Here is a 57,671-nt window from a genome sequence, read left to right on the forward strand (position 1 = left end):
GATTTTTGCACCCTTGAATCATTTTCTCACGGCCTGTGCAGCAAATGCACAGACCTGCTGAATAGTTATATCTTTTTTTCAATATAGCATAATAGGCGGCAGAATAATAGTCTTTTTTTCAACTTTATATTGACTTTTTATCAACTTAAAGCTACATTTTAAATTAGAGACAGAACATGTTTGAAAATTGCTTTCCGTGAGATGTGCGGCACAGATTTTTCAAACAGGTTCTCATATACGAGGAGGATTGCCATGCTTGCAATTAAATGCGGACATTTACTGCTTCCCGGCGGGAGCTTTATCACAGGCGGCGCCATTGTGACCAGCCGGGGAAAGATCCTGGAAGCCGGGCCTGATACAAAAATCCCGGAGGGATGCCCCATCCTGGATGCCTCTGATAAGTGGGTGACTCCCGGACTGATAGAATCCCACGGCCACCTGTCTGAGGATTCTAACGAGATGACTGCGCCTTTTACCCCTGATATGTCAGCGATAGATGCTCTGGATCCTTTTGACCCCTGCATTCCCTTGATACGCAGCGCAGGCTTTACAACCTTCTGCACCCTTCCAGGTTCATCCAATCTGGCGGGCGGTACAGGGATCGCCGTAAAGTTAAAAGAAGCACAGTGCCCGGAAGATATGATCATACCCGAATGCCAGCCCCTGAAGATGGCAATCGGTGAAAACCCTAAACTGACATATGGAAAGAAAGGCATTACGCCGGGAAGCCGTATGGGCAATGCCGCCCTCATACGGAGGACATTTACAGAAGCTGCCGCTTACCTGGAAAAGCGTGAGAAGGGAAAATTGGATGCTCCCAACAGGGCAAAGGAAGTACTTGCAGATGCCCTGGCCGGAAAGCGGCGTGTCAAGATCCACTGCCACACAGCCCAGGATATCACTATGGCGGTGCGTCTTGCGGAGGAATTCAGGCTTACTTATACTCTGGAACACGTGACAAGCGGACGGTTTACGGCAGAATATCTGGCAGAGCACCAGGTCAGCTGCTGTGTGGGTCCTCTTCTGATCCCCGCCCTGAAGCTGGAAATGAAAGATATCCATCCCTCTAATCCGGGTGTTCTTGAGAGAGCAGGCGTCTCATTTTCACTCATCCAGGATGCCGGCTGGGATACTGTCTATCTGCCGTCTCTGGCAGGCCTCTGCACCGCCCACGGATTGAGCAGCCAGGCCGCCCTGAACGCTCTGACGATACAGGCCGCCCGCAACCTGGGCCTTGAGAGCCGCATAGGCTCACTGGAACCCGGCAAGGACGCCGACATATCTATATTTACCGGAAATCCTTTAGAAAATACTGCTGTATGCACGGATGTGCTCATTGATGGGGTTAATTATGAAAAAAGAAAATAAATTAAAAGAAAATACATTAAACAATAAGAATGATGTACTGGCAGACAGCGGAAAAATAACCGCAGTAAAGGCGGGCATGATTTTTCCTGTCACAGCTCCTCCCATCCCCAGCGGAGTCATGCTTATAAGAGATGGGAAGATCATGGCTTTAGGAGAGGGCATCCCCATCCCGGAGGGGGCAGCCGTACTTGATTATTCTAATGCTTATCTGTACCCGGGATTCATTGACGCGGGCTCACACCTGGGAGTAAATAAGGAGCCTTATAATTATTTTGAGGATGTCCTGGACGGGACTGACGCTTCCAGTCCGTTTGCGGCCGGACTGCACAGCGCAGACGCTTTCGATGCGTTCTCACCGGCCATATCCAGGGCACGCAGCGCCGGGATCACTACATGCTACATAGCTGCAGGCCATGGAAATATTATTGACGGGCAGGGGATCTGTGCAAAGCTGCGCAATTCGGCCACTGGAAGCAATATGCTGCTTCCTGGCACCGAACAGGTCAATATTACCCTGGGTGACCTGCCTGTACGTTCTTACGCCCACAAAAACCAGGCCCCCATGACAAGGATGGCAGTTTACCAGATGCTCAGGGATAAGTTCAGGGAAGCTTCTAAAAATCCTGACGATGAAAGCCTCACCCCCATAAGGCTCCTTCTGGAGAAAAAACTCAGAGCGCGGATTTACTGCTCCGCGGCCCAGGATGTGGAGAGGGCAGTCCTTCTCGGAGAAGAATTTGATCTTGACTTTGTCATAGACGGTGCACACGAAGCCTGGAAACTCCCCGGCTTCCTAAAAGAACACCACATGCCTGTAGTCTTAAACGGCGCTCCCTTCGGGCCTGTCCTGACCCAGGTTGCCGGCTGGTATGACTTTTCCCTGGATAACGCCGCCGTACTCGCTGATTCAGGCTGTCCTTTAAGTCTCACCGCAGACGAGTCCGCCAGCACTGCGCTTCTGCCATATATGGCGGGATTTCTCATCTCCCGGGGACTCTCTGCCCTAAAAGCCCTGGAGGCCATCACCATCCGCCCTGCCGAAGTGCTGGGGCTGCAGGAGCGGACCGGTTCTCTTGAGGCAGGCAAGGACGCTGACTTTACCGTCTATTCCGGGGATGCACTTGTCTCCACCTCCAGATGTCTGGGGACTTACATTGAGGGACAGAATGTCTTTACACCTCATCCCGGCATCTGAACTGCCTGGGAGAAAGTCCCGTATACTCCTTGAATATCCGGCTGAAGTAGGAAACATCCCTGTAGCCTACAAGCTCTGCAATATCTTTCAGCAGCGCGTCTGTGTGAATGAGCTGCTCCTTGGCCTTCTCCAGGCGCAGCTCAGTAATGAGCCGGTTGACAGATATTCCTTTTATGATGCTGAACTGGTTTGCGATATAGTTGGCGTTATAATTAAACTGCCGGACAAATTCCTCTATGGGGACAGGCTCTGCATAATGCTCTAAAATATATTCATACAGCAGGTCCACAACATCCTCCACCCTTTTATTCAGCCTGCTCTCCCGGGCTGTCTTGTTCATCTCATTTATGATCTGGCTGATCCCCTCCAAAAGACCGGGAAAATCAGTGGATCTCCCAACTGCTGCGTCAGCTTTATAAAGCAGTTCTTCCATCCTGTACTTCTTCATAAGCACAGGTGAGCTTCTGTATATCTCAGTAAGCAGGTATTTTATGCTGAACAGACAGCTGGACTGGGATATCCTCTCCGCACTCCATCTCTCACACATCCTGTCAAACAGCTTTATAATACCGCTTATCTCATTTTGGGCCAGCAGCGATTCTAATTTTCTCTTTTCATCATTATGAATAGCAAGCACAGCGCCCTGCTCCTGCTCTCTCTCCAGAAAGCAGGCATGGCTTCTGCCTAACAGGGCATGGTTGGCCATACACTGGCGTATCTGCTGATAGATGCCCTTAAGCTGTCCCGGTGAAGAAAGGGCATCCGATATCACCATGTTGACAGGCATTCCCAGGCGTTTTTCGTAGAAAGACAGCTCATTTACAAGACGTTTAACAGGATCTATATAATGATCACTGGCCAGCAGCAGGATCAGCCTTTCATTTTCAGCCCTTCCTTCCAATACTATGCACCTGTCCTCACCCTGCAGGCAGCCACAGAGCCATTCCTCCATTTGGGAACTGCCCCACACCTCCCTGTCAGGATGTATGAACTCCTCGGCCCAGCTGGAAAACGGACCTGCACACACCATAAAAAGATAAGCACATCTGCCCTCCCCCCAGCCTGACGGAGTTTTTATATCCTCTGTTATTCCGTTAAATATCAGTCCCCTCAGAGCCTCTTTTTCTTCATCCTCCTTTTCACTGATTATCCTGTCACAGAGCTTCTTTAATACGTCATAAAGCTCACCCCGTACAGGCGGTTTCAGAATGTATTCCTCCACGCCGTATTGGATGGCCTTTTTGGCATATTCAAATTCGCTGTAACCGCTGAGCACAATATACTGGATCCCCGGATAGGTCTTCTGGCTCTTTTCAATAAGCTCAAGCCCGCTCATTCCCGGCATGCGTATATCCGTAATCACCACATCCGGCTTCTTCTGCCCGATGAGCTTCATCGCATCTATTCCGTTTCCGCATCCTCCCTGTACCTCTATGGGCAGCTCCAGGCTTTCTACGAGCTGCATGATCCCCATCAGTATAGCCGGTTCATCTTCCACGATCAAAACGTCAATCATTGCTGTCATCTCCTTTAAACTCAAACGTCACACAGGATCCTCCTCCGTCTCTGTTTGATACGGTCAAATGTATCTTCCCTCCGGAATAAAGAGCCAGCCTGGCATAGGTATTGATGAGAGCCAAACCTCCTATTCCCATATCAGGCAGGCTGCTGCCATCCTTTAGCTCCTCCTCCAGCCTTCCAAACTGTTCCTCCAGCCTTTCCATGGCCTCATCCAAAAAGCCTGTGCCGTTATCCAGCACCTTCAGGACCCAGCCCGTCTTTGTATAGCTTCCCTTTATCCCGATCCAGTATTCTTCTTCTGTACAGTCGGCAAGACTATGCTGAAAACAGTTTTCTGCAACTGGCTGAAGGATAAACTTAGGTATCATGATATCCTCCATCCCATTCTCCACCGTAACCTCATACTTTAACTTATCCAGATAGCGGTACCCCATCAGCTTCAGATAAGTAGTCACATGCTCCAGCTCCTCTCCCAGCCTGACTACAGGGTTCCCCGTCCTGGTAGTGTACTGAAGCATCCTGGTAAGGCAGGAGCACATATCCATGATCTCGGGTGCGTTCTTCTGATACCCCATCAGTCCTATGACAGAGAGGATATTGTGCATGAAGTGGGGATTTATCTGCGCCTGCAGCACCTCATAATTTGCCTTGATCTCCCTTGTTCTGGATTCCACCAGCTCATCCCTCGATCTTTTGATCCCTGAGAGCATCTCATGGAATGCATTTGTCAGCAGGAGTATCTCATTATTCGAGGTATTGATCTTCGGACCAAGAGACAGCTTTTTGTAGTCCATGTGCTCGATCTCATCCCTCAGCTGCCGGATAGGCCTGTTCATAGTCCAGGAGATCATGAAAACCACTGCTATCACAAGCAGGAGGACGCTTGTCCCCAGAACCAGTATGGTAACTGTCATTCTGTAAATGGGCTGCATATACGCATTTGTCTCAATGAAGAAAAATATCCTCATATCGTAATTTTCAAGCCCTGATGTGCAGACAGTATACTTTGAGCCGTCCAGCTCTATTTCCTCCAGCACCTGGTCCGGCTTTTTCTCAGTGCCATATTCATACAGCTGCCCCTTCAGGCCGGCCGGCACATCCTCTGTGGTGTAGAAAACCGTGTCCTTGTACATCACAACGCCGTGTACAGGATAATCCTGCATCTGCATCTGGAATATGTCCCTGATCCATTCATCTCCATACTGAATGTCCACCAGTCCGTATCTGGAAAATTCATCCTGTATCAGCCTTGCAAATGAAAATGTCCTCTCGTCTGTTCTTCCGTATGGGTCCGGCCCCACCGGAATGATCTTCTTGCTGACCTGGTTTTCCAGCATATCATTTATCCAGCCTATAGACATGACCTTTTCCTTATTAAGTGAATCTGACTTGTAAAGGGTGAGGCTTACCTCATCATACTTTCCGGAGATCACATTGAAGCTTTTGTGGGAAAATCTTGTTCCGCTCACTCCAATTATCTCACTCTGGATGGTTCTCTCCGCGTCCAGGTTATACATGAAATAATTCTGAGGGGAATCATAGGAAATGGCATCCTTTAAAATACCTTTCACCGAAGAATTTGCGGCCAGGCTCAAAGACATATCGCTCATCTCATCCAGTATGCTCTCAAACTGGGACACTGCCTTAGATGCCAGCTGTTCCATGGCATTATCTGTCATCTGCCTGGTATTTTTTATCTGAGAGGTGCAGTAGACAGCCAAAAAGGCCAGAAATACCCCAGTAATTATACCTCCGTATACTATCAGAAGCCTTTTCAGATAGCTCACCCTTTTAAGCACCGGCCAATCCTCCTATCCTTTTACAGCACCTGCCACCATGCCGTCTACTATATATTTTTGTCCGCTCAGATACACAACTATAACCGGCACACTGGATACCAGGATATGTGCGCAGACAAGATTCCACTGGGATGAAAATTTTCCCATAAATCCATATACACCCATCACCAGCGTCCATTTATTGGAATCTGTGATCAGGTACAGAGGGAACTGAAAATCATTCCAGATAAACATGAACAATGTCACTGCAATGGTGGTTATGACAGGCTTCGTCAGGGGCAGGATCACCTGTATAAAAAGCCGCATGGGTGTACATCCGTCTACTACAGCAGCTTCATCCATCTCTTTTGGCAGTGACTGGAATGCCCCATAGGAGAGCATCACGGTCATCGGAAGAAAGATAGCCACGTAAACCAGGATAAGGCCCGCATATTTATTATACAGATGGAGTCCTTTGAGCACCTCGATCAGTGATATAAGCTGGACGGGCAGCACAAGGCCTGCCATAAAATATTTGTGTACGATCTTATTCAGCCTGCTCCTGTTCCTGGCAAGAGCAAAAGCCGCCATTGTGCCAAGCCCTGCTGAGAGCAGCACACCACATACGGTGATTATAGCACTGTTCAAAAAGGATGAGAACACTCTTCCCTCAATGAGCACTACTTTGAAATTCTCCCACCTCAGTGATGACGGCAGCTCCATACTCATAATGTCTGCCTCTGCAGGTGTCTTTAATGAATTCAGTATTACCAGCACCATGGGCAGGATCACCAGGAGGCTCAGCACCCACATGACTGCTGCCAGCAGGATCCGTCTTCTCTTTTGTTTTTTCATTGGTCCGCCTCCATTCTGGAAAGTCCTCCGTTCACAATTGCAAAAATCAGGATAATAAATATAGTCAGGCACATATTTGCAGCACTTCCCACTCCCATAGCGCCATTTCCAAGATACTTATAGACCGTGGTGCTCAGTACCTCAGTAGAGAAACCAGGCCCTCCCTTAGTCAGTGCAATGATCAGGTCAAATACCTTCAGCCCTCCGATAACATTTAAAGATATGACTGTATTTAAAGTGGGCATCATCAGGGGCAGAGTTATTGTCCTGAACTTCTGCCAGCCGGTGGCGCCGTCAATAGTTGCCGCCTCGTAATATTCACTGGATATGCTCTGCAGCCCTGCCAGTATGATGATCATGCAGAACCCTGATCCCCTCCATATCTCCACAAAGATAACGGAAGCCATGGCAGTGGACGGCTGCCCCAGCCAGTCATTAGCTCCCAGGGCGGGGCTGAAAATGTGAAACAGTTGGTTGAGAAGCCCTGTATTAGGCATCAGTATGGATTTAAATATAATCCCCACTATAAGAGTGCTTAAAACAGCCGGCAGATAAAAAACTGTCCGCAGGGCATTCCTTGTCCTCATCTTTGTATTGAGTGCAAGAGCAAGAGCAAAACCAAGAGCGGTCTTACATATGGTAGTCAGGACCGTAAATGCAATAGTATTGCCGAATCCGCTCTTAAACATAGAATCTCCAAGCAGTACCTTATAATTCTCAAGTCCGCAGAAGGTCTTCTGCGAGGAATAGATGGTCCAGTTAGTAAAAGAATACAGCAGTCCCAGCACACTTGGCAGGATAAAAATAACAGTATAAATAATAAAAGGTATAAACCAGAAATAATTTGGATATGTTTTCTTTGGATTCATGCAGTACCTCCCCTATAATGCGAAGGGAGCTGCCAGCAGCGGCAGCCCCCAGATTTCTTACTGTCAGAAGCCTTCCATACCAAGCGCCTTACAGATCTGCGCTCTCATAGTATCGTATTCTTTTACCGCTTCTTCTGCAGTCTTATTTCCTATCAGAACCTCCTGTGCCAGCTTGCACAGTCCGTCAAAGTCCTGACCCTGTACGAGTGAATTATGTCCGTAATGGAAAGAGTACTTTCCTGCATTCAGATCCTCTATCAGCTGCTTTGTAGGCGTGAGGCATTCTACCTCCACATCCTTCCACGGTGTGGAAGCTTCACCCATTGCTTTATAAAACTCATTCAGATTTTCCTGCTCCGTACAGAATCTGAAGAAATCCTTTACTATATCCGTGTGCTTACCGTCTTTGGGAATATACCACTGCGCTGTCGTTCCTGCAAAATATGTATCGGCATCTCCTATATAGTAGGGAATAAATATCATGTTTTCAGATGAACCAGGGTATTTTTCTTCCATTGTCTTGTCCCAGGTGGTAAGGCCGATCGTGACTCCACAGAGATTTTCACCAAATGCCTTAAATTCCCCGTCCCAGGAATCAGCCATAGTATTGGCACCCAGCCAGCCCTTTTCATTCCATCTGCGCAGGTCTTCAAGCACGGATGTCATTCCCGGGATCTCTGAATAAGTGATCTCATTTCTATCCAGCTTATTGATCAGTTCCGGATCTGCATCCAGGGCTTTCTGGATTCCTCCGCTTGTCATATTCCCTACCAGCCACGGATCTTTCGAACCGAGATACATAGGCTGTATTCCATTATCCTTTAAGGTCTCAAAGCATTTCTCCAGTTCTTCCTTGGAGGCCGGTATCTCCAGCTTATTATCTTCAAATACCTTTTTGTTGACTGCAAAGCAGAAGTATCCCTGTCCTCCCATGGGGAGTCCCCAGATCTTTCCGTTCACCATCATCGCTTCCTCATTGACCAGCTGGTCCGCCCACGGCTCCTCAGTCAGATCCAGCAGGTTTTCCTCCGGAAGCATGTAGGTGTGCTCCCTCACAGAACCTGAGTTAAAGATAATATCCGGAAGCTCCTTTGTGGCAAATTTTGTCTTTACAAGTTCTGCCGCCGTATCGTCAGGGAGCATCTGAATGTCAAACTTTACGCCTGTCTTGTCTGTATACTTCTGAAAGAGTGCTTCTCTTCCCGGTGTATCCCATCCCTGCGCAAGCACAACACTTAACGTCACGCCGTCATAGTCCAGCGCTGCCGTGGTCTCAGTATCCTTATCCTCCCCGCCCTCTTCTGCATCTTTTTCTGATTCCTTATCCGTCTGGGCTTCTGTGCTCTTCTTAGTGCCGTCCTCTTCTGTCTCTTTTTTCGCCGGGGATCCGCCAGTCCCGCATCCCGCCAGCACAGCACCCGCTGCAAGTACGCCTGATAATAACAGCGCCGTAATCTGTTTCTTTTTCATACTGTATCCTCCTTACACCCTGTTTGTTTGATAGCCTCATTATAATCCGCGCTGCTTTTTTATTACATGAACAATTCATAGAAACCATATGGACTATTTACTCAAGGTGATACACTTCCTCCATCCCCGTCCACCAGCTGCCGCTATCCGGCTCTTCCAGACTCTGCTGGCAGGGTTTTACCACATCCCACCATTTCTGTGTAGCCGGATCGGCAGCCATCTTAGCCATATCCCCCTCGTAATCCTCCCCTGTATACTCATAACATGCAAATAGATATTCACCATAGTGGTAAATACTGTAATTAGTAATATTGCACTCTTTGATCATCCTGTTCACTTCAGGCCAGGGATCAGCGTGATATGCCTTATATTCTTCCAGGCGTTCCGGCCTGATCTTTATTAATTCACCTATCCTTCTCATATATATCCTCCATTTTCTCCGGATGTCCGGCAAAAGTCATACTGTTCACTTCGCAAAGAGTAACCCGCAGGCCACATATTTTTTTCCTGCCCTGGCATAAATTTCTGCCGTATATTCCCCGCCGCTGCCGTCTGCCTGTATTTTGTGCCTACTCTCATTCCTGTTATCTGCTGTTTTGGCCAGCTGCACAGTAAAGGGATCCCTTGCCGTCAGAAGCAGCTTTCCATCCTCTGCCGCCTCAATGTATGCTTTCGTCAGATGCCCGTCCTGCCATTCTATAGATACCCCGAACCCTCCTCTTGCTGTAAGTCCCCTCACTCTGCCGTTCTTCCACCTGTACGGCAGCGCATACAGCAGATCCAGCCGGGCCGTTCCCTGCTCAAAACTGCTCTGCATGAGTAATTCTGCGATCCCGGCTGCTGCCCCCAGGTTCCCGTCTATCTGAAATATCTCCCTTTCTCCCGGTCCCTCTCCCAGCGGGGGATGAAGGTCCAGCAGATTATCATAGACGGAATGTCCCAGCATTTGAGAAAGGCAGTTTTCCGCCGCCTCAGCATCTCCCAGTCTTGCATAGAAATTCACCAGCCAAGCTGCGTTCCACCCTATATGTATTCTCGCGTACTCTGTTCTGCGCTCAATGGTCCTTCTGACAGCAGGAAGCAATTCCTTCTGCCTGTGCCGGCTGATCTGCTGCATGGGATGGAAGCCTGCCAGATGGGCAAAATGTCTGTGCCCGGGATCCGCTTCCTCAAAGTCTTCCAGCCATTCCCTGAGCTGCCCATACCTTCCGGTCTGATAACCCGGCAGCCCTTTCAGGAGGTCTTCTGCCTGCCTCTGCAGATCATCTTCAATTCCAAGCACCGTGCATATTTCCTTCATATTTTCCAGCGCCTCTCTGACCAGCGCTATATCCATTGTGGACGAGGCGCTGACACAGCACTCTCTGCCTCTCTCATCCAGAAACGTATTTTCCGGTGAGGTTGACGGGCAGGTGTGCCATCTCCCATCCGGTCCCTGGACAAGATAATCAATAATAAATTCAACACATTCCCTGCAGACCGGATAGGCGCGCTCCCGCAAAAAACGCTCATCCCTTGTATACAGATAGTGCTGGTAAAAGCTCTGGGCCAGCCAGATGCCTCCCATTGGCCAGAATGCCCACTTCACTTCACCTGATGCCGGAACAGCCTGACGCCAAAGGTCTGTATTGTGGTGCACGGCAAATCCTCTGCACCCCAGCGCTTCTGCCGCTGTTCTCCCTGACAGGCGCAGTTCGTCCTGCATATGGAACAGGGGCTCTTCACATTCCGGCAGGCTGCATGGCCCGCACAGCCAGTAGTTCATCTCTGTATTAATATTTGTGGTCCAGTTGCTGCTCCATACAGGCCGCACATCCTCACACCAGATCCCCTGCAGGTTAGCAGGCTGTGATTCCCTGTGTACAGGCCTCGAGGATGAGATCATCAGATAACGGCCATACTGAAATAACAGACTGTACAAACCTGAGTCATATAAGGCTCCCTCTCCGTCTTTTCTCTGCCCGGAGCCGTCTGCTGCCATCAGGCTGCGTATTCTGTTTAACCGCATATCTGTGGGAAGTTCTTCATAATCCTCATCCCTGTTTTCATTCTCTCCATCCCAGATTACAAGTTCCACCCGCCCATACAGCTCTGCGTAGTCTCTGATATGTTCTTTTTCCAGCTGTTCCCAGCTCTTCTCTGATGACTTTCTCCATTTCCTCATGTTCTCCATATCCAGGTTCTCATAATTCTCTTCCAGAGGCTTTTTATACCCCCTGTAGCCCGTCTCCCCCAGGACCAGCAATGTAAGGTCAGTAAAATTTTCCGCAAGAAGGCTTTCGTCTTCCTCAATGCGGACACTCCCGTCTGTCCTGGTGATACCCATCATCAGCGAAAATCTTATCCCCGGATGTTCCATATCATATTTAACAGGAGTACGGCTCTCCACATAATTTGGTTCCACATGGCCGGGTGCCGTTCCATGCAGACAGACGATCGTGCTCCCCGCTGCCCTGCGGCAGAATGGATGGGGCGTGTTTAAAGAAATCCTTGCTGAAACAGGTATCCCATTGCTGGACAGATGTACCGCCAATGCATCTGCCGGTGCAGAACATATGGCCCTGCTGCTGACCTCTCTCCCCTCAGAGCCGGCTTTTACAGTTGAGAGCGCTGTATCCAGCCGAAGCTCTCTCTCATATTCAAGTGCCGGGAATGAGTTAAGATATTCAATTTCCAGACTGCCCGCCGTGGTATATGATTCATTCCAGGTTCCCAGCATTGTCTCCTTCATTCTCTGCCCGGCCTCGAAATATTTCCCCTCCCACACCAGGCCTCTCACTCTTTCCAGTTCGCCTGGGGGTATGTGCTGGTCTTTCCTCCAGCATTCTTCAGTACCTGACCACAGCGTGTCCATGTTCAGCGTCATTTTCTCCCTGGGATATCCTCCATACACCATAGCCCCAAAAGAACCATTTCCCACAGGCAGGGCCTGGGAAAATGATTCTGCCGGCTGCCTGTACCACAGCCGCGGTATGCTTTTTCCCATCTCATCACCTGCTTTCATTCATCTTCTTCAGCTTCACCCAGACCGGCTTTCTGACCAGACCGGGCGGAGTGAGTACGGAAAGAGCCGACCAGCTGTCACATGACTCGTAGACCGGCGTTGTATGGACATCTATCCTGATCCTGTTCTTACCCGGTTCCAGTTCTAATTCCTGCACATACGGAGGACTGAATAAACGCCCGCATAGCCCTTCATTTACATAAATACTCATGCATCCATCCGCTTCGGGGAATCTTAAGTACCTTTTTTCTCTTTCAGAGGAATCAATCTCCGCCTCATAAATAATAGTCCCGTTAAATTTTTGTGCTGCCGCCCAGCCTGTCAGAACAGGAAATTCTTCTCCCCTGTCAATCCATGCTATACTCTGGCACCCGTCACAGCTGCGGTGTATCTCCCTGGATGAGATTTTCCAGACAGCCTGCAATTCCTCCCCTTCCTCCTCATATGGCAGGTAGACCGGACATCCATCCGGCTCTGTCTCTGTAAATATGATGACGCATGCTTCCTTCGGCTCCAGATTCAGGGGGACTCTGACACCATTGTCCCTCAGGCGCCTTTCGGCAGGCAGCATAAACACTTTATTTTCCATAGCATTGTATCTGACTGCTGTCCATTCACTTCCGTAATAGACAAGGCGGGCATCTGTTTTCTGTGAAGTACTCTCATTAAAGCAGCAGACAGCACATCCGTAATCACTCTCATATGTATAGATCCTGAGAGCAGGACCCCCGTTTTCACAGACTGCCAGAGGATGTATCACAGCTGATGTTTCTTCTGCCAGATGTTCAATATCCGTCTCCTTTCCCGATTCCGCAAGCCGTTTGAGGATCCGGTCTGTATCTCTCCTCTTTTTGGTCCCGCATATCCCTTCAGGTACACCTCCCGCAAAGAAAACAGGGCATCCCGCCTTCCCCAGCCTTATCAGCTCCTCTGCCGCCCAGTCCGGTATCTGTTCACAGAATGGAACAATAACAGCCTCATACCTCTGAGAACCTATTGTCAGTTTCCTCCCGTATTCTGCCTGTACGGGCATTGTCCCTGCCATCAGGTCAAAGGGGATAATATCCGCCTCGATCTGATGCTCCATTAAAGCCCGCAGCGGCTTCTGAAAAAGCATTGTCTTACCTGCCCACCCCGCATCAGCATGGTAGAAGATGGCAGCTCTGGCTGCATATGTCCCTCCGCTAAAGAGATGGCAGATTCTGTTCATATACTTCATCAGCATTGCAAAACAGTGAAACTGGCCATGATGCCCTCCGGCGTAGAAATGAGGCGGACAGTCCGGATCCGGGTATTCCTTGGGTGAAAAGGCATGGGGCACAAAATGATTGATCCCGCGGCTCATCATGTGATCCGCCAGCCATTTCATCAGAGCTGTGCTCTCCTGCCAGCCATATGCCCCGAAAATCTCACAGAGTGAATTCCCCGCCTTTTTTCCGTCAATATGGGCCAGAGAGCTTCCCATCTTGCCCAGGCCATAATGAAAGAACTCCCCGTCCCTGTCTGAGGCCACCCACTGGTGGATCACCTGATCCATACCGGGCATCACCTGCTGCAGAACCACATCAATGCCGGACATGCCCATTTCCCATATACTCCTGAAGTAATGGCCTGTACTGCAGCCAAGCCTTCCATGAGAATTGTCGTCCTCAATAATATGTCCCAGATGCATGACGCCATGATTTCTGCACCAGCTGCCTATCTGGCCGGAAAAAGAACAGGCCAGCTGCTTTGTTGTCTCATCCATATACTCATATCTGACAGAACCTGTCATATCCCCCGCCTCATTCCACAACGCCGGAAGATATTTATAAAAAGAGTTTCCCCATCTGTTCTTAAGCCTCTCCTCCAGTTCGCCGCTCCAGGGGATATACTTCATTCCCCGTCCCAGCCTGGCCTGAAAATCATACCCCGGCAAATTTCCAAATTCAGGCTCATCCGAGAAAAAGCCTGTGAACACTGTCCCAAAATCATCCTTATAATGTTCATAATGTGCCTCATAGACCTGGTCGATCAGCACCTTTACCGAACGGCTGTCCAGGATATTAAAATAATCCAGCTTTCCGTCCCCCCGGTGAGTCGTATAGAATATCATAATCCTCCACAGGCCGTCAGGGATATCTGTCTCCAGCCATCCTCCGTTTATGAGTGAAGTCACATCTATAGCTGTTTCCAGTTCCAGCTCTGCAGAATCCTGGGCTTTTCTTTTAACCAGTACGGTTCTGAGCAGCTGCCCCTCCCCTTCCATCACTGCTTCCACAGGCAGGGAGGCATTTTTCACAGGTCCCAGGACATCTGTGTTCCATACAGTTAAAAACTTATTAGCCAGGGGATTATCTCCCCCGGAAAATGCTCCGTTAGCGTGCCCCGTGGGAAAATGGTCATCATCCAGCAGCCATACCTGCATATTGAACTTCCTGGCATACTCCATGACAAAATCCATGTCCTTCCACCAACCCGGGCCTGCAAAGTCCGGATGCGGCCTGGCCTCTATACACAATCCCCGGACACCGCAGCTTCTGATCTTTTCCATTTCCTGAAGCAGAATATCATGAGGCTCACCATGCATCCACAGAAAAGGATAGATATAATTGCCGCCTCTCTCTTCTAATACTTCTCTGAGTCTGTCTGAACCTGATCTGTTATTTTGTACCATCTTAGGCCCTCCTTCATCTCTCTGGCTTATCCCGGAAGAATACATTTACCCCAAAGGTACCCAGCTTTCTGTGTATCTCTGTTCTGCCATCCATCTCTCTGACGGTCCCTTCCACTGCGGCATCATCCCCGCTCAGTTCTCTCCATTCAGGATCCAGAGCGTACTCTTTCACCGACTCGTCATGATTCATTACAAATAAATAGTCATGCTTCCTGCCGGGCCTGAACACGATCTCAACCTCAGCATTTCCGCTGTCCATACCCGAAGCAGATGCCTGGCTGTACGGGCAGCTGATCCCAGCCTCCCGGACCCAGTCAGCTGTCAGCCTGTCCAGCAGCTTCTGTTCCGGCTCACACCCTGCATAATAGGCTCTGCCCTTTCCTGACTGGCTGCATGTGAGGGCAGGCATCCCCTGATAATACTGATTTCCGTAATATAATAATGGCTGTGCATTTATCGGACTGATAATATCACACCATTTCCTTCCATACCCTGCCGCGTTCCCGTCCTGGTCTGTCAAAACAGCTTCATCCATGAGCAGGCAGTCATATTCGTGTACGTTAATGCCCAGCAAATCCGCCAGATATCCAGGCAGAGTACTCTGGCTGCATACATTTTCCCTGTCCTTTGCCCCTGATCTCATGGTCATGACAAGATGCCCGCCATTTCTTACATAATCCCCGTATCTTCCGGCTAACTCTTCATCCATCAGTATTGACAGCGGAGCAAATACAAGCTTATACTCATCCATCTTATCCCCTTCCCTTATAAAATCTACCGGTATATTCTGGGAATAAAGACTTTTATAGATCATCTGGACCTGCCCCGTGTAAGTCAGCTCAGGGTGGTGGGGCTGTATTTTAAACGCCCAGTCCTGGTCATAGGAAAAGACAATCGCAGTTTCTGCCCTCTGGCATATCCCTTCCATATCCTTCATCACGGGTGCCAGTTCCTGAATCACCCCGGCCAGCTCCCGGAACGTCCTTCCCGGCACGCCGTCATGAGGGAGAATGCCATGCCAGAATTGTTCTGTCCCAAACAGACATGTCCTCCATCTGAAAAATACAACAGCATCCGCTCCGTGTGCTGCCGTCTGATATGTCCACAGCTTCAGCTGGCCCGGCTTTGGTGTGCGTCCTATGATACTTCCACCCGTAGCGCCCGACTGCATCTCCATCATCCAGAATGGTTTCTTTTTCACACTCCTGATAAAATCATAGCAGGCTGCCACCTCATCCGGAGACTGTCCCGGCTGTTCAAAGTAATATCCTGTTGGATACTGGTCATTAGCCGCTATATCCAGCTGCTCTGCCATCTTAAAATAATCCGTCTTATCATAAAATCCCATAAGATTATGTGTAACCATATGTCCGGGACATATGGTTCTTATAATATCCGCCTGATATTTCAAAAAATCTATTACCAGATCTGAACAGAAACGCCGCCAGTTCAGCAATAGAGAAGGATTATGTGCAGTGGGCACGTCCCTGGGGGCTGGTATCTGCTCAAATTTCTGGTATTCCTGGCTCCAGAATACAGTTCCCCAGCTCTTATTCAGCTCCTGTATAGTTTTATATCTGCGCTTCAGCCATTCCTGAAAGGCTCTCTGGCAGGAGGGACACATACACAGATCCTCGTGGCTGTTGCCCAGCTCGTTATCTATCTGCCATCCTGCTATGGCAGGATGGTCCCTGTAGTGCCGGGCCATCGCTGTGACCAGCTCTCCCACCGCGTTTCTATAATCCTGGCTGCTATGGCAGTCATGGTGACGCCCGCCAAACCCCTTTACCATGCCATGGCTGTCCACCGGCAGGATGTCAGGATACTTTTCTGTCAGCCAGGCCGGCGGAGCTGCCGTGGGTGTTCCCAGGATTGTACTGATACCATGCCGGTACATTACAGAAACCGCCTCATCCAGCCATTCAAAACAGAATACCCCCGGCTCAGGTTCTATCCTGCTCCAGGCAAATTCCGCCATCCGAACTGCTCCGATCCCCATTTCCTCCATTAGTTCCGCATCTTTCTCCAGCCTTTCTCTGCCCCAGTGTTCGGGATAATAATCCACTCCAAATTGAAATCCCACTATTTCTACCTCCTCTGAATACTTTCCTGATTGAATTATAGAAAAACCGGCCTTGTGAGTCCATAGAATATATGCAGGGGACAGTTGGAGAATTTATCGGAAAGGAAAAGACATTTCAGGAGTAAACCCGTTCATTGGATAATGATTTGCAAGAGGTGTTCGTGACTATGAAGCCAAACAGAAAAAGAATACTGAACTGCAGGAGGCATACAACAAGCTGCTTGAATCGTATAATATCTTAAAAGATGCAGAAACTATTACTGCTGTCCCAAAAAGAGAAGAAACCAATTGACAATTTGGTACATACGCCATAGAATGAAAATAATAAGAGAAATATACGCCGTAAGGGTATTTTATTAAGAAAATTTTTCGCCGTAAGGGCAACATGAAAAGGCACTCATGAATGGGTGCCTTTTCATGTTGCCCAAATCTAATCTTTTTTATAAAATATGGTTTTATACCCACCAGTCCGAAATACATGTATTAAAAAGCATTTGGCAATTTTATCAGAAAAGCAAAGACATTTACCTTCTCCCCTGCTATAATATTAATAAATAGTTATTATCCGCAGAACCACACTTTCGGCGGAGCCGTAAATAGTAACCATAAATATATCCGGCCTCTTATTCTGCCTCTGAAGAAAGGAATTTATCATGCTTACAAAAATAAATGATATACAGAACAATCACGCATACAGCAAAGTAATACCTGAGCTGTTCGCAAACTGGGAGGAGACTATAATCTGGTCCTGTCTTGATGGGACTATGGGCGATATCTACGTGAAGGACACAGGGGATCTCGTTTCTGCCATGGCCGTACTGGGAGATTTCTGTTTTTTTGCCGGAAAACCAGATTTGGAGCTGGTGGAGTTTGACACAGAGGACCGCCCTGACTACCTTATAATGGTTCCTCAGACAGAAGAATGGGGAAGGTTCATTGAGCAGATCTATTCTAACAGGGCCAGAAAGACTGTACGCTATGCAATCAAAAAGGAGCCTGACATCTTTGATTATGCCCGGCTAAAGAGCGCCGTGGATTCTCTGGATCCGTCATATTCCATGAAGCTGATCGATGAAGAACTCTATCATTATTGCAGAGCAAATCTCTGGAGCAGGTGCTTTGTCTCCTTATATCCGGATTACAAGACATATAAGAAGCTGGGACTGGGTGTTGTCATCCTCAAAGATGGAGAACTCGTCTCCGGCGCATCCTCTTATTCTACATACAGGGAGGGTATTGAGATAGAAATAGATACCAGGGAAGATTACCGCAGAAGGGGGCTGGCGTATGCCTGCGCCGCAGGACTTATTCTTGAATGCAAAAAGCGGGGGCTGTATCCCAGCTGGGATGCCCAAAATAAGTGGTCTGTCGCCCTGGCGGAAAAACTGGGTTATCATTATGATCATGAATATACGGCATATGAAGTCTTCTGTAACCGTGCTTAATGAAGCAGAACTATTTGTCATGAAGCAAAAAAGTGCCATTTCTCCACTGAGATTATCACCGGAGAAATGGCACTTAAACGCTGTAACTGGCAGCCTTCTAATTATTTTACTACTTTAATGTTGCCTGAATCAGCGCCCTGTGATCGCCCTCAGCCAGCTCCCTGACTCTGTCTGTGGAGAGACCCAGAGCTTCGCTCATGCGCTCGCCGTATTCCTTGTCCGCCCAGTAGCAATGGACAGCATGGCGGTACTTTATATTTTCAGTGACAGGCTGGATGTTGCGGGCAGTATTTTCTATGAGGAGGGCCTTCTTGTCCTCTGTCATGATACGCCATAGATCACCGCCTGCACGGAAACAGTCATCGGTGGGATCATCCGCCGGATCGTATGCATACATAGCGCCTGACAGATCCAGAGGCGGTTCCATGACTTCTGGCTGGGCTGCCCAGACACCTGCGCTGTTAGGACTGTAGGCCGGAGCACCGCCATAATTGCCATCCACCCGCATAGCCCCGTCCCGGTGGTAGTCGGCTACATGTGCATGTTTTGCCTGGTTGACCGGGATCTGGTTTGCATTAACGCCAAGGCGGTAACGGTGTGCATCTCCATAGACAAACAGCCTTCCCTGCAGGAATTTATCCGGCGAAAAACCAATGCCGGGCACTACATGGGCAGGAGTAAATGCTGCCTGCTCCACCTCAGCAAAATAATTCTCAGGCCAGCGGTTTAATTCCAGTTCACCCACTTCAATGAGAGGAAATTCTTTGTGTTTCCAGATTTTAGTGATATCAAAAGGATTTTCATAGTGCTTTTTCGCCTGTTCCTCAGTCATCACCTGAATATACATAGTCCACTTAGGATAATCCCCTCTCTCGATCGCTTCAAAAAGGTCACGGCCTGCGCTTTCACGGTCATTTGCACAGACTGCTGCCGCCTCGCCATCCGTCAGATTTTTGATGCCCTGCTGGGTGCGGAAGTGGAATTTTACCCATACACGCTCATTCTTGGCATTGTACATTGAGAAGGTGTGTTCTCCATAAAAATGCATATGCCTGAATCCGTCCGGGATGCCCCGGTCTGACATGACGATAGTGGTCTGGTGGAATGTCTCAGGCAGAAGGGTCCAGAAATCCCAGTTGTTCTGGGCGCTGCGCATCCCTGTGCGCGGGTCGCGCTTGACAGCGCGGTTTAAATCCGGGAAGTTATGTACATCACGCAGGAAGAAGGTAGGAGTATTGTTTCCGACCAGGTCCCAGTTGCCTTCTTCTGTGTAAAACTTAACAGCTACGCCCCGGATATCCCGCTCTGCATCAGCAGCCCCGCGTTCACCCGCTACAGTAGAAAAACGAATGAACAGTTCAGTCTCTTTGCCGATCTCGGAAAAAAGCTTTGCCTTAGTGTAGTTCGTGATATCGTGGGTCACAGTAAATTTACCGTAGGCGCCCCAGCCCTTTGCATGCATCCTGCGCTCCGGAATCACTTCTCTGTCAAAGTGGGCCAGTTTTTCCAGCAGCCATACATCCTGCAGCATCACCGGCCCGCGCGGGCCTGCTGTCATAGAATGCTCATTTTCGGCGACGGGTGCGCCTGCCTCATTGGTCAGCTTCTTCAAATCATCCATTTTAAATCCTCCTTTGTGTTTTATAATACATCTCTTGTTCCCGTGTGTTATCTTCTCCTTTCTGTCATCCGGCCACTGTCCACATACGCAATGGCTTCTGAAACTATAACGGTCAATATCTATACTTTCTATCGTATCAGGTACCATATACACTGTCAAGGAACATTGGCGTCACTGTTCACACGTCACTGAGAATAGTGAAGGCAGTCCCTCCCGTTGCCTTCCCGGAAATAAACAGCTATAATAGAAATATCTTTCCCATCACATTAAGGAGGCCCCATGAATTACAAGACTCTGGAACAGCTTTTACACACTATAGAACCGGCAGAAAAAATATATTTAGAAAAACCTTTCTTTTCTGACTCTTTTTCTATCAAAGATTATATTACGACCGTATATATGATGGACGGCGGAGCTTCCGGCCTTTTTAAGTATACGCCCCATCCTGAGCTTAAGCTGACAAAGACCGGCCGTTTCCGGCCGGTCCTGCCTCATATCCATCCATGGATAGAGCTGGGTTATATGTTTTCCGGGTCCTGTGAGCACATGGTGCGGGACCGGGTCTATACTTTGAAAAAAGGACAGATCTACATACTTGATTCCGATACCCCTCACTCCATTGGTTATCTGGGCGAAAATGATATCCACATCAGTATCGTGATCAATAAACCTTTCTTTACAGAAGTCTTTTTCCACCACTTCTCAGAAGAAAGCGTACTGTCCCGCTTCCTGTCCGACGCCTTGTCAGCCATGGCTTCACATGACAATTACCTCTTCTTTCCTTCAGAGGACAACAGACGTATTCCTTTCATTATGAATGAGCTGATGCTTGAGCATCTGTCGCCCTCAGGCAATGCTCCATCTATTGTCAGCAGCCTCATCAGCCTTTTATTCCTGGAACTGGTAAACGTCTATGAACAGCAGAGCTCACAGGACACAGAATCACCACTGATACCGATCCTGAGATATATAAGAGCCAATTACCTGACCTGCAGCCTGATATCCACCGCCAGAGCATTTTCACTGAATCCCAACTATCTGACTACCATGCTGAAGAAAAAGACAGGAATGACTTTTAAGGAACTTATCCAGCAGCAGCGCTTTCTCTCCATTACAGGCCAGCTGCAGAACACCGGCCTGTCTATAGAAGAGATCGCACATTTAAACGGATATGAAAATACTACTTATTTTTATAAAAAGTTCCGCCAGGAATATCACTGCTCGCCAAAAGAGTTCCGTGAAAGATACAGGCGGACAGGCCCCAGCAGACCTGAAGGCTCCTGAGGCATGGCTCTGTCAAAGATGTTTCCCTGCCTCTCTTTTGCAAGCGTATTTGTTACCTTTACAAGCAGCCTGTTTTCACCTTCCCTGCATCCTCTTAGTTCAAAGGTATACGGCGGACATATCCTGATCCCTGCCGGGATACCGTTTACTGATACCTCGCCTGTCTCATACACATCACCCAAGTCAAGGAACACGTCCCCCAGCGTTTCCTCCTTTTCCAGGAAAAATGATTTCTCATAACTGACAGTTCCTGAATAATCAGGGAGTATATCCGGTCCTGAAATATTGACTAATTCCGTGATGTCCCGCAGATACTTATGCTCGCCGTCCGGTCCGTCTGCGGATATCTGCCAGCCGCCTTCAAGGGACAGTATTTTTCCGGAAATATCAGGCCGCTTATCCGTCTCTTTATCCAACTCTTTATCCGCCATCTGATCTGCTACTGTCATCTCCTCACCCATAACCGGGATCCTTCTGCTGATAACCGCATCTTCCGGTGCATGCAGCACGAAGAGTGACTGGTAAGGCTCAAGAATCAGTTTAAAGACAAACCCTTCCTTTATTTGTTTTCCTCCGGCTGCATAATACTTATCCTCCATAGCATCATAGAAGACAAGATTTCCTTTTTCCTTCAGCGTGATCTCTGCCCTGACTGTCTGGTACTTGCTCTCATTTGTAAAGAAGTATATGCTCTTCTTTTCCTTCTCATAATGCAGGCATCTCAGGTCAGGATATGATTTATCTGTCCTGATATCATTAAAGCCTCTCTCCTTCATCCACTCAGCTATCTTATCCAGCCCGCACACGTCAATGCCTGGATTATCCCGCAGTACATCAAGTATACCGGCATCACCATATTTGTAATATACATGCTCAGGATAATCGTCCACAAACAGAACGGGGATACCGTCCTTCGCGGCCCTGTCAAAGGCAGCCAGCAGCGCCTCTGGAAGGCACTGTGCATACGGAACAATGAGTACGTCATAATATTCATCCCCAATATGCAGGCGTCCATCCTCAGCTGAAAGGCCTTTGCCGTCCGCAAAGCAGTCGCCCGGGATCACATCACAGTCAATCTGAGACTCCATAAGAGCCCTGACTGCCTTCTCAAATGGCTGGTACCTGCCTCCCCACTCGGCCTCTGCATGATAGAGAACTGCTGCTGTAGCATGATGCGTACCGCCGCTTAACAGATGACACACCCTGTTGGCATAATCTGACCATTTTCTAAAATATTTCCATTGAGGATTTTCTCCTCTGGCGTAAAAGTGAGGCGGACAGTCTGGATCCTGATACTTTGGTGAAAAAGCATGGGGAACTAACACATTGATTCCTCTCACGCAGACATGGTCTGTCAGCCATTTCATCAGCTTCAGGCCTTCCTGCCAGCCATATGCGCCGAAGATTTCACATATGGTGATCCCTTTTTTGGCCGGGTCCAGATGTGCTGCTGAGGAAGCCATCTTACTGAGCCCCCAGTAGAAGAACTCTGAATCCAGATACCCAAAGGGCGTCGTGTGGAAGCCGTCCTTGTATTCAGGCCAGACCTGGTACACCACATCCAGTCCTGCCGTATCAAATCCCTCCATACTGCGGAAATAATGTCCGGGTCCGAAGCCCAGTCTGGCATGCGCTCCGTTATCCTCCACAATATGGCCGATCACCTTCACCCCATGAGACCTGCACCATTTTCCTATCTGTCCGGTAAAATCCCTCGCAAACAGCTTTGAGACAACATTCATGTATGCGTACTGCACATCCCTGCACACCTCGTTCTCACTGCTCCACAAAAATGGCAGACGGCAGCTCATGCCGCCCGGGTATTCCTCCTCCAAAGCCTCCATGACTTCCTCGCTCCAGGGATATACATACCCTGTTTTGCCAAGAGTTGTCTCATAGGAGGAGGCGCTTCCAAAACGTGGTTCATCTATAAAAAATCCTTTTATTGTCTTCCCGAACTCCTCTTTATACCGCTTATAATGCTCTTCATAAATTATATCAATATAATGTCCTACTGCATCATAACTGATGGGATTCACATAGTCCTTAGTCCACTCTTCTCCGCCATTTCTTGTAATGATCAGAAGGAATATCCTCCATGGCCCTTCCGGTATATCCCAGTACAGCATTCCATCCTTCACAAGACTCGTCAGATCTGTGAGCGTCTCCTCCTGCAGCTTATCATTCCCATTAGCGCGCCTGCCGGCTATCACCCTGAAAAGCTGATCCCCCTCTCCCAGCCACTGTCCTATCTGCAGAGATGCCCCCTTTAATGGACCCACTGCATCTATCTGCTGTTTGGAAAGATAGCGTTTTCTGGAGTCAGGATACAGCTCCCGTATCCTGCCGGCCCCCAGCCCGCTTGGATACGCATTATCATCAAAGATCCACACATCCATGCCCCGCAGCTTTGCCTCTGATAAGATAATATCCAGATCCCTCCACCATCCAAAGCTTAGGAAGTCCGGATGCGGACGTGATTCCACGATAAAGCTTCCTATTCCGCCTTCGTGCATCCTGGCTATCTCTTCCCTTAAAACGCTCTCCTCCTCCCCGTGCTGCCAGAACAAGGGGCAGAGTGAGCTTGGTATTTCCTCACCGGACATAAATATATTTGTATTCCTGTTCTTCATTGCCGTACCCTCCGTCACATTAAGATAAATGTTTAGTTTCTTCACATTAATATACTTATATCTTACTCAAAAAGAGAGGCCGGGACAACATTAAAACCTCTGGAGTTTTTGTATGGGAGCTGAAGTTTTGCTGTCCGGATGTTAAATGCCTTTTAAATCATATATAATAAATTTTATGAATAAACACCTGTAACTTTTTTCATTTACAAACGAGTAATAAATATAGAAGGAATAATACGAGGGGGTGGACAGTATGGAAGACGATAATGAGTTGATGCGCCTTGTTCAGGACGGAAGCCACAGAGCTTTTGAACAGCTCGTTTTGAAATACAGGAAGCATGCTGAAATGTTCTGCAGTTCCATTATCAGGGACAGTACTGCCGCCCAGGATATTGTGCAGGACTCCTTTGCAGACATATACATACAGCGCATGCGGTACAAATTCAGCTGTGGGTTTCAGACTTACTTGTGGACTGTCATCAAAAATAAATCTATAGATTACCTGAGAAAGAAAAATCATCAGCCTGAAGTCAGTATAGAAGGAGTTGATGAGGGGGTAAGCAATGATTCTCCGGAACAAATATACTTAGTACATGAGAGAGAACTGCAGATCCGGCAGCTGATGACAGCTCTTAAGAAAGAATACAGGGATGTCCTGTACCTGTACGCTGTGGAGGATCTAAGTTATCAGGAGATTGCTGTGCGTCTCAATAAACCGCTGCCGCAGATCAAAATTTTAATATACAGGGCGCGGAAAAAGGCGTCCAGGCTAAAGGAGGAGTGGAAAAATGAATGATCAGGAATATTTATCAGGAGTATGGCAAAAAGTCGATGAAAAAGAGATGGCAAACCAAATCGTTGAGTATATGGATACCCTGCCAAAGAAGATAGGACCCAGGGAATTTGCTGCCTGCCTGTTTAAAGAGATCGGTATCATGAACCTTTTCAGAAATACCCGCGATGTCATGTTTATTTCCTACGCTGTCACATTTCTCTTAATGTATGGCAGCACACAATATGTACTGGGGCGGGCGGAAGAAATCTATGGGCTTGCATTTCTTATATCACCCATACTTTATGGATGCACATTTACGTTAAGTTGTATAAAGGAAAAACAAAGAAATACCCTGGTAATACAAATGTCATGCAAATATACTTTTATACACATTATCTCACTGAGGATGGCCGCAATCAGCTTCTTAAGCCTGGCAGTAAATTATATATATGTCTGGGGGTTAGCCAGGATCTATCCCGTAAGCTTTTCAAGGCTTCTGATCCTTACCTTTACGGCCCAGGTTCTCTTTGCATCCATAATGTCCGGAATACTTTTCATTACAAGCCGGATTGTCTGTCTTTTAAGCGTACTGGTTATATGGTATCTGGTGAACGGTATTTTATATAATGGGATCCGCAGTCTGTATATACGTTTCATGGAAGGCACTTCCCTGCTTATATTTTGTATGATTTCTCTGATCGCGCTGATTTTATATATCAGCATAATTAAAAATATGATGGAGGAAAAAAGGAGGTATCACAATGCTGCAAATATGTGACGTAACGAAAAAGTACGGTGATTTTACCGCACTGGAACACTTGAGCCTGAATCTGGAGAATGGAATACATGCCCTGCTCTCCCCTAATGGAGCCGGAAAGAGCACACTGATGAAAATGATGGCAACCCTTTCCTTTCCCACCAGCGGAAAGCTATTATGGGATGGAAAGGATATTTACAAGTTGGAAGATAAATATCGTGAAAAGATAGGATATCTCCCTCAGCAATTCGGCTATTACAGAGATTACACCCCCACGCAGTTTTTAGAATATCTGTGTGTATTAAAAGGTATTGATAAGAAAACACGCAGCAGCAGGATCAAAGAAGTTTTAGATATGGTTGCCCTGACAGATTCCTCCGGCAAAAAAATGCGGAAATTTTCAGGGGGCATGATTCAGCGTGTCGGCATTGCCCAGGCTCTGCTAAATGATCCGAAACTGCTGATATTAGATGAACCAACCGCCGGGCTGGATCCAAAAGAACGTGTTAGGTTTCAGAATATTCTGTCCTCACTATCACGTGATAAGATCGTCTTGATTTCCACACATATTGTATCTGACATTGAATTTATTGCAAACCAGATTATCATGCTCAAAGACCACCGTCTCCTGTATGCTTCCGGGGCTGATGAAATCCGCCAGGTTCTGCGCGGAAAAGTTTATGAATGTACATTAGACACGTCCAGAACAGCTTCCTTTGAGGAACAGCATCAGGTTGTAGCAAAACGCCAGGAAGGCGGTCAAGTGATTGTAAGATTTATCAGTGAAAAACAAGAAGACCCACGCTGGACTTCCTGTTTTCCCACACTGGAGGATATTTTTCTCTATGTTTATAAGGAGTAGATTATGAGAGAAGAGATAAAGAAAAGCTGGAGAGGATATTTCATTCCTGTTTTCTGCCTGGGCTGCCTGCTGTTAAACTGCTATCTGCTTCTGGGCAGATGGGAATACAGAGATGACATACAGAAGATCAATAGAATGGCTTCAGAAACAGGAACCAGAATAACCAATAGTATCATACAGGATTATGAAAAGTTCTGGACTGAGAAAATGAACACATCCGGCATGAAATGGGAAGAGTTAGAAGGATTTATCCGGATGGCACCCGGATTATTTGAAAATGTCAGCCTGGAGGATATGGCCTATTCTTATATATCAGACAATCATCTGTCAGGAGAAGCTGCCGAATACGCTGTATCACTGTATCATGGACTGGAAGGGCGGAAGCAGGAGATCAGCGCAAATGAAGCAGGTACGCTCTTCCTGCCCGCAAGTATGTCTTATTTTTCCTATCTGTCTGTATATATCCTCTTTATTACTGCAATAGAAACGATTGCAGGCTGCGTGCTTATAACTGTAAGAAATACTCACTTTGAAATAAACAACAGGACGGAAGCAGTCATTTATACAACGTCAAAAGGCAGGCGGACTATTACAGATAAACTAACATGCAGTATCCTGGATGGCATCTTTATCTCAGCTATCCTTTATGGCATAACATTCATTTTATTAACTGCAGTTTATCCAGTCAATAATCTCTTGACTGCGCCTGTCAGCTCAGGCATGAATGAACTCGGCGGCTCGCCTTGCATCAGCAGCTGGCCTATTTCTATAGGCGGATACTTTCTGTTAAATTTTATAACTGCATCAGGGCTGGGGATTGTTTTTGTATTGCTTGCCTTTACGTTATCTGCAGTGATCAGGAATTCTTTTCTGGCTGTGCTTCTGGTCCTGGCCGGTACTTCCATTATACGGATTGCCGGAATGAATATGCCTTTATCTGTCATGTCATACTTTTATGAAAAATATAATCCTGTGGACTGTCTTCTGCAGGCCGGAAAATGGTTTATCAGCTGCTCCTCCTCGGTTTCACTTCCATTTTATGAATCGGGTACAATTATATTATGGAGCATGATCCTTGGAAGTGCCTGTATGATTATGATCCGGCGGTTTAACCGGCAAGAATTATAGAAAGGGGTGTCAGAATGTTAAAATCGGAAATGCGAAAGCTCCTGAGCCTTCCCAGGCTGCTTATACTGATAATAGCTTTTGTTATATTTTATATGTTGTTCTTCAGGCCAAACCTGGATATTGCAAAACAGGATACAAGTTTATCAATACAGTATGAGATATCTGAGGATCTTATTGAAAAATATGGAACTGAATTAGATTTCTCAGAATATGAAGATTTATGTGCAAATATCCCGCAGAGACCAGAGAGTGAAATTGACAGATGGATCCGTAAACATGAGGAATACACAGAGTTAGGCATCACTACTTTTGAGGACCTGGAAAAAGCACTGGAAAGTCTTCCTACTGAAACGGCCGCAATTCTGTCTGGTAACTTAAATATCGCTTTCTCACAGGATGAACAAGCTGATATACGGCATGAACTGTTAAAAATCCAATATCTGGAATCAATCGCAGAGGAATACAGCACCCGGCAGACAATAAATGGCTCCATCGGCAGTGGACAGCTCTCCTCACGTACTCTAACTGAAATGGAACTGCAGAGTCTTATGCCCGATTACCCCGTTACATACTTTCTGCGTTTAGTCTCAGACTACTTTCTTTTCATGGTCTTCAGCTTGATCATGTTAATTGTACCCTACTCTGTAAAGGATAATATGAATAATATGAAGCCGCTCCTCTATACAACAAAAAGAGGACGCCATTTATATAAACTGAAAAGAAATGCCGTCCTTTTGGGATGCCTTATTATTATCACTGCAGAGATCGCTGTTCTATTTCAGTTTACATGGAGAAATAATTTCTGGTTCTGCAAGGACTGCTATATAACTGGCTTTTATAGTTCATTTATAAGCGCTTTCCCGGTTACGTTCGGTAATTATATGATGATATGTGCCGGAACTCTTCTGATTCTGTGCATACTGCTGGCAGGGATTATCTTCGTCCTGGCCGAGATTAGCGGAAATTATGTGGCTGCCTTAGCCTGGCAGCTGCCAGTCATAATATGCACATTTATTTTCTCCATTAAATTCGCAGTACATTTTTTTGACATATCACAGGGATTTTCCGTACCATTACTGCTTTTATTTACTTCTGCTGCAAGTGCCGGAACCTTGTACTTCTACAGACACCGTGAATTATTCAGGACCGGGCTGTTTTAAGGTTACTATTCACACGTCACCATCCCGCGAGGTGTTTTCATGCACGTTTTGCGCGAAAATTCCTAGGGCTGCAGCGCGAAACAGCGTTTTTGCCGTTTCTGTGCATCGCGGAGCGTGTTACTGGTCACTCCGTGACCAGTAACGTTTTAAGCCCGGCCTTCTCAAAAACATGCAGATAGATATGTGACATCATATAGGCAGTACCTGACACTCCAACTACCAGCAGCACCGGGATTGTAAATGCCGGGTATCTCACTGCCATCAAAAGAATTACTCCTTCCCCGGCCAGCAGCACTGCAGACCACGGAAGGTTTGCAACTGCCAGAAGAGCTGCCAGCCTGAGTGCATTTGTTTCTATTCCTTTTCTGGTCATCAGGGGAACAATATACAAAAATACGAGCATTAACAATATCTCACACACCATGATTCCCACCACAAGAGCTTCCCTTCCGCCCTCCGAAATATATTGGCCGTATACAAATGCTGCTGCCAGCACTGTCTGGCAGGTGAGAAAGGCCATCCACCCCACCGTAGCTCTCTTCATATTATCCAGATATGCCCTGATGAATGTACGCACCACATAGGATTCCCTGTTTTCTGCCATTTCCATAGTAACCTTATAGAGCGCCGCCGTGGACGCTCCGATGGTAATTATTGGAATGGAGCAGAGAATCCAGAGCAGGTTCAGGATCATCAGATCTGCCAGCTTTGACATAAACCTGAAAAATTTACCGTCTATTGCAAACCAAAGACCCCGCGGCTCATTGCTCGCGGAAATAAACGTTCCATACCGCTTCATGCTCCCTCCTCCGCCGGAAGTTCCGGGTTTTCTGAGAAGTGTTTCAGGATCACAAGGTTATCGCAGTCTGAGCTGTTTGTTATCCTTATGCCCTCCCTTGCTGCCCTCTCTGTCACAAAAAACTCATCATTTGTCAGCTGCCCATATCTTATCTGGGCCGGTGACTCCATATCAAACTCTCCGAATCTGCCCTTCCCCTGGATACAGATAGTTCCATAGGCCGCAGCGTCCCTGACTGTCACGCTTCTGCCCGGGTACACCATCAGGCGCTTTGCACAGACTACATCCGACTTGTAGCAGATCCACTCTTCCCTGTATCCTTCATCTTCCATCTCCTCAACAGGGCGCACCAGCTTCGGCGCCATAAAACGGTTCTTATGGAAATCCGGGTCCACGTTCATATCCCAGTCTATTACTTCCAGCAGGTATTCATAATTTCCCTTCTCCTCCTCCGGACAGTTTTTCCAGAGCAGATCTTCCTCCAATACCTGTCCATTCATCAGGACAGACTGATACATGGCATAGACGTCTGAAGCAAACTGCGGCTCGTAAGTGCAGAGGCTGCCCGGCGCATGCATGACTCCCGGCAGCACATCATATCCCGTGTCCAGAACGAGCTTATACGCCCTTGACAGATCCAGCAGCTTATTATCACCCTTTGTAAAATTCTTCAGAGCATCTAACACCTGCTCCTTTGATGTCTCCGGGTTGAAACCGAAGAATGTAAACGGAAACTCCCCTCCATGATTATTCAGCTGTGACGGATAAAAATACATCTCCGGCTTACCCGCTGCCCCTACTCTTTTTGCATGCTCATCCCTGTGATGGATGTGGTGGGGCAGAGGGCCGGCATTGTCAAAGAATTTAGAGAACATAGGCCAGCGTCCGTATTTCTTATATAAATGTTCCCCTATGATTTCCGCCCCCAAAAGCTCTACCGCATCCCTCAGCAGGATGCGCTTCTTTCCATCTGCCACAATATAGCTCAGCCCCTCATCCTCTGCTGTTTTTGGCCCGTTCTCTGCCCAGGTTGCCGAAGAAAACCACCGCTCATCGATCCCGCCCCTGTCGGCGCCCAGCGCATAATAATCATCCGGATGCAGTTTTATGCGTTTTCCCGGCCTGCAAAAAGACCTGGATACCCATACAGGCGCCAGCCTCAGCACCCCTTTTCCCTGCTCCAGGGCCTTTTCGGCCCATGTCATTTTATCTGTCATAACTTTATCCCTCCTGATCATATGTCCATATTTTGTAACTATTCAGCAGGGCTGTGCATTTACTGCTCAGTCCTTCCACTTCGCCAGAACCATGGCATATATTGAAAATGGCTCCAGAGACACACTGGCTATTCCGTTCTTCCAGGTAAAAGACAGCTCCTTTTCATCCGGAAGCAGCCATACCTTTTCCGGCGCTTGCTCTGCACGTATTTCCAGACATATGCCCGGCGTGTCGGGAATGCTGTACCCTTCTCTTGTCTCAATGACACCCAGCAGAGCTTCTTTCTTTTCCTCATCCCTGAACATTACGCATTCCACAGTCTCCGGCGCATCCGCCCTAAAACAGAACTCACCGCCGGCCAGCATTTTTATAATATTAGTAAAAACAGCTCCATGCTGGCTGCGCCCGGCCCTCTCTATGGGCAGGGCCGAGTAGACTGCCCGTCCCTTACCGTATCCCGCCAGGATCATTCCCGGCTCCTCTGTGGGGATTCCCGGCGGATTGGCATGGATAGTGGCAAATTTATAAGCAGGTCCGTTTACATCCACATACTCCTCCTCATGGATATCTGCAGGAAACATAGACCACCTGATCCCGGGTAGTGTATATGGGAATGTGAGATTTGCCAGCACTTTTCCTCTGAAGCCTTCCTTTAATTTAACGGCAGGCTCAAACATTACCAGGGGATATTTTTTTGTGAAATATCCTTCCATCACATTATCCTCCCCCTCCTCCGGGGCCAGGTAGGTCATCCTTCCATCTGTATATCCATCAGCCTCAGCGCCAAAGATCTCCTTTAAAAGCCTGGGATGGCACTGTCCGCTCAGATACAGGCTGCCGCCTCCCCTTACATAGTCAAGGATCAGCTCTGCTTCTTCTCCACTCATACCAGGGGCATCCGGTACCGCCAGAACCCTGTGCCCAAACATTTCCTGCCGTTTCCAGTTATTTATGATCCCATACGGGATATGAGCTGCCGCCAGGATATTCGCCGCACCCATCAGGGCATCATAATGGGGCATGCCGCCGCCGCTGCCGGTATCTCTGTCAAGCCTGTGGTCCATCACATGAATCCCATTGGCATTTGGGTCAAATTTTCCGTTCAGATTGAAGTACAGGCTCACATCATAAGCCTGCACTCCCCTGTTGAGATAGGGCTCATACTTTTTGGCCTCCCCGTAGATCTCCCCCATGAGGGAGTACACTCTCTTATCCACTGTCCCCGCCGGATCAATGGCATCGATGAGCAGGCTGGCCCCGTGGTGGATGTATGTCATTCCAACGCACTGACGCAGCTGGTCTTTTGTCTTTGTGGAAGTATGCTCCGCCAGAGTAGGATAACATCTTGACGTCATATACTGGAAGGGCTGGTTCTGGGTCAGGTTATACCAGGCTTTGCAGGCGAAGGACTGCTGCCTGAGCCCTCCGTACAGATCCGTGCCGATATAATCGCTGGCCAGAGATACATTCTCATTGTTCCCAAACCTCCAAAAGGCGATAGAATTGCCATACTGGTGCTCCACTGTGGCATCAGGCCTGTATTTATGTACTTCGTCCGTACACAGACGGGCAAATTCATAGATCCACTGGTGCCTTTCACGATCAAACTCTGTCCAGCGCTCATCCCGCCAGTCCACAGTCTGCGGCATATCTCCCTCATTTTTTTCGGCCCAGCGCTTTTTGCAGGAATCACAGTAGCATACCTCCGGCCAGAATGTCATATCAAAGAACACGCCTTCAAAATCAAAATATTCACAGAACTCTTTTATCTGAGCCTTTACGAAATCTCTGTACCCTTTACTGTTTGGGCAGCAGAGCCCATACCTGCCGCCGTGGTCCCTGGAACCCTGGCCGTAAGCATCCCGCATCCTCCACTCGGGATGCCTGTCATATTCCCTGTTATTAAATATAATGCTGTAATAGACCACAACGCTCATTCCGTCCTGATGGCAGAGATCTATCAGGTGCCTGATCTGATCTTCTTTTCCTGTAAAAGCCCTGTGCATCACTCCCGTCTTAGTAGGCCAATAGCACAGTCCCACGTGAGACTGGATATAGATCATAGGTGCGCTCACCTGCGCCCTCTTCAGCATTCTGAAATATTCCTCCGGGTCAAACTCCGCCATAAACGAATCATCCCAGTCCTCAATGTGCATATCCAGCAGTGTCCTTCTGTACCTGCTCTCATACCATTTCCCCATTCTGCTCCTCCTTCTCTTAGAACCGGCGGTACTTGACCAGGCCCAGCTTATCCTTAAGAACCTCCAGGGCATCATACTGCAGCGGCAGCCTCATAGGCAGATCTACCCTGGTGCGCTCTATCGCACTAACATACATCGCTTCTAAAATCTCATAACCATGGTACGCCTGACTCAGGCTGCACGGGTGTCCGTCCTTCACTTTGTTCATCCAGTCTGCAAAGTCTTTTGTGTAACGCACCTGTGCATCATACTGTTCCTTTTGGAAAAAGTCATGGTAGTCACCTTTACGTATATCCGGTGAGGTGAGAGGTGAGAACACTGCATATTTTCCATTGCAGGAAGCCCACGCATATCCCTTTGTGCCGTAGACAGTAAGCCTGTCATCGGTCCAGTACGCCGCTTCTGCGGGACCATGGGTAAATCCTGTATTGTGCTCCTCATGCCTGGCTGCAAAGTAGCCGCACTCCAAAGTCATCCTCACTCCGTTCTCGCATATCATCTGCCCCATTACATAATCCGGGGATGGATGGGAATCGTCCAGGTAAAAGTTTCCATGTACATGGCCGGTGACACTTAAAACCCTCTTACCCCCATTTGCCCAGAGCAGATAATCAATGTAATGTGTCCCCAGCTGTGAGGCCTGCGGCTGGCAGCTGGCCTTCATCTCATGAATCTCTCCCAGCTCACCGCTGTCTATAGCCTCCTTAAGCCTCATAAATGACCTAACATATTTGTGCTGATGGCAGACAATTGTTTTTATCCCGTTTTCCATACAGAGTTTTCTGATCTTGTCAGCCTCATCCAGAGAAGTTGCCATGGGCTTTTCAAACATCAGTCCTCTCACCTTATATTCCGCCGCCAGCTCTGCCAACGGCAGCCGGATATGCGGCATTGTCACGAAAGCGAGGATATCCGGCCTTACTTTATCCAGCATCAGCCTGGCATCGGTGTAGCAGATATCCTTTGAAATGCCGCACTCTTTAACTGCCTTCTCCAGGTTCTCCTCTTTCCTGTCACAGACGCCTGCCACATGAAAATACTCAAGATTTTTCAGGAAACCATACAGATGTATCCTGCCCCGCTCTCCCATTCCTATAACAGCAACTGTCAATCTTTCCATTTTTCCTCCGTCCCATGCCCTGTCCGGCATGTCTGGTCCCTGTACAGCAGGACCTTTCCTGTCTTTCCGCTAAAAAACATGCTGCAGGCATCAGGCGCCTTGTCCAGGTGCATCCTATGGGTCACTGCCGTTTTCGGGTCAAACCCTCTTTTATATATCTCACATAGTCCGTAAAAGTCATTTCTGGTAAAATAGAATGCTCCCGTCAGAGTTACCTCTTTATGTATAATGTGATCCGACGGTATAATTTCCAGCCCTTTATAGTTTTCTCCGCAGAAGACAACAGTCCCTGCAGGCCTGACTATTTCCAGGGCGGTTCTTTCTGCCAGAGGGCTCCCCGAGCACTCAAACACCACATCAGCTCCCAGCCCGCCAGTCAGCTCTCCCAGACGCTCCCCTGGACATGTATCCGAAAACTGTCCCAGCACTTCATCCGCCCCGGCCAGCTCTGCCGCGTAATGGCAGCGGAGCTGGTTTTTTTCCATTACAGCTGCATAATACCCATAGTATTTCAGCAGTGAAATAACGCCCAGCCCGATAGGCCCCGCTCCAATTACTGCCGCCACCCGGCCAAAGTCAGGCCTGATCTTATTTACCGCCCTGTATGCCACGCCAAGCGTGTCACCCCCCAGCAGCACGCCTGCCTCAAAGTCCATATAATCAGGCAGAGGGATACAGCATTCCTCCGGAACAGCCGCATACTGGGCATGCCCGCCCTGGCACACGTGGAGCTCCCTGCAGAATTGGGGCTGGCCGGTCCTGCAGTAATAACAGTCACCGCAGCCTGCCAGTACATTCACTGTCACCCTGTCCCCGGCCTTAAGCCTCCTGCAGCCGTTCGTCTCTCTCACAATGCCTGCAAACTCATGACCTGACACAAAGCTGCAGCCGTTTTCATAGTCGCTTCTCTCACTCCCGCACAGGGCCGATACAGCAACCTCCAGCAGGACCTGTCCTTCTTTGGTTTCAGGCACAGGCATCTTGGCAATCCTGGCCTGCCCCCTCCCCAGATATCTCAGCCCTTTCATATTCTCCACGCCTCCTGTCCTCTCATTACAATCTGGGCGCACCTATCCTTTTACTGCCCCTCCCGCCAGTCCGGCCACGATATACTTCTGAAGGAATACATACATGACAGTGAGCGGTATAGAGGACAGCACTATGGCTGCAAACAAAAGGTTATATTCAATAGAATACTGCCCTTTAAAGCTGTAGATAAACAGCGGCAGCGTCTGCGTCTTTTTATCGGCCCCCAGTATCATGAGCGATATCAGAAATTCATTCCACATCCAGAGAAAATTTGTAATTACAATTGTCGCTGTCATGGGCTTCATAATAGGAAAGATGACTTTAAAGAAGGTCTTCCATGACCCCGCCCCTTCTACATATGCTGACTCTGCCAGCTCCCTGGGAATCGTCTTCAGATAGCCGTTGCACAGATACACTCCCTGTATAAGAGGATAAGTGACAAAAATAATAATGATGCTCAGCCTGTTTCCCAGCCCAAGCCCCTTCATAAACATGGAGAGGGGCAGAGCCACTATCTGAAAGGGCACGAACATTGCCGCCGTTATGTAATACAGGGTAAATTTAGAAGTCTTCAGCGGCATAGTCTGGTTCACCGCATAAGAGACCGCCGGTACAAATATTGTCACGATCGCAATAGATACAAGTGTGAAAAACGTAGTATTAAAAACTGCCTGCAGAAATCCGCTCCTGTTAAACACTTCAATATAATTCTGTATATTAAAGGCCTCCGGCAGCGTCAGAAAGCTTTTGCTGGATTCAGCCTGAGTCTTGAAGGAGTTCACAACTGTCACATACAGCACAAGAGCGATACACAGGAACCAGAAGATCAGACAGATATATGTCAGGATATTTGTGATCCTTTTCTTTGTCTTCATATTCATCATTGCTGCTCAATGCCTCCTCTCCCTACTACCTTCATGATGAAGAAGGAAGCCAGGGCAATAAAAAGAAAGAGAACGATTGCCGTCGCGCAGCCCTGGGAAAATTTCATGTCAGTGCTTCCCATCAGGTAGATCTTATATCCCATGGATGTAGTTGCCTTTGCCGGTCCCCCCTGGGTCAGCGAGATAATATAGTCAAATACCACGAGGGCATCCCTGATCCCCTTGACAAGGCAGATGACAAGCGTGGAGGCCAGATAGGGGAAGGTCACCACGCGAAACCTGGCTAAGGGTCCTGCCCCGTCTATCTTGGCTGCTTCTGTCAGTTCTCCGGGCACACTCTGAAGCGCAGCTATCAAAAGCACGGTTGGGATTGACAGATTCTGCCAGAATCCCAGGATGATCACAGCGGCCACAGCTCCCGCCTTTGTGGACAGAAGGCTTGTCTCAAGGGCTCCCACCCCCAGGGTCTGGCCAATCATCGGGAGCATTCTTCTGAATATCTCGTTAAAGATCAGGCCCAGGGAGAGCATTGAGATGATAGCCGGATAAAAAAATATGGATCGGAAGAAATTAACCCCTCTCAATTTCTTTGTCAAAAGTATCCCCAGAAAAACGGAACAGGGGATCGTGGTGGCATTCACCACCACAGTATAGATCAGGGTAAATTTAATTGAATTAAAAAGGTCCTTATCCCGGAATACCTTCACAAAGTTTTTGAACCCCACAAAATGATATTCCAGGGAATAGCCGTTCCAGTCTGTCAGACTGAAGTAAAAGCTGTAAAGCGCCGGGACAATAAAGAACACAGTATAGAGCACCAGGGCTGTCACTATAACCGGCATGTAGGAAACATTTCTTTTATGGCTGATGCTGTTCTTTCTCATACTGTCTTCCTCAGTCCTCCTGCCGAAGCACGATCTCTTCTTCTCCTTCCAGGAATGCATCCATATCCCCGTCCATCAGAAATGCCTGGGCCAGGTCTGCTTCATCACTGACAACACCTGTGCTGATATAGTCACGCCACCAGGGAATTGCCTTTCCCTCTTCAATATAGCCAAGTACCAGGTCAATGGTAGGATTTTCAGTCTTCACACCCTTGATCGGACTCGGGGACTTATCATAGTCCGTGTAGATCTGAGCATTTTCTGTCCTGGAGACAAATTCCAGGAATTTAGCCGCATATTCTTCTTTACCTGTTCCTGTCATGGCTGCGATACAGGGATCAATACCGGAGATCATCATGTTGACCCCGTCATCCGTTGGCAGTGCAAACATTCCCATATTAATTTCCGGGTTATTCTTTTCAATATCAGACTGTGCCCATGTCCCTGTGATCATCATAGCTCCTTCTCCGTTGGCAAACATCTGCATGGACAAGTCATAGTTTGTGCTCATAGGATCATTCTGGGCATATTCGTCTGAGAGCAGATAAAGCCTCTCTGCAGCCTTCTTTGAATAATCGTTATCTGCGAATTTAGCTCCGCTGCCTTCATACATTCCCACATAAAAATCATATGGGTTCCATTTATCATCAGCTACTGCTGCTGTCATGATATGGAATTTCTGGGAACAGTTCTCCTTGTCGCCGTTGCTGAAGATAAACGGTGTGACGTCTGCTGCCTTAAGAGTATCTGCCGCCTTGATGAGCTCATCCCATGTAGACGGAACTTCCAGGTTATTTTCCTCAAAGATATCCTTGTTGTAGGCGACAACTCCTGCATTGATAGAAAGAGGCACAGAATATAGCTTGTCATCCACACATGACATGTCATAATATGTATCAATGATATTATCCGTCCAGTCATAGCCGGACAAATCCACCATTCTGCCTTCTTTGCACATGGCCCTGAATTCTGCCTGGGACGGCCAGTGCTGTACAAGATCCATCGGCTCATTTGTAGCCATCCTTGTCTGGAATATCTGTTTTCCCGTGTCTGAAGATGTCGCAGTCAGTTCAATCTTGATATTTGGATTTTCCGCCTCAAACTTATCAATGATCTCCTGAATAACGTTTGTGTTTGATTTCTGCCAGAACAGCTCCAGCGTCACCTGCTCATCTGTGTCCGTACTCTTTTCAGCCGCCTGTGCTGAAGCTCCCACCATTCCGGTCATCATCACTGCTGTAAGCCCTATTGCCAACCATCTTTTCCTCATCTTTCTTCCTCCATTTCCTGCACCTGCCACATTCAGGAATACCCCGGCGTTCTTACTGCAAGACGCCTGAAAACGCATTCCAGGCCGGTGGCTGTGATTATTGTGATTAGTAACTTGTGATTATATCTTACCTTTTCGATGCCCCTCCTCACAGATGACAAAATTTCGATTATATGTTATTTTTTATGATTTATATATTCTGTGGGCGAACACCCGCACAGCTTTCTGAAGACCTTTGTGAAATACTTATAGTCGTGAAAGCCTGTCTTTTCTGCCACCTCATAGATTACCACATCAGGCAAGCGCAGCATTTCCATAGCATTTTTAATACGCACCTGGTTCAGATACTCATTAAAATTTACACCCATTTCTTTTTTAAATATGCAGCTGAAGTAGCTTGCTGACTTATTTACCTTCTCTGCAAGGCTCTTTAAGGTGATATCCTCACCATAATGCTGGTTCATATAATCAACAGCTTTGGAGATCACCGCACTGTAGCACTTCCCGCTCAGATCCTTAAGGCCCCTAAGCAGCAGGTCACAATAATCGCAGATCCAGGCCTCATAGCCATCCAGGCTGGTGTATTCCATCTGGCTCTGGAAAAGCTCCTGATTGCTGTCCAGGATTCCCGCAATATCAACCCCTTTTTCTCTCATTACATCAAAAACCACATTTTTAATAGTCACACAAAGCTCCTGCGCCGCTTTAACATCCGTACATTTCATACGTTTCATCTCATCAAAATGTACGCTGATCAGTTCTCTCAGCTGATCTATCCGCAGCATCTCCACGCTCTCCCTGGCTCTCCTTCTGTCAAATTGTAAAAAAGGGTACATTTTTTCCTGATTTAATCTGGCCATGTCGAAATAGATACAGCTTCCGTCACCCAGATACATGCGGTGTGCTAAAGCCTTTTTTGCCTGCTCAAATAACTGCGGAATGTCTGTCACAGCTCCGCGCCCGCTCACCCCCATGGAGCAGCTCCCCATACCCGCCAGTTTCCTGTTCACAGCATTGAGCAGCCCGGCAAATTCTGCGTAATAGCCAGACCTCTCCTCTCTTGTCCTGATCTCTGCCATATATACCAGGACCTCGTCCGCCTCTGCCAGATAAACGGTCCGGCTGCCCGGCACATCACCTCTGACTTTCTCATACCCTTGTATATACCTGCCGTAAGATTTATCAAGGCTGACTGCTCCTACAGCAATCTCCGGCGGACATAGTATCTCCCCGCCTTTTCTGTACAGTATGTTTCTTATTTCTTCCGCCGGCAGCTTTTTATCTAATATGTCTCTGATCTTTTCCTGCCTGGTAAGCCCCTCTCTTCTTTCCTCCTCCCGGATATCAGCCGCACACTTTTCTACCAGCTCAGACAGCTCCCTGATATTAACAGGTTTAAGCAAATAATCCACTACCCCCAGGCCTATAGCTTTCTTTGCATATTCAAATTCAGAATAACCGCTCAGAATAATAACCTTCTTTGCCCCCAGGCTCCGTCCGGCCTGCCCTGTTAATTCAAGCCCGTCCATTCCCGGCATTCTGATATCCGTAATAATTATTTCAGGTCTCTCCTTTTGGCAGACAAGATGGGCCTCTCTGCCGTCCTCCGCGGTCAGCACCATGTCTATGCCCAGTGACTCCCAGTCAATTCCCGTCCGCAGTCCATTTCTAATGTGCATCTCATCATCAGCGATCAATACCTTCATGTCTCTCCTCCTCCATCCATCGGGCAATCCTGACTTCTACCGCAGTCCCCCTGCCCAGCTCAGAATTTATAGACATCCCATAACCTTTCCCGTATTTGAGTCTGATTCTGTCATTTACATTCTTCAAAGCATAGATCTTGCCTGACGGCCCCACTCCGTCCAATATAGCCTGTATCTTCTCCTGTTCTACCCCTATGCCGTCATCCCGGACGAGATAGCAGATATCATCGCCGTCTCCCGTTACCGACACATATATATGCCCTCCTCCCACTTTTCCCTCCAGTCCGTGAACAAATGCATTTTCCACAATAGGCTGCAGGATCAGCTTCAATACTCTGCACGGGTAAAGAGATTCATCCACGTTCACATCAACAGTAATCTTTTCCCCAAATCTGCACTTCTGTACCTCAAGATAATTTTTCAGATGCACCACCTCTTCCTTTACGGTTGTAACCTCATTGCCATTGTTAAGTACATGGCGGAACATGCCGGAAAGTGCTTCTATCTGCTTTGCAAGAACATCTTCCCTGTGCTCTATGGCGATCCACCTCATGGTGTCCAGGGTGTTATAAAGAAAATGAGGATTGATCTGAGACTGCAGAGACAATATCTCAGCCTCTCGCATATGTATCTGCCCCTTATACACACTCTCTATCAAATCCTGTATCCTTCTTGTCATTGATATCACATTCTGATTCAATATTCCTATCTCATCCTGGTTCCTTGTATGAAGTTTGATGTAATACCTGCCTTCATCCACTTTTTCTACATCTTTTGCCAGCCGGACTACAGGATTTATTACTGTCCGCTTCTGAAGCATGGTAAAAATGATGCCAAAGAGAACAGAAAGGACTAATGCCATCCAGATGATCGTGTTGATCCTGCTGATCTGTTCTTTCAGGGCTGTCATATTTTTTGTCCTGACTATAGTCCAGCCTGTCAGCGGAATTTTATAATAAAAGACGGCGTGTCCCCTCCCTTTCTCCACATAGTATCCATTATTAAGAACTGCCTTTTCTCTCACTTCCACGCCGGCTGTACTGCCCAGTCTTTCTTTTTCTCTTGATGAAACAATATTTCCTGTTCCGTCAAAAATATATGCTTCCTCCCCCTCCGCCGCCTCAACTGAACTGTAAAGAGAACAAAGATATTCCTCACTGATACTGATCCTCTCAGCCCCCACGGGCACAAGCCTGTAGAGATGATTTATGATCCTGTAGACAGAAACTACTGCCCCGTTCTCCTTTCCTGCCACATAATTCCCCAGTACCCTGGCCGGGTCCCACATGGGCCTGCCTTCAAGTCCCTCCAGTTCCGCCTTCTTCTGAGGATCCTCTAATATATCTTCACTGCCGTAATAATTTCCATACTGATAAAGACACTTATCCCCGGAAAAAAGGGAGACTGAGGATATATATTTCTTCATATAAACAGACTGTTCAATAGTAAGCTTCACCTTTCTCAATGACTCCTCACTCACATTCTCCTGGCGCACGTACTCTTCCAAAAGACGCTGGACATCCTTATCCCCCACAACATTCCTGGAGAGCATGACTACATCTTCCAGCAGATTTTCCAGACTTGGCTTTGACTGTTTCAGGATCTCAAGTTCCTTCTCATACTGCTTTTCCAGAAATTTCTTTGCTATCACACTGTTCATCAGACTAAATACCACCACAAGAGGCAAAATCAGGCAGAGTACGATCGTCACTGTAAACTTCCTGCCCAGCCCCATGTCCTTAAATTTCCTGATCCAGCTGCTGTCCGTCAGTTTCCGTATACTTCCCAACACTCCCCTGCCCTTCTCTCTCATACCCTTAGCATCTCCTGCCATACTTCCCGTCCTCCCTGCCATATCTGCAACGTCCTGCAAGCAGGCATGCTCACATCCCTGCTGAATAGTTACTCTTATTATATCAACTGCTGTTTAGCTTTTAAGTGGAATAAATTTCTTTTTTATCCTAATATATTTCGATTAAAATCAGAGCTGGAAATCCAAAAGCGGTATGCTTCTATTTTATTTGTGGCTCGCCTCGCGGGACAACAGCTGTGAACAGTAATTTTGAGCTGTTCAATAAGATTATCTGAACATAAAACGTATCGCTTATATCAATACATTGTAGTATAATAAACATGGAAACAGAAAGACTATTTCTGGGAAAGGAGCGGTTGTTATGGCAAAATCAGCCAGCGTATATGCAAGGATTGACCCTGTTTTAAAGGAACAGGCAGAAAGCATTTTATCCGCACTTGGTATTCCCACATCAAATGCGATTGATATGTTCTTTAAACAGATTGTATTAAAAAAGGGATTGCCTTTTGAAGTTCGGCTTCCTTATGAAAAACCTGTTTGTATGGGCGAACTTACAGAGGAAGAATTAAATGCAGAACTTGAGAAAGGATATGCGGATTTATTGGCAGGGCGCACAAAACCGATAGAACAGACGATTGCTGAAATGCGCAAAGATTTTAAAATATGAATTTCAGATGGAATGACTTTATTTTATGAAGGTATTTTAAAGATATGAAGGGAAAAGTCGGCTGTGAATATATATCTGACCTGCCCTCGTATAAGCGTCATGTGTGGCAGGAAATTAAACGGCTGAACCCTGCCGACTATGAAACGTGATTGGCTTGAATGAGGAATACGAAGAATGCCATACTATGCCTATAGCGGCGTTAGTCTTATATTCAGGAAAGAAAGGCAGTGCTGGAAACCCTATAGCCGTTTCCAGCACTTTCATTGCAGTTAAAGTATACCATCTAAAACCCATGGCACTTAACTATATATTACATTGCAACATCACTCATGTCTATAATATCGGCATTAATCCATGGTATTGTCACTGTAGCGCCCATAACGGTTTCATAGCTATAATTTCCTAAACAGGAACCATAGATCGTTATAATATCATCATCCAGGATACGGTACTCAACTACATCAGAGGCATATGTTATAAACATAACCTGGTCGTAGTCAGAGTTGATGGCCAGCCTCACATATTTCAGGCCTGAACCTGCATCTCCCTCCTGCAGCACTTTCCCTTTAAAGGTCATCTTCTTTCCAGAATAGGAATCAGGGTCACGGGCTATCTGTGTGTATGTGTATTCGCTGCTGTAGTCCTTCATCTGTGACTCTTTCTCAGCCGCATCTTTAACTTTGTCGGCAACTCCCAGTGACTCTAGCAACTCGTCAGTAATTACTCCGTTTACATTGATTCCTTTTTCTTTCTGGTACATCTTAATAGATTCAGATGTCTTTGACCCGGGCACACCATCGGGCGTACCACAATCAAATCCATTGTCATTGAGTGCCTTCTGTACTATTTGGACAATTGAAGAATCCGTATATTCTGTACCGACAACCTCCGTCTGCAGTGCTTCTGTGCTTCCTTCTTCTCCATTTTCACTCTCTAAAGCCTTAACCTTATCCTCCAGCACGGCTTTCTCTGACTCTAACTGCTCTACCTGATCCTCCAACGCTGCTTTTTCAGACTCCAATTGATCCACCTGGTCCTGAAGAGCTGCCTTCTCTGATTCCAGAGTGCTGACCTGGTCTTCTAAACTTACCGTTCCTGCTGCAGAAGCAAACACCGGCATACTAAAACTCAGACATCCAATAACCATACCGGACATCAATACCTTAACCATCTTTCTTCTCATCTTTAAGCCTCCCTAGGTTTTATAATTTGTACTAATTATACATCATTCGCCAATAATTGTCATCTTTTTTCATCTTTTTTCACATATTTTTATAACTATTTATATGGCACAGAATCCTCCGTCCTTTCTCATAAACCCCAAAATAGAGATGCAGTAATCCGCCGCATCTCTATTTTCTACTTAATCGCACACATTCCTCCCTCCCAATATCTTTTTCACCAGGATATCCCTCTCCTGCTTAAGACAGTACCGTACAGGGATCTCTTTCTTTTCTTCCAGCCTTTCATCCCCCTCCCTCCATGTCAGAGTAACGGTAAGGCTTTCCTCTTCTTTCTTCCTATCAGACTGAACATACAGAACATCCTCATCCTCCTGTCTCCACAGAGCCAGAGGATGCCGCTGGAACCATACCTCCCTGTATTCTTCATCCTGATTTAATTTGACCCAGAACGGAATTACATGACGCTTCCACGGCTGGCATGTACCCAGGTCTGTCTGAAGCTGTGTATCAGCCACTTCTTGACTGTCGTCCCACATGCCTGCTGCTTTCTCCCTGAATCTCCATCCGGAGGGGCCTTCTGCGGTGATCCTCACATCTTCCATCACCCTTTTCGTGTACAGGACGTACTGCATGACTATGACAGGACTTTCCTGTGTCTCACACAGAGGCATATGGTACCCAATATGATCCAGGGCATGGTCTGTATTTTGGCAGAATGCCTCACACTCTGTCCTCTCTATATCTATATCCGCCGCTGCATCCGGCGCTCCCGCCTGCAGAGCTGCAAAATCCGCCTCAATACTTCCATATGGCTTCAGACACCTGCTCTCCTGCCAGATCACCGCCCCTGCTCCGGTATCGTATTTTCTCAGGCCTGTTTCTACTGTCCACTCCACAGCACCCTTGTTTAACAGCCGGATATGAGTCCCCCGCTCATTCTCCTCATAATAAAAATCAAATACAAAATTGCCTATCCTGCCATTTTCCCAGGAAATCTTCCGGGGCAGACCTCCTGGTGCGATCCTGATCCTTCTGCTTGTCATATCAGCCTGCAGGCCTATCCACTGCTGCAGATACTGCCATACAAGAAAGCCCTGTCCCTGACTGCATCTGCTGATCCGTCTGACAAAGTTCTCTCCCAGGGGCCACCAGTATACAGAGCCTGTAAAGTCTACGCTTCTGTTCAGCAGATTCTCCAGTGATGCCCTCTGTTCCTCTCTTGTCACACTCCCGCCAAGCTGCGATACATATGCAGTGCCGTCATTTGCTCCCCCATAAGGGAACCAGCGCAGAGTACCCATCTCGGGATTATAATTGCTGGCAAACAGCGATCTTGCAAACCTGTGATAGTTCACCCAGGGTTCATAATCAAATCCATAAATGCCATATACCGGAGCCATGCAGCTGGCTGAATCCTCCCCGTCATAGTAGTACAGATCGCCGTTGAGATAAAAGTCCTCTTTTCTGCCATTGATCCCGCCCTTAATCTGGCGTCCAAACGGCCCTTCCGCCTCCAGCAGATCCTGTATATCTGATTTTAGTTTATCTGCAAACTCCGCAGCCTCCACAGCAATATCTTCCTCAAGAAGAGCGCAAAGCTGCGCAAATCCGTCTATGGCATACCATATTTTTACATTAGTCCCATTGTCATACCTGTTCATCACAAGCCCATCGCTTGAGAAATGTGATGAGATAAGATTAGAATCAGCAGCCTTGAATGATATGAGCTTCCTGTATATCTCCACCAGTCTCTCCCAGAGTCCGGGACACTGCCTGAACCACTTTAAGTCCCCTGTAAACTCAGCATACTTTCTGGCTGCAATTAACGGTGCGCACAGGATTGGCGCAGAGTGATCGGGATACACAGAATATCTGGGTTCATTTCTTGCAGTAATATAATCCAGCAGCATCCTGCCAAGCTCCGGCAGAAAATACATGACGCTTATGGAAGTAGGTTCGAAATCTATCCCCCAGAACCTTCCTATATTGTGTGAGGGTGCTCCCTGCCAGTGCACACAGAGCCGCCCTTCCCTGTCTGCCTGCAGACAGTTGAAATTATCCAGAACACTTCGTATAACTATATCCCTCTGCTTTTCCAGGATCTCTCCGCAGCCATCTACCTCAGTCTGCAGCCTCCCGATCCTGCTTCTCCAGAAGTTCGAAGTGATATTTATCCATTCCAGGGCGTCATGCATATATAAAATGCATAAAGCCTCATTTATCTCATCTTTCCTTTCTGCTGCAGCAACCCTTGCTGTGATAGTTACCTCCTCACCCGGATCCACTTCTATGCTGCGCACAGAAACATAATTTTTGTCCCAATGTCCGCCCTCCATGTGGACTGCAGCAGCACCGTCCTCCCCATACAGCATTAAAAGCCCTTTGTCTGTTCTCACATGCTCCATCTCAAAAGTCCGCTCTTCTACTGCTTTTCCGGCCAGTTCATATGGTTCCATAAAACAATTGTGAAGACTCAGGGCTACATTTCCTGTAAATGGCTTTTTTCCCGTATTCCTGACAGTCATTGAATAAAGACATCCTGAAGGTCCCGGAAGGGGCAGGGGAGCCAGAGCTGCATGGGCGCCCTCCTCCAGTACCGGAGCGATACTGACCACCTGCACAGAGATATCCTCATAGTCTGTCCTTGTGCAGGGCAGGTAATAGTCGAGATATTCAGTAGTGCTGTGAATATTGGCTGCCTGATAACATCTGCCCTCTGAGTCAGTCAGACTGTATGTCATTTTTCCCAGAAGAAGAGTAATATTAGTCTGATAAAACATGCCGGGACAGGCGGTGATATAATTATCCTGATCCATACGCATGGTGGGAAGGGCGTAGTCCCTTTTATGAGGGCAGGATACAAAATACAGTCTCCCCATTGTATCCTGGCCGGCCAGTACCCGCAGATTAGACTGGGTGAATAAAAGACGCTCACTCAGCGCTTTATTCTTTACCTCACTTTCATCATCATACCCGGCTTTATAATACAGAGATTTTTCCGCCTTATCATACATTTCCTGAAAACAATTATAATTCATCCTTTCACACCTCCTGCCGTTATCCCGGCCATAAAGCTTTTTTGTGCAAATAAGTACAGCATCATGATCGGCACAGAGCAGCAGCTGGCGAGCGCCATTATTGGCCCCCATTCTACTTTCTTTGCCCCCATATAAAAGGCCATCCCCACCTGCAGTGTCATTTTTTCCGTATCATTTATAATGACCAGCGGCCAGAAGAAATCATTCCATACGTTCATAAATGCAAAGATGATAAGAGTCATGAGTCCGGGCTTTGCAAGCGGTATGATGATCCTGAACAATATCTTCCAGCGGCTGGCTCCGTCAATAGTAGCCGCTTCGTCAAATTCCTGCGGCAGCTCTTCGATAAACTGTCTGAGCAGAAAAACTGAAAATGCGCTGACACACCCCGGCAGAATCAGAGCAGTCATGGTATTTCCCAGTCTGAGCTGGTTAAAAATAAGAAAAAGCGGTATCGTCAATATGTACCTTGGTATCATCATTGATGCCATAAAAAACAAAAAAATCACATTTTTTCCCTTGAAATTCAGCCTTGCAAACGCATAAGCACCCATGCAGGAAGTGATGAGCTGAATAATCGTGGTGATGACAGACACCAGTACAGAATTACAGAACAGTCTGTCCACTGGAAGTATCTCAAAAACATCCCTGAAGTTATCCAGTATTATGGGCACCGGAATCCACACAGGCGGAACGTTCCATATCTGCCCCTGCTCCTTAAACGCTGTGGAAAGCATCCAAAAAATCGGTATCAGCATAATTACAGAACCTGCCATCAAAAGCACAAAGCTTATTATATTTCCCGCATGCTTTTTATAAACAGCATTTTTTAAAGTATGCCCTGCTGCAGCTTTCATACTTTCCCTCCTATTTCTCTGCTTTTGACAGCTTCATCTGAAAGGCAGTCAATATAAACAAGATCACAAACAACACCCATGCAACAGCCGACGCATAGCTCAGGTCGTAATATTCAAAAGCATGGACATACATATAATAGACGAGAACCATTGTCCTGTTCAGCGGGCCTCCCCTTGTCAGAAGATATACCTGGTCGAATACCTGGAATGAATTGATGATTCCAATAATAATTACAAACCACAGGGTTGGCTTTATACTGGGCAGGGTGATATATCTGAACTTTGTATACCAGTTCACCCCCTCGATCCTTCCGACCTCATAATATTCTTCCGGTATCCCCTGAAGGGCGGCAATTATGATAACCATATTGTAGCCGATCCATTTCCATGTACTCATAATAAGGATGGAGGGCATCGCCAGGTCAGGCGACTGGAACCAGGCCTGGCCCGGAAGCCCCACGGCATTTAAGGCCAGGTTAAACAGCCCGTCCCCGGCGCTGAATATCCACTTGAACATAGCCGCGCATACTGTCGTGGGCAGCACCACCGGTATAAAAAAAGCTGCTTTAAAGAAATTCTTGAACGGACGCTTTTTATTAAGGACAATTGCCAGAAATGTACTGGCAAAGATCAGTATAAGATTGATCCCCACTGTATACACAAGAGTTCCCTTCAGGGAATTGTAGAAATCCTTATCCGCAAAAACCCTTTTATAATTATCCAGCCCGGAGAACGTGATATTAGTGATCTTTCCTCCATCCCATTGGCTGAGGCTCAGATACAGGCTGTACGCAAAGGGGTACAGGACAAACACCGCAAAGAAAATAACACAGGGAGCCAGGAATATATATGCATCCCTCATCTCTTTTTTCTGTCTTACACTCAGCCTTTCCTTCATGATCTTATCCTCTCCTACTTCTTCTGTTTGGCGATAATATCATTTACCTCTTTCACCATGTTATCAATTACCTCATCAACTGTGGACTCTTTAAAATACGCCTTTGTCAGATTATTATAGATAGCTGTGGACATCTCCGCATATGATGCAGGCGCCGGATAGAATACTGAATACTGTACATTGTCCATGGACGTCTGATAAGATGCGTTTTTCTTCAGTTCGTCAAATGCACTGCTGTCTCTGCAGAAATCAGTAACAGGCACTGCCCCTTCCTTCTTGCAGACGTGGGCCATCTCCTCAGGTGATACAAGCCACTTAAATACCTTGTAGGCTGCCTCATTAATTTTTTCATCCCCGGAATCCAGTATCATCAGATGCTCGCCGCCCGCCATCGTTGCCTTCCTGCCGCCTTCCGGCACAGGCATGAGCGCGCTCCCATAGTCATCTCCCAATGCCTCTGTATAAGGATCAAGCTGCCAGCTTCCATAAAGGATCATCCCTATTGAACCGCTCTCAAAACCATTCTCCGGCAGTTCCATAGTGGATGCCCCGCTCTCCAGCAGATCCATCAGATATTCCAGGGATTCTCTTCCCTCTTTATCTCCCAGCCTGCATTCCGTAACCTCATCATCCCACACGATCCCGTTATCCTGGTATACAAAGTTCAGATATGCCCAGGTGTTTACTTCATAGTAGGAATCATTCTGGCCCCAGGAGAATCCCACCTTACCTGTCTTCTCTTTGATCTTAAGCGCATATTCCTTTAATTCATCCCAGGTCTGAGGCGGCTTTTCAGGATCAAGTCCCGCATCCTTAAAAAGCTTCTTGTTGTAATGGAGATAGAGGTTATTTGAGAAATAAGGAAGTGATATCTGCCGCCCCTCTATATTTCCGTACTTCGGCAGATCCCCCAGCCAGTTATCCACTGTATAATCCCCGTATTCAGGAAGCAGCTCATTAAAATCCAGATAATCATAAAGCTTAGCCGCATTCTCCACATCAATATAATTGACTGCCACAATATTTGGAGCCTGTCCTGATGCCGTAGACAGCTGGAGCTTCTGCATATTCTGTACATGATCTGTAGTTGCGATCAGTTTAACCTCTATCTCATCCTGAGAGGCATTAAATGCATCAATGCGCTCCTGCATTCCGGCCTTGACTGCTGACTGACGCTGAAAGGTAATAGTGATCTTATCACCCCCAGCCGTATCTTTTTTCTCTTTCTCAGTCTCCTGCCCCTGTTTCTGACCTTCGCTCTCCTGAATCTCCTTCTGTCCGGTATCTTCCTTCTGCACTGTCGGTTTCGTATCCTGCTGGCCTTTGCCTGAACATCCCGCCAGCCCTGCCGCCGCCATCGTTACTGCTGCAAAGGTACATAGACCCTTAAATAATTTACTTTTCATGATCTCCATCCTTTCTGATCCTGTTTCAGGATCTCCCACAGTTCGCTGCATCTGCGTTTACTTGATAGAAATATTATATCATGGCTGTTTAGACAGAACTAATAACACCCTTGCCCGATAATCCCAGATTTTTGTCATCTTAACGGAATATATACCACTTTTTTGTTGTTATATAAAATAAATTTGCTGTCTTGCCTTCTGCTTTCTGTTATCATTTTCAAAGCATGCTATAATTCAAATAACTATATGACATGGCCGCTGCTGTCCAATACTGTCTGCAAGGAGGAAGGCTCTAATGATCCGTATTTTATTAGTTGACGATGATGCTCTGATGCTTCAGGGCTTTAAGTTTTCTATCGACTGGGAAAAGCATGGTTACGAAATTGCAGGGACTGTCCGTAATCCTGAATCCTTCATGGAAGTTTACAGGCAGCTCCAGCCTGATATCGTCATACTGGATATCAATATGCCCGGATTAAGCGGGCTTGACCTCCTAAAGGAGCTTCGGCAGAGCAGCAAAGATCTTGTGGTCATCATTGTTTCTGCTTATAATGAGTTCTCTTATGCCCGTGAAGCGCTGCGCCTTGGCGCAAATGATTATCTGCTGAAGGCTGAGATTGAATTTGAAGATATCCTCTCCTCAATGGACCAGCATAAAACACAGATCCTGGAGAGACACAAACATTTAACGGCCCCCGGACTGACTGCCGTTACCAGCCAGCTGGTATTTAAGTTTGGCGAGGCATATACGGTATTTGATATTGAAACATGTGAAGAGATCATCAGCCGTATCTTTACTCTTGCACAAAAGAACCAGCTTCCGCACGATGAGATAATCCGCCTGCTGCTTCAGCTTTACGACCAGACCTGCGATATCTATACAAGGCATGCGGGCAGCTTCCCCGCTCCCAAACATTCTTTCAAAAGTACACTTGGGCGCTGCAGGGATCTCTCACAGCTGAAAGACTATTTCACGGAATTTTTTTCTGATATAAATAATTCTCTGTTTGAAAAAATTTATTGTGAAAAACAGACTCTGCTGGAAGCTGTAACAAATTATATCCTGACACATTTGTCCGACCCTGACCTGACACTGCAGAAGGCAGCTGAAGAAGTCAATGTAAGCTACTACTACCTCTCCCGCCTGTTTGCTTCAGAAAAAGGTATAAATTTCAGTAAGTATGTAACGTCCCTCCGGATGAAGCAGGCCAGGGAATACCTGCTGCACTCTGATGAACATATTCATGTCATTGCAGAAAAAACAGGCTACCAGAATCTGAGCTATTTTATTAAGAAATTTAAGGAAAATACGGGATGCACCCCTAAAGAATACCAGAAAAAGCAGAAAATCCTGCAAAAAAAATATCAGGAAGGACCGCAGCATTTATTATGAGAATATTTAAAAAACTTATTTGCTTCCAGTTTAAGACACAGCTGATACTTACCTATGGGCTGTTATTTCTCTTAAGCATTATAGTGATTCAGACATGCACTTCTTACAGCATAAACCAGATATTTATAAAAGAATATATGAACTCTGATGCCATAGCCCTGGAACAGGTGGCGGACAAGATCAATATTACTTCAGGACAGATCCATGACAGCTTTGTGGAATTTTTCTTTGATGACGATATAAATTCGTTTTTTACAGCTAAAGACGAATTTGCGGGTTCTCTTTGGGACTTTTCCACAAGTTCCTATGAAAACTACGTACTTTTCAACACTGTCTACAGAAAGATCCACACTGCGTCAAACCTGAACCTGAATGAATCAGTATCTCTTTACCTGATAACCCCAAATGGAGACGCTATATCGTCATCATCAGATAAGGTCGAACACCTACCGGAGCTTTCCAGAGAGATCAGCCGGTCATTTGACAACTCAGAAGGGCGTATTGTCTGGAAGGGTCCATTTGCAAACAAAGCCTCAATAAGCGCTTTAAACCGTTCACTTTTTCTTATCGGCCGCCTCCAGGACAGAAGAAGCAGAGATGACATGGGTTATATCATGGTGGGAATTGAGTCAGACGCTTTTCTGGAATTATTTAAAAACTACCAGCAGGCTCAGGGAAACAGCAGTTTTGCCATACTCTCCCCGGAGGAGGGCATCATGCTGTCTACAGATGCCCTGGCGGACACTCTGTCAGTTGATTTTATAGAAATGGTCCACGAGGACTCTGCCCCTTCCTGCCAGCTGCTGTCCAGTAAAGACGGTGACTACTATGTAAATCTTTATCCGCTCAAGCTGACGGGCTGGACCATGGTCCATACTATCAGCCGCACCTCGATCACAGGGAAGCTGTCCCCTGTCATACTTAATAACTGGCTGATAGCATCAATATTCCTGCTTGTGGGCCTGCTCTTTATTTATCTGATCTCCAGGCTTTTCACAAACCGTATTCTCAGGCTTAAAGAGAAAATGGACTGTGCATATGAGGCAGAATTTAAAAATCCCCTCCCTGTAGAAGGAAGGGATGAGATTGCTTATCTGACACACAGCTACAATGATATGATTCAGATGGTACAGAAATATGCCCGGCAGATCATTGCCTCCCAGGAACAAAAAAGAACTGCTGAATTCAATTTTCTGCAGATGCAGATAAATACGCACTTTTTATACAATGTACTGAATTCCATAAAAGTCCTGGCACGCCTCAACCGCAACGATGAGATCCGCCAAACCATCACTGCCCTGGTACGCCTGTTGAACGCAACCTTATCAAAGCAGGCTGATATCATAAGTGTCGGGCAGGAGTTTGAAAATGTAAAGAATTATTTCTTTCTGCAAAAGCAGATGCTGCAGTGTAATGTGACCCTTCACCTGGATGCTGACCCTGTAAGCTTGTCCTGCGAAGTTCCAAAGCTGATCCTCCAGCCGCTTGTGGAAAACAGCCTGCTTCACGGATTATATAACTCAGACGAAGGCCTGATAAATATAAACGCCTTTACTGTAAAAAACGGCGGCCAGACACGGCTGCACATTGCAGTTGAAGACAACGGCACGGGAATAGCCCCGGAACGATTTGATGATATCTGGAAAAAAAGCCGCTTCAACAGCATTGGACTTATCAATGTAAAAGAACGGCTTGAGCTCTACTACGGAGAATCGGGCAGCCTCAGTATTCAGAACCGCAGTACGGGCGGAACCAGGACCGACATAGCGCTGCCAATCCCATAGCCCGCGGGAAAAAATTCTTTTCTGAAACTACTCCAGAATCTCAGGATGCTTCCATGTAATCACATTCATATGTCCGGCGCTTACCGCCCCGTCTACAGGTATAGCGGCGCCAGTAATATATCTGGCCATATCACTTGCCAAAAACAAAGCCAGCCATGCACATTCCTCGGGATTCCCCAAACGGCCGCAAGGGCAGTCTTTTACAAAAAACTGCATTGCCTGTTCCGGAATTCCTTCAAACATAGAAGTCATTGTGTACCCCGGACAAATGGCGTTAACTGTGATCCCATGCTCCGCATAATCAAGCGCTGCTGCCCTGGTCATTCCAACCACTCCGAATTTAGTTGCTGTATACAGTGCCTGTCCCCTTTGGGGAAGCAGACCGGCAATGGAAGCAACATTGATCAGAAATCCCCCTTTACTTTTTGTTTTTAATATGGCTTCTGCCCCATATTTCATCCCGGCAAATACTCCTTTGCTGTTTAAATCAAAAATATTCTCATAGTCCTCTGTTTCATATTCGTGCACAGGTGTACCGCCCATGCCTATCCCCGCATTGCTGACTACGCCATCCAGCCTTCCATAATGCCTGACAGCCTGGTTGATCAACTTTTCAATCTGTTCCGGTGAACTGCAGTCTGTCTGTATAAAAATTGCATCTCCGCCCTTGTCTTTAATATCCTTTACAACTGCATTGCCCTTCTCCTCGCTTCTTGCTGCACATACGACTTTCATACCGTTTTCTGCATAACATTTTGCGATTGCCTCACCAATACCTCTGCTTGCGCCTGTTACAACTGCTACTTTTCCTTCTACACTGTTAAAATCAATCATCTCATATCCTCACTTTGTTTTAATTTATTAATTTCCTGATAGTATTTAGTCCTGCTGTAAGCATCTGCTCTTCTTTATCGGGTAAAATAAGCTTTGCTTCTGTGTTTGGCGGAATCTGTATTTCATAAACCACCATATCCTGCTCATATTTCCATCCGCTGATGATTTCCCCGACCGGAGATTTATAGACCGCCTTTGCATACTGCAGCGTTTTGCCCGGCACAGGCTGAATAGTGATGTGATTATCCTGCAGATGGATTCCGCACACCCCCTCAAACAGCCACCCGCATACTGCTCCATAAGAATAATGGTTTAATGAATTCTTTACTTCTCCTTTTTCATTGATCCCATCCCAATTTTCCCAAATGGTGGTAGCTCCCTTTTTTACCGCATAAAGCCAGCCAGGCATGGTATCCTGGAGCAATAGTCTATAAGCAGTTTCCAGATACCCATATTCCGCCAATACTGGACACAGGGAAGGCGTTGACAAAAATCCTGTATTCAGATGATAGTCATTGCGGATCACCAGCTGGTTTAATTCTGCAGCTGCCTGCGATTTCTCTTTCTCATTTAATAAATCAAAAGAAATGGCACGTACATAATCTGCCTGTCTGTCAGACTTTATTTTCCCATCCTCTGTTGCAATAAACCGAAACGCTTCTTTAGCCTTTTCGGCTGTATTTCGATAGTGGTCAGCCTCATCCTCATGTCCCAAAATTTGGGCAATATCGGCAAGCAGCCTGCCGGAATAGGAAAAATAGGCAGTTGCAACCTTTCCCTGAGGGGTACGCATAGCCATGGTACTCTCCACATCCGGCTCACACCATTCTCCATAATCCACTCCTGTTTCAATTGTATAGTCCCTATATGGATTTTTTTTCAGCCTTTTTATCGGATTGAGAGGTTTCTGTTTAGCTCTGCCTTCCAGAAAACGGTACCACTTTTTCATCATTTCATAGTTTTCTTCCAGAATACGCCTGTCCCCATATCTCTGATACAAAGTATACGGTACTATAATACAGGCATCACCCCAGCCCACAGAACCGGCAAGCATCCCGGAAAAGAAGCCCGGAACATTATTCTTTGGCGCTATATTTGCCACTTTTCCGTCTTCATACTGGTTGAGACGGCATTCTCCCAGCCATTTACGGATCACCGGATAACAATCTGCCAAAAATATACCTGTCCCGGCAAACACTCCCATGTCTCCTGTCCATGCCGCCCGCTCTCTGGTTGGACAATCCGTAGGCACATCACAGAAATTAGACTTTAAGCTCCAGACACTGTTTCTGACAAGCTGATTCACCCTTTGATCAGAACACTCAAAAGAGCCGAGCTGCTCCATATCTGAATACACTGCAATGGAGGTGAATTCTGCACCGCGCAGGTCTATATCTGTCACTACCTTCGCATAGCGGAATCCCCAGATAGTGAAACGGGATTTATAATAGTTCTCTCCTTCCCGGCATATGTAGGTTACTTTCTGCTCTGTCCCCCCTTCCTTATGCCGCTTCCGGTCCTGAAAATTTTCTGTTGTAAAATTCCCGTTTTCATCCAGTGTCTCCCCATGTATTAACACTATTTTATCCCCTGCATGGGCGGTCAAAGAAAATTCCACATAACCGGCCAGATTCTGTCCATAGTCAATCACAGTATCCCCGTTTGGCGTCTGGATGATCTTCCCCGGAAAACGTTCCTTTTCTCTGACAGCCAGACTGTTGGAGCACACAAAGTTATCTGTACCGAAATCGGCCGTCCGCACAGGATGGTAATCTGTAATTTCTTCTATTGTGGCGTCATAAACTTCTCCCTGCTGCATATCATTTTCCCGGAGAGGACCGTGCTGTGACGCCAGCCACGTTTCATCTGATACACATATGGGCTTACCGTCCGCCTCCAGCTGAAAATACAGACCGATATCTTCCCCGTAAAGGTTTCTGTCACCGTCAACGCCAGAGCAGCTTCTGTACCATCCGTCCCCTAAAATGACCTGAACTTCATTTTCCCCTTCCTTTAAAAGTTCTGTCACATCGTAAGTCTGATATGCCAGGCTCCTGTCATATGTGCTGCTTCCCGGTGCCAGCACAAAATCTCCTGCTCTTTCCCCGTTCAGCCAGACTTCATATAACCCGTGGCTGGTGACATATAATCTGGCGCAGTCCGTTTTCGGAGCTTCAAATATCTTTTTCAGATAACTTGCCGGTTTATGTATCTTAGGATCACATTCTAATTCTGGATTGATCCATTTTGCAGCAAACTCCTCTTTATCCAGGATACCCATCTCAAAAAATGCCGGGGTACTCCACTCTCCAATGCGGTCATCCTCATCCCATAGACGGACCTTCCAAAGAATACGCTGCCTGCTCTTAACTTCTGCACCAAACAACACATTCATCTTACTTCCTGCTGTTTTCCCGCTGTTCCAAAGGATTCTTCCCTCTGATTCTGCCTGTATCTCATATGCAGTCTGCTTTATCCCATCCAGGCAGTTCCATGACAGATAAGGCGGCCTGCTGTCTATACCCAGAGGGTTTTTCAAATGTTCTGTCTTTAAATTGATCGCTCTCATAATTTCACAACGTTTCCTTTTCTGATACCATTCTCATTAAATGAATCCACGCGCACAAAATAATCCTGTGACTTCACCAGCGCCCCTATCCGCTTCGATATAACGGCCTCCCGATTTTCCCGGATGTCCTCCACGCTGCGATAAATCTGATAACTGTGATAAAGCTTATCTTTTTCATGTCCCCAGAGTATATTCCAGCCTGCTGCATCCTTTTTCCCATCGACCGACACTGTCAGATCCAGTCCATCTCTGCTTCTTTTTGCACGATACACTGGAACTTCCGGTTTTTCGCCCCTTCCTGTCCCGAAGATACGAAGACCGGAAATACATGGCTTTGCATCATAAGGCACTTCCAAAATTGTGAGCCGGACATACCGGGCGGAGATTCCCTTTTCCCTGACAATAAAATCATGGGGGAGATCTGTCTGGGCAGAGGATTTGTCCTCGATCATAAAATAATGTTCTTTGTCAAGAGATCCTTCTAATTTCCACCGTGTCCTCAGTTCCCGTTCTTCGATGTAACGCGGCTGGGTAGCGCTTCCCCCGATTTTTCCCGGTGCAGGGATTTCAAGTGCATCGTCTGCGAAATTTATCTGTACTGCCCTTACATCCATTTCTTTTTCCAGATCTATCTCCAGCCAATGTCCGCTCCTGTTGTCCTCTGCCCTCCACCAATTCGTCGCATCTTCATTTACCGCCTTATCTGCTTCTTTTCCTTCTTCGCTGGAAGAGGCCTTAGCAGGCTTTGCATAACTGAGGAGATACCATTGTGGTTCTGACCAGGGATCAAACCTGCCATCCCGGACAGCTATGGGCCAGTCCCCGTAGTTTTGATTACAAAACAGCTCTCCGTCCCTGTCATAACCTGCCGGCCAGATCCCAACACGGCGTTCAAACTGATGATTGACGCTGATTCTCATAGTTGACGCGTGCCACAGATTTTCTTCTCTGTCCCTCATGGTGGAGCCATGTCCGGCGCCCGGCATAAAACCTCCCGGGTGATAAGAATATGGGTTGTTTTTGGCAAGGGTAAACGGCCCCAACGGTGAATGGGATATATATACACCGTCTGCATAGACGTTATACTCTGCTCCCGGGCAGGCATACTGCAGATAATATATCCCCTCATGCTTATCCATCCATGGCCCTTCTATAAACGGCTGTCTTGTAAACATCCCTTTGATCTGCGGAAGATACTGTTTTGGAAGTTCCTCTTCCTTCATCCCGCTCTGTTTTATAAATCCCCGGTACATCTGTTCTATCTCCGCCTCACTGCGTGGAAATTCACTGTTATCGGCCCCCATGCGTTCATAACCTCTTTCATAGGGCGCACCCGTCAAAAGTTCTATTCTCTCCGTCTTAGGCAGCATTGTTTCCGGCTCCAACTCCACGCCCCATATTGGCGTAATATTGGAACACCCCCAGTAAAAATAGATTTTTCCATCGTCATCAAAAAACAAATTAGGGTCCCAAAAATCAAAGCTCCCCTTTATTTCCTCATAGGGTCCCCGGATGATATCTTTTGTCCTGTAGTAGTTACATACTTCTCCCTTTTTAGAGGCACAAAAATATACATAGTCACCGCATACCCGTACATCCGGGGCATAATCATACAGAGGCAGATTCTCCGGCAGCCGGTGTGACTGCCAGTCC

41 protein-coding genes and 1 pseudogene (1 of these 42 running past the window's edge) are annotated in these 57,671 nt (G+C 47.1%); 13 read left to right on the top strand and 29 right to left on the bottom strand.

Annotation, left to right across the window (positions count from 1 at the left end; all coding sequences use genetic code 11):
- Positions 1-252: 252 nt before the first annotated feature.
- The gene (locus tag NSB28_RS20660; protein ID WP_257497751.1) at positions 253-1,368 is read left to right on the top strand and encodes an amidohydrolase family protein; all 1,116 of its coding nucleotides are present in this window, start codon (positions 253-255) and stop codon (positions 1,366-1,368) included.
- Positions 1,352-2,563, top strand: coding sequence for an amidohydrolase family protein (locus NSB28_RS20665; protein WP_257497752.1), 1,212 nt, complete (start codon positions 1,352-1,354; stop codon positions 2,561-2,563). The genes NSB28_RS20660 and NSB28_RS20665 overlap by 17 nt, the downstream gene beginning before the upstream one ends.
- Here NSB28_RS20665 and NSB28_RS20670 read toward each other — a convergent pair.
- The 9 genes from NSB28_RS20670 to NSB28_RS20710 all read right to left on the bottom strand — a co-directional run bounded on the left by NSB28_RS20670 (position 2,541) and on the right by NSB28_RS20710 (position 16,799).
- Entirely contained in the window at positions 2,541-4,079 is a 1,539-nt protein-coding gene (locus NSB28_RS20670; protein ID WP_257497753.1) for a response regulator transcription factor, read from the bottom strand. The genes NSB28_RS20665 and NSB28_RS20670 overlap by 23 nt on opposite strands.
- Positions 4,072-5,883: a sensor histidine kinase gene (locus tag NSB28_RS20675; protein ID WP_109625864.1), complete on the bottom strand. Its 1,812-nt coding sequence runs from the start codon at positions 5,881-5,883 to the stop codon at positions 4,072-4,074. Before NSB28_RS20675 ends, NSB28_RS20670 begins: the two co-directional genes overlap by 8 nt.
- A 12-nt stretch (positions 5,884-5,895) precedes the next feature.
- Complete coding sequence (locus NSB28_RS20680; RefSeq protein WP_109625865.1) at positions 5,896-6,717, bottom strand: carbohydrate ABC transporter permease; 822 nt, start codon at positions 6,715-6,717, stop codon at positions 5,896-5,898.
- A complete protein-coding gene (locus tag NSB28_RS20685) occupies positions 6,714-7,586 on the bottom strand; it encodes a carbohydrate ABC transporter permease (protein ID WP_109625866.1) in 873 nt (290 codons plus the stop codon). Before NSB28_RS20685 ends, NSB28_RS20680 begins: the two co-directional genes overlap by 4 nt.
- 63 nt (positions 7,587-7,649) lie before the next feature.
- The gene (locus tag NSB28_RS20690; RefSeq protein WP_109625867.1) at positions 7,650-9,056 is read right to left on the bottom strand and encodes an ABC transporter substrate-binding protein; all 1,407 of its coding nucleotides are present in this window, start codon (positions 9,054-9,056) and stop codon (positions 7,650-7,652) included.
- A gap of 97 nt (positions 9,057-9,153) precedes the next feature.
- The gene (locus NSB28_RS20695) at positions 9,154-9,477 is read right to left on the bottom strand and encodes an L-rhamnose mutarotase (protein WP_109625868.1); all 324 of its coding nucleotides are present in this window, start codon (positions 9,475-9,477) and stop codon (positions 9,154-9,156) included.
- Positions 9,478-9,522: 45 nt separating this feature from the next.
- Positions 9,523-12,042, bottom strand: coding sequence for a glycoside hydrolase family 95 protein (locus NSB28_RS20700; protein WP_257497754.1), 2,520 nt, complete (start codon positions 12,040-12,042; stop codon positions 9,523-9,525).
- A 4-nt stretch (positions 12,043-12,046) separates the two neighbouring features.
- Positions 12,047-14,716, bottom strand: a complete 2,670-nt coding sequence (locus tag NSB28_RS20705) for a glycosyl hydrolase (RefSeq protein WP_109625870.1) — start codon at positions 14,714-14,716, stop codon at positions 12,047-12,049.
- Positions 14,717-14,729: 13 nt separating this feature from the next.
- A complete protein-coding gene (locus NSB28_RS20710; protein ID WP_109625871.1) occupies positions 14,730-16,799 on the bottom strand; it encodes a beta-galactosidase in 2,070 nt (689 codons plus the stop codon).
- A 653-nt stretch (positions 16,800-17,452) separates the two neighbouring features.
- Between NSB28_RS20710 and NSB28_RS20715 the strand changes: the two genes are divergently transcribed.
- On the top strand, positions 17,453-18,244 hold the full coding sequence (locus NSB28_RS20715) for a GNAT family N-acetyltransferase (protein ID WP_109625872.1): 792 nt from the start codon (positions 17,453-17,455) through the stop codon (positions 18,242-18,244).
- Between the two features lie 109 nt (positions 18,245-18,353).
- Here NSB28_RS20715 and NSB28_RS20720 read toward each other — a convergent pair whose 3' ends face one another.
- Positions 18,354-19,865, bottom strand: coding sequence for a catalase (locus NSB28_RS20720; protein ID WP_109625873.1), 1,512 nt, complete (start codon positions 19,863-19,865; stop codon positions 18,354-18,356).
- 279 nt (positions 19,866-20,144) lie between these two features.
- Here NSB28_RS20720 and NSB28_RS20725 point away from each other — a divergent pair, with 279 nt between their 5' ends.
- Positions 20,145-21,149 (top strand): AraC family transcriptional regulator, encoded by a 1,005-nt coding sequence (locus NSB28_RS20725; protein WP_109625874.1) that lies wholly within the window; start codon positions 20,145-20,147, stop codon positions 21,147-21,149.
- Here NSB28_RS20725 and NSB28_RS20730 read toward each other — a convergent pair.
- On the bottom strand, positions 21,080-23,782 hold the full coding sequence (locus NSB28_RS20730; protein WP_109625875.1) for a glycosyl hydrolase: 2,703 nt from the start codon (positions 23,780-23,782) through the stop codon (positions 21,080-21,082). The genes NSB28_RS20725 and NSB28_RS20730 overlap by 70 nt on opposite strands.
- Positions 23,783-24,035: 253 nt before the next feature.
- On the opposite strand from NSB28_RS20730, the gene NSB28_RS20735 reads away from it, so the two are divergent.
- From NSB28_RS20735 to NSB28_RS20755, 5 genes are read left to right on the top strand one after another with little or no spacing between them, the layout of a single operon-like run.
- A complete protein-coding gene (locus tag NSB28_RS20735) occupies positions 24,036-24,578 on the top strand; it encodes an RNA polymerase sigma factor (protein WP_109625876.1) in 543 nt (180 codons plus the stop codon).
- Complete coding sequence (locus NSB28_RS20740) at positions 24,571-25,335, top strand: hypothetical protein (RefSeq protein WP_109625877.1); 765 nt, start codon at positions 24,571-24,573, stop codon at positions 25,333-25,335. The genes NSB28_RS20735 and NSB28_RS20740 overlap by 8 nt, the downstream gene beginning before the upstream one ends.
- Positions 25,319-26,176, top strand: a complete 858-nt coding sequence (locus NSB28_RS20745; RefSeq protein WP_109625878.1) for an ABC transporter ATP-binding protein — start codon at positions 25,319-25,321, stop codon at positions 26,174-26,176. Before NSB28_RS20740 ends, NSB28_RS20745 begins: the two co-directional genes overlap by 17 nt.
- A gap of 3 nt (positions 26,177-26,179) precedes the next feature.
- Positions 26,180-27,304, top strand: coding sequence for a hypothetical protein (locus NSB28_RS20750; RefSeq protein ID WP_109625879.1), 1,125 nt, complete (start codon positions 26,180-26,182; stop codon positions 27,302-27,304).
- A gap of 14 nt (positions 27,305-27,318) precedes the next feature.
- Positions 27,319-28,464: a hypothetical protein gene (locus NSB28_RS20755; RefSeq protein ID WP_109625880.1), complete on the top strand. Its 1,146-nt coding sequence runs from the start codon at positions 27,319-27,321 to the stop codon at positions 28,462-28,464.
- 124 nt (positions 28,465-28,588) lie between these two features.
- On the opposite strand, the gene NSB28_RS20760 is transcribed toward NSB28_RS20755, so the two are convergent.
- The 10 genes from NSB28_RS20760 to NSB28_RS20805 form a co-directional block, all read right to left on the bottom strand.
- Positions 28,589-29,263 carry a YesL family protein gene (locus NSB28_RS20760; protein WP_109625881.1) on the bottom strand — a complete coding sequence of 225 codons (675 nt, stop codon included), beginning with the start codon at positions 29,261-29,263 and terminating at the stop codon, positions 28,589-28,591.
- Positions 29,260-30,480: a hypothetical protein gene (locus NSB28_RS20765; protein WP_109625882.1), complete on the bottom strand. Its 1,221-nt coding sequence runs from the start codon at positions 30,478-30,480 to the stop codon at positions 29,260-29,262. Before NSB28_RS20765 ends, NSB28_RS20760 begins: the two co-directional genes overlap by 4 nt.
- A gap of 66 nt (positions 30,481-30,546) precedes the next feature.
- A complete protein-coding gene (locus tag NSB28_RS20770; RefSeq protein WP_257497755.1) occupies positions 30,547-32,682 on the bottom strand; it encodes an alpha-L-fucosidase in 2,136 nt (711 codons plus the stop codon).
- A gap of 16 nt (positions 32,683-32,698) precedes the next feature.
- Entirely contained in the window at positions 32,699-33,802 is a 1,104-nt protein-coding gene (locus NSB28_RS20775) for a Gfo/Idh/MocA family protein (protein ID WP_109625883.1), read from the bottom strand.
- Entirely contained in the window at positions 33,790-34,830 is a 1,041-nt protein-coding gene (locus tag NSB28_RS20780) for a zinc-dependent alcohol dehydrogenase (RefSeq protein ID WP_109625884.1), read from the bottom strand. Before NSB28_RS20780 ends, NSB28_RS20775 begins: the two co-directional genes overlap by 13 nt.
- Before the next feature lie 42 nt (positions 34,831-34,872).
- Entirely contained in the window at positions 34,873-35,715 is an 843-nt protein-coding gene (locus NSB28_RS20785) for a carbohydrate ABC transporter permease (protein ID WP_109625885.1), read from the bottom strand.
- A complete protein-coding gene (locus tag NSB28_RS20790) occupies positions 35,712-36,599 on the bottom strand; it encodes a carbohydrate ABC transporter permease (RefSeq protein ID WP_187374379.1) in 888 nt (295 codons plus the stop codon). The genes NSB28_RS20785 and NSB28_RS20790 overlap by 4 nt, the downstream gene beginning before the upstream one ends.
- A 10-nt stretch (positions 36,600-36,609) precedes the next feature.
- A complete protein-coding gene (locus NSB28_RS20795) occupies positions 36,610-37,869 on the bottom strand; it encodes an ABC transporter substrate-binding protein (RefSeq protein WP_257497756.1) in 1,260 nt (419 codons plus the stop codon).
- A gap of 176 nt (positions 37,870-38,045) precedes the next feature.
- The gene (locus NSB28_RS20800; protein WP_109625888.1) at positions 38,046-39,575 is read right to left on the bottom strand and encodes a response regulator transcription factor; all 1,530 of its coding nucleotides are present in this window, start codon (positions 39,573-39,575) and stop codon (positions 38,046-38,048) included.
- Positions 39,556-41,409 (bottom strand): cache domain-containing sensor histidine kinase, encoded by a 1,854-nt coding sequence (locus NSB28_RS20805; protein ID WP_257497757.1) that lies wholly within the window; start codon positions 41,407-41,409, stop codon positions 39,556-39,558. Before NSB28_RS20805 ends, NSB28_RS20800 begins: the two co-directional genes overlap by 20 nt.
- A gap of 340 nt (positions 41,410-41,749) precedes the next feature.
- Between NSB28_RS20805 and NSB28_RS20810 the strand changes: the two genes are divergently transcribed.
- Both NSB28_RS20810 and NSB28_RS20815 read left to right on the top strand, forming a co-directional pair.
- Entirely contained in the window at positions 41,750-42,055 is a 306-nt protein-coding gene (locus tag NSB28_RS20810; protein ID WP_109625890.1) for a type II toxin-antitoxin system RelB/DinJ family antitoxin, read from the top strand.
- 44 nt (positions 42,056-42,099) lie between these two features.
- Positions 42,100-42,198, top strand: a pseudogene (locus tag NSB28_RS20815) (conjugal transfer protein); the annotation flags it as partial.
- 167 nt (positions 42,199-42,365) lie between these two features.
- Here NSB28_RS20815 and NSB28_RS20820 read toward each other — a convergent pair.
- From NSB28_RS20820 to NSB28_RS20840, 5 genes are all read right to left on the bottom strand, one after another.
- Positions 42,366-43,238, bottom strand: a complete 873-nt coding sequence (locus NSB28_RS20820; RefSeq protein ID WP_109625891.1) for a peptidoglycan-binding protein — start codon at positions 43,236-43,238, stop codon at positions 42,366-42,368.
- A gap of 180 nt (positions 43,239-43,418) precedes the next feature.
- Positions 43,419-46,277 carry a hypothetical protein gene (locus NSB28_RS20825; RefSeq protein ID WP_109625892.1) on the bottom strand — a complete coding sequence of 953 codons (2,859 nt, stop codon included), beginning with the start codon at positions 46,275-46,277 and terminating at the stop codon, positions 43,419-43,421.
- Positions 46,274-47,134, bottom strand: a complete 861-nt coding sequence (locus NSB28_RS20830; RefSeq protein ID WP_109625893.1) for a carbohydrate ABC transporter permease — start codon at positions 47,132-47,134, stop codon at positions 46,274-46,276. Before NSB28_RS20830 ends, NSB28_RS20825 begins: the two co-directional genes overlap by 4 nt.
- Before the next feature lie 10 nt (positions 47,135-47,144).
- The gene (locus tag NSB28_RS20835; RefSeq protein ID WP_109625894.1) at positions 47,145-48,032 is read right to left on the bottom strand and encodes a carbohydrate ABC transporter permease; all 888 of its coding nucleotides are present in this window, start codon (positions 48,030-48,032) and stop codon (positions 47,145-47,147) included.
- A gap of 14 nt (positions 48,033-48,046) precedes the next feature.
- On the bottom strand, positions 48,047-49,438 hold the full coding sequence (locus NSB28_RS20840) for an ABC transporter substrate-binding protein (RefSeq protein WP_257497758.1): 1,392 nt from the start codon (positions 49,436-49,438) through the stop codon (positions 48,047-48,049).
- A 295-nt stretch (positions 49,439-49,733) separates the two neighbouring features.
- Between NSB28_RS20840 and NSB28_RS20845 the strand changes: the two genes are divergently transcribed.
- On the top strand, positions 49,734-50,831 hold the full coding sequence (locus NSB28_RS20845; protein WP_109625896.1) for a response regulator transcription factor: 1,098 nt from the start codon (positions 49,734-49,736) through the stop codon (positions 50,829-50,831).
- Positions 50,828-52,615 carry a sensor histidine kinase gene (locus tag NSB28_RS20850; protein ID WP_109625897.1) on the top strand — a complete coding sequence of 596 codons (1,788 nt, stop codon included), beginning with the start codon at positions 50,828-50,830 and terminating at the stop codon, positions 52,613-52,615. The genes NSB28_RS20845 and NSB28_RS20850 overlap by 4 nt, the downstream gene beginning before the upstream one ends.
- A gap of 27 nt (positions 52,616-52,642) precedes the next feature.
- On the opposite strand, the gene NSB28_RS20855 is transcribed toward NSB28_RS20850, so the two are convergent.
- The 3 genes in view from NSB28_RS20855 to NSB28_RS20865 are tightly spaced (at most 19 nt apart) and all read right to left on the bottom strand, a layout consistent with a single transcriptional unit that may run on beyond the window.
- Positions 52,643-53,449: an SDR family NAD(P)-dependent oxidoreductase gene (locus NSB28_RS20855; protein WP_109625898.1), complete on the bottom strand. Its 807-nt coding sequence runs from the start codon at positions 53,447-53,449 to the stop codon at positions 52,643-52,645.
- Between the two features lie 19 nt (positions 53,450-53,468).
- Complete coding sequence (locus NSB28_RS20860; protein WP_109625899.1) at positions 53,469-56,018, bottom strand: family 78 glycoside hydrolase catalytic domain; 2,550 nt, start codon at positions 56,016-56,018, stop codon at positions 53,469-53,471.
- Positions 56,015-57,671: the 3' portion of a family 43 glycosylhydrolase gene (locus NSB28_RS20865; protein ID WP_109625900.1), read on the bottom strand. The gene runs 182 nt beyond the window's last position; the window shows 1,657 of its 1,839 coding nt (coding positions 183-1,839); its start codon lies beyond the right edge, outside the window; the stop codon is at positions 56,015-56,017. Before NSB28_RS20865 ends, NSB28_RS20860 begins: the two co-directional genes overlap by 4 nt.

The organism is Murimonas intestini (assembly GCF_024622195.1).
Lineage (GTDB): Bacteria > Bacillota > Clostridia > Lachnospirales > Lachnospiraceae > Murimonas > Murimonas intestini.

Coding starts and splice junctions, on each gene's coding strand:
- NSB28_RS20745 (WP_109625878.1), top strand. CDS start 25,319: ATGCTGCAAATATGTGACGTAACGAAAAAGTACGGTGATTTTACCGCA.
- NSB28_RS20810 (WP_109625890.1), top strand. CDS start 41,750: ATGGCAAAATCAGCCAGCGTATATGCAAGGATTGACCCTGTTTTAAAG.
- NSB28_RS20770 (WP_257497755.1), bottom strand. CDS start 32,682: ATGGGGAAATGGTATGAGAGCAGGTACAGAAGGACACTGCTGGATATG.
- NSB28_RS20670 (WP_257497753.1), bottom strand. CDS start 4,079: ATGATTGACGTTTTGATCGTGGAAGATGAACCGGCTATACTGATGGGG.
- NSB28_RS20740 (WP_109625877.1), top strand. CDS start 24,571: ATGAATGATCAGGAATATTTATCAGGAGTATGGCAAAAAGTCGATGAA.
- NSB28_RS20780 (WP_109625884.1), bottom strand. CDS start 34,830: ATGAAAGGGCTGAGATATCTGGGGAGGGGGCAGGCCAGGATTGCCAAG.
- NSB28_RS20715 (WP_109625872.1), top strand. CDS start 17,453: ATGCTTACAAAAATAAATGATATACAGAACAATCACGCATACAGCAAA.
- NSB28_RS20760 (WP_109625881.1), bottom strand. CDS start 29,263: ATGAAGCGGTATGGAACGTTTATTTCCGCGAGCAATGAGCCGCGGGGT.
- NSB28_RS20830 (WP_109625893.1), bottom strand. CDS start 47,134: ATGAAAGCTGCAGCAGGGCATACTTTAAAAAATGCTGTTTATAAAAAG.
- NSB28_RS20850 (WP_109625897.1), top strand. CDS start 50,828: ATGAGAATATTTAAAAAACTTATTTGCTTCCAGTTTAAGACACAGCTG.
- NSB28_RS20820 (WP_109625891.1), bottom strand. CDS start 43,238: ATGAGAAGAAAGATGGTTAAGGTATTGATGTCCGGTATGGTTATTGGA.
- NSB28_RS20775 (WP_109625883.1), bottom strand. CDS start 33,802: ATGGAAAGATTGACAGTTGCTGTTATAGGAATGGGAGAGCGGGGCAGG.
- NSB28_RS20785 (WP_109625885.1), bottom strand. CDS start 35,715: ATGATGAATATGAAGACAAAGAAAAGGATCACAAATATCCTGACATAT.
- NSB28_RS20690 (WP_109625867.1), bottom strand. CDS start 9,056: ATGAAAAAGAAACAGATTACGGCGCTGTTATTATCAGGCGTACTTGCA.
- NSB28_RS20720 (WP_109625873.1), bottom strand. CDS start 19,865: ATGGATGATTTGAAGAAGCTGACCAATGAGGCAGGCGCACCCGTCGCC.
- NSB28_RS20695 (WP_109625868.1), bottom strand. CDS start 9,477: ATGAGAAGGATAGGTGAATTAATAAAGATCAGGCCGGAACGCCTGGAA.
- NSB28_RS20755 (WP_109625880.1), top strand. CDS start 27,319: ATGTTAAAATCGGAAATGCGAAAGCTCCTGAGCCTTCCCAGGCTGCTT.
- NSB28_RS20855 (WP_109625898.1), bottom strand. CDS start 53,449: ATGATTGATTTTAACAGTGTAGAAGGAAAAGTAGCAGTTGTAACAGGC.
- NSB28_RS20685 (WP_109625866.1), bottom strand. CDS start 7,586: ATGAATCCAAAGAAAACATATCCAAATTATTTCTGGTTTATACCTTTT.
- NSB28_RS20725 (WP_109625874.1), top strand. CDS start 20,145: ATGAATTACAAGACTCTGGAACAGCTTTTACACACTATAGAACCGGCA.
- NSB28_RS20730 (WP_109625875.1), bottom strand. CDS start 23,782: ATGAAGAACAGGAATACAAATATATTTATGTCCGGTGAGGAAATACCA.
- NSB28_RS20765 (WP_109625882.1), bottom strand. CDS start 30,480: ATGACAGATAAAATGACATGGGCCGAAAAGGCCCTGGAGCAGGGAAAA.
- NSB28_RS20750 (WP_109625879.1), top strand. CDS start 26,180: ATGAGAGAAGAGATAAAGAAAAGCTGGAGAGGATATTTCATTCCTGTT.
- NSB28_RS20825 (WP_109625892.1), bottom strand. CDS start 46,277: ATGAATTATAATTGTTTTCAGGAAATGTATGATAAGGCGGAAAAATCT.
- NSB28_RS20680 (WP_109625865.1), bottom strand. CDS start 6,717: ATGAAAAAACAAAAGAGAAGACGGATCCTGCTGGCAGCAGTCATGTGG.
- NSB28_RS20735 (WP_109625876.1), top strand. CDS start 24,036: ATGGAAGACGATAATGAGTTGATGCGCCTTGTTCAGGACGGAAGCCAC.
- NSB28_RS20705 (WP_109625870.1), bottom strand. CDS start 14,716: ATGGTACAAAATAACAGATCAGGTTCAGACAGACTCAGAGAAGTATTA.
- NSB28_RS20835 (WP_109625894.1), bottom strand. CDS start 48,032: ATGAAGGAAAGGCTGAGTGTAAGACAGAAAAAAGAGATGAGGGATGCA.
- NSB28_RS20860 (WP_109625899.1), bottom strand. CDS start 56,018: ATGAGAGCGATCAATTTAAAGACAGAACATTTGAAAAACCCTCTGGGT.
- NSB28_RS20845 (WP_109625896.1), top strand. CDS start 49,734: ATGATCCGTATTTTATTAGTTGACGATGATGCTCTGATGCTTCAGGGC.
- NSB28_RS20805 (WP_257497757.1), bottom strand. CDS start 41,409: ATGGCAGGAGATGCTAAGGGTATGAGAGAGAAGGGCAGGGGAGTGTTG.
- NSB28_RS20665 (WP_257497752.1), top strand. CDS start 1,352: ATGAAAAAAGAAAATAAATTAAAAGAAAATACATTAAACAATAAGAAT.
- NSB28_RS20795 (WP_257497756.1), bottom strand. CDS start 37,869: ATGAGGAAAAGATGGTTGGCAATAGGGCTTACAGCAGTGATGATGACC.
- NSB28_RS20790 (WP_187374379.1), bottom strand. CDS start 36,599: ATGAGAAAGAACAGCATCAGCCATAAAAGAAATGTTTCCTACATGCCG.
- NSB28_RS20660 (WP_257497751.1), top strand. CDS start 253: ATGCTTGCAATTAAATGCGGACATTTACTGCTTCCCGGCGGGAGCTTT.
- NSB28_RS20840 (WP_257497758.1), bottom strand. CDS start 49,438: ATGAAAAGTAAATTATTTAAGGGTCTATGTACCTTTGCAGCAGTAACG.
- NSB28_RS20800 (WP_109625888.1), bottom strand. CDS start 39,575: ATGAAGGTATTGATCGCTGATGATGAGATGCACATTAGAAATGGACTG.
- NSB28_RS20700 (WP_257497754.1), bottom strand. CDS start 12,042: ATGGGAAAAAGCATACCGCGGCTGTGGTACAGGCAGCCGGCAGAATCA.